The organism is Asticcacaulis machinosus, assembly GCF_028550435.1.
Lineage (GTDB): Bacteria > Pseudomonadota > Alphaproteobacteria > Caulobacterales > Caulobacteraceae > Asticcacaulis > Asticcacaulis machinosus.
The window spans coordinates 748625-806295 of record NZ_JAQQKV010000002.1; the positions used below are offsets into that span (position 1 = coordinate 748625).

A 57671-nucleotide genomic window follows, 5' to 3' on the forward strand; every position below is an offset into this window, starting at 1 on the left:
ACTTTCTGAGTGGCCCCATCAGCAGGGCGTGTGGTCAGGTCAAACAGCATGATATGATTGCCGCCGGGGGCCAGAACCAGTTTTTCACCGGCCTTTATTTCAAACCCCTCGGGGACGGCGGACATGGACATCTGACCATCGGCCATCGACATGGTGTGCAGTTCGGTACGCGCCGCGCACGTGCATGACGCCGAGACTAACCGGTCATCGGTTTTGCCGGTATTTTCTACCGTGACATAGGCGCCGGTGTTTGGGTTTTGGCCCAGCGGGGTGCGCATGCCGTAAGCGGATAATTTGAGTGCAGCATGGGTTTTAACGCCGTCGATATCGGTACTTTTGGTGACGGTGGTTGCGCGGGTTTCAGACGGTTTTTGCCCTTCACAGGCGGTCAGAGCCAGTGTAGCCATCGTCAGAATTACGAAACGCTTCATCTACATCCCTTTCTAAATCCGCATTCAAGTATTTAGCCCGAAGGGCCGAAACTTTAATGCGAGACTCGTTATCCCCACAAACCGATGATTTTCTTGGTCTCAGCCACCACTGGTGCAGCGACTTCATTGGCCTTATCGGCACCGGCGCGGAGCACGCGGTCGATTTCGGCCGGATCGTTCAATAGGCTGCGCAGACGCTCAGAGATGGGCGACATCTTGTCCACCACCACCTCAGCCAAGGCCGGTTTGAACGCGCCAAAGCCCTTACCGCCAAAGTCGGCCAAAACATCCGTCACCGACACACCGGCCAGGGCGGCATAGATACCGACCAGATTTTTAGCTTCCGCCCTGCCTTCGAGGCCCGCCTCTTCGGACGGCAGGGCATCGGCATCGGACTTGGCCTTTTTGATCTTGGAGGCGATGGTGTCGGCATCGTCGGTCAGGTTGATGCGCGAATTATCGGAAGGATCGGATTTCGACATCTTGGCCGTGCCATCCCTCAGCGACATGATGCGCGCGCCCGGCCCCTGATAGAGGGTTTCAGGCAATGGGAAGTAATCGACCTTGTAGTCGTGATTGAACTTTTTGGCGACGTCGCGGGTCAACTCAAGGTGCTGGCGCTGGTCTTCGCCGACCGGAACGTGGGTGGCTTTGTACAACAGGATATCGGCGGCCTGCAGCACCGGATAGGTATAGAGCCCGATCGAGGCGCGCTCTTTGTCCTTACCGGCCTTATCCTTGAACTGGGTCATGCGGTCGAGCCAGCCAAGGCGCGCCACACAGTTAAACAACCAGCCCAGTTCAACATGGCCCGGTACCGCTGATTGCGGGAAGATGACAGACTTGGCCGGATCAACGCCTGCGGCCAGATAACAGGCGGCGATTTCTCGGGTTTGCGACAAAAGCTGTGCCGGGTCCTGCCAGACGGTGATGGCGTGCAAATCGGCGATCATGTAGTAACGCTCGGCATCCAAAGCCTGCATGTCGGCGAACTTCTTGAGCGCGCCCAGATAGTTGCCGAGGTGGAGCGAACCGGACGCCTGAATGCCGGACAGAATGCGTTGCGTAGCCATGAGATTACTTTTGTCGTTTCACTATGCGTTTGAGATCGGCCGGGCGGACCGCGCCGGTAATGAGCAGCAACAGGCCATAAACCAAAACGCCGGCGAAACAAACGCCTAAAATGGCGATTTCCTTAGCCGCGATCTGGGGCAGAGGCGATTCAATGACCGCGCGGAAATAGCTGGCAGCGGCGCAGAAGGCGGCCATGCCAAGGCCGGCGAGGCCGATTTTGAACAGAGATGCCTGCGCCCTTAAGGTCGGTGACCATGTGTTGCGGCGCATAAGCGTTACGACCATCAGAAACACATTGACCCAGGCCGAGACTGAGGTGGCGATCACGAGGCCTTCGACCCCCACAACCGGAAACAGGCCAAAGCACAGGGCGATATTGATGGCGACCGAGGCAAAGGCAAACTTCATGGGGCCGCGTGTGTCCTTACGTGCAAAAAAGGCCGGGGTAAGCACCCGCGTCAGCACAAAGGCCGGCACGCCCCAGCCGTAATGGAACAATAGCTTACCGGTCATGACTGCATCGTGAGTAGTGAACTCACCGCGGGTAAACAGGCCGTCGATCAGGAAAAACGGCATCCCCATCAGGGCGGCGGTGGCGGGCAGGGTCAGGGCCATGGAAAAGACGACGGCTTCGTCCATAGCGCTTTGGGCGCGGTCATGATCGGCGGCCTGAACCGCGCGGGACAAGGTTGGCAGCAGGGCCACGCCGATAGCCACGCCGACCAGACCAAGCGGCAACTGATAAAGCCGGTCGGCATAGTTCATCCACGCCCGCGCCCCATCGACATTGGCCGAAAACCATTGCGACACAAAGATATTGATCTGGGTGGCCGCCGCCGCCAGTGCGCCCGGTATGGCAAGCATTATCAGGGCTTTGATTTCGGGGTTCAGCGTCGGCACAGCAAAGCCGATCTTCGCACCTGTGCGGCGGCAACCCCAGACCAGCAGGGCGGCCTGAGCCACGCCGGAAGCGGCGGCGGCCCAGCACAGGGCGACGGCGGCGTCCTGCGGGTTATGGCGGAACGGTATGACCGCAACCAGCATAAACAGGTTCATGATGGTCGGCACGACCGCCGACAGGATAAACCGGCCACGGGCATTCAGCACGCCTGACAGCAGAGCCACGATCACCATGCACGGCAGATAGGGCATGGTGATCTGAGTCAGCAAGACGGCCCAGTTGAACTTTTCCGGGTTGTCCATGTAGGGCGAGGAATAGACCTGCATCACCCACGGCATGGCAAGCTGGATCACAAGGGTGAGGGCAATGGTAAAGGCGGTCACGGTCGCCAGAGCGTCGCGCGCCAGTTTATCGGCGGCGTCCTTACCGTCCTTTTCCAAAACCTGCGAATAGGCGGGTACAAAGGCGGCGGTAAAGGCCCCTTCGGCAAAGATGCGACGGAACAGGTTGGGGAAGCTGATGGCCGTATAATAGGCATCGGCCATGATATTGCCCGAGGCTCCAAGGGCGGCCGAGACCACCAGATCCCGCGCCAGTCCCATAAACCGGCTAATCAGGGTAAAGCCTGAAAAAATCATCGACGACTTGACAAGGCCCGTCGATTTTGGGGCCGGAACTTCTGGCTGAGACAAGGCAATGCGTCCATAAATTGAGGCTTCAGCCAAATCATAAAAGCCCGACCCCTGCAAGTTTGATCGCACTGCGGATTGAAATCGCTTGGCAAAAACGAAATGCAGGTCTATAGAAGGGTCAACATCGACCGGATGCCTTCGGGCCATCGGCGGCGGCCCATAGAACGGCCAGCCGCTTTTTTGTTGTCTAGTGCTCAAAGAGCGAAGCGTTAGCACAACTAAAAATAGGGCAACCAAGCCAGCCGGAACTTAATGGAGACCGTAAACCGCGTGCGCGCCAAAACGACCGAAGATCGTAAGCTTATCGAGATATTCGAGCCGATTGCCGAGGCACTGGGCCTTGATATCGTGCGGGTGCGTCTGATGGGTTCCAATACGCCGGGGGGCGCGCGCCGGTTGCAGGTCATGGCCGAGCGCAAGTCTGACGGCGATATCAATGTCAATCAGTGCGCACGTCTGTCGCGCGCTATTTCGGCCTATATGGACGAAGCTGATCCGATCACGGGTGAGTATATCCTTGAGGTGTCTTCGCCCGGTATCGACCGGCCGCTGACCCGCCTTAAGGATTTTGAGACCTATGAGGGCTATGAGGCCCGTATCGAGCTTGATCGGCTGGCCGAGGGCCGCAAGCGCTTTCGCGGTATTCTGGCGGGTATCGAAGACGATCATGTGGCGATCGACCTTGAAGGCGAAGAGGAAACAGCGCTCATGCCGTTTGCCTGGGTGGTTGATGCCAAGCTGATCCTGACCGACGAACTGATGAAGGAGGGGGCTGAAAAAGCTGCCGCCCGTCGCGAGGCCGGTGAGGAAGACGACGATTTTGACGATGGCGATGATGGTGTCTTTGCCAACGACGATGACGATTTAGAAGAGTTTGACGACGAAGCGTTCGATGATGACGACTTCGGCGACGACGACGATGACCAAGAGGGAACAAAGCCATGAGCTTTACCGGAATTAGCGCCAACCGCCTTGAACTGCTGCAAATTGCCGATGCGGTTGCGCGTGAAAAGCAGATCAGCAAGGATGTGGTGATCGAATCGATCGAAGAAGCCATTCAAAAGGCTGCCCGGTCGCGTTACGGCGCCGATCATGATATCCGCGTGCACATCGATGCCCGTACCGGTGAAATGACCATCACCCGTTATGTCACGGTCGTGCCGGACGAAGAGCTGGAAAACGAATACGCTCAAAAATCTCTGACCGACGCCCTGAAAGACGACAAAGAAGCCTTTGTCGGCAAGTCTTACGAAGAGGTTCTGCCGCCGTTTGAGCTGGGCCGTGTCCAGACCCAGATGGCCCGTCAGGTCGTCACCCATAAGGTGCGCGAAGCTGAACGTGAGCGTCAGTATGACGAATTTAAGGATCGCGTCGGCGAAATCGTCAACGGCACCGTCAAGCGCGTCGAATATGGTAATGTCGTTGTCGATCTGGGCCGTGGCGAAGGCATCATGCGCCGCGATCAGTCGATTCCGCGTGAAGCTTTCCAGATCAATGACCGTATCCGCGCCTATATCTATGACGTGCGCCGTGAGACCAAGGGCCCGCAGATCATGCTGTCGCGGGCGCATGGCGGCTTCATGGCCAAACTGTTTGCCCAGGAAGTGCCGGAAGTTTATGACGGCGTGATTGAAATCAAGTCGGTGTCGCGTGACCCCGGTTCGCGTGCCAAGATGGCCGTGTTCTCGAATGATAGCTCTATCGATCCGGTCGGGGCGTGCGTCGGTATGCGCGGTTCGCGTGTTCAGGCGGTCGTCGCCGAACTGCAAAACGAAAAGGTTGATATCATCCAGTGGTCGCCGGATGACGCGACCTTTATCGTGAACGCTCTGGCGCCTGCCGAAGTGTCGAAGGTGGTTCTGGACGAAGAAGAAGACCGCGTTGAAGTGGTGGTGCCGGATGAGCAACTGTCACTCGCCATCGGCCGCCGCGGCCAGAACGTGCGTCTGGCGTCGCAGCTTACCGGTTGGCAGGTTGATATCATCACCGAATCGCAAGACTCTGAGCGCCGTCAGAAGGAATTTGCCGAACGCACGGCCCTGTTCCAGGAAGCGCTTGATGTCGATGAGGTTATCGCTCAGCTTTTGGTGACCGAAGGCTTCACCACGGTCGAAGATCTGGCCTATATCGATGAAAATGAAATCGCCGTCATCGAAGGCTTTGACGAAGATACCGCCTCCGAGCTTCAGGCCCGTGCCCGTGATTTCCTTGAAAAAGAAGTGGCGGAGCTGGATGCCAAGCGTGTCGCTCTGGGTGTCGATGACGATCTGCTGACCGTTAATGGCATCACGCTCGCTATGGCTGTGGCGCTCGGTGAAGCGGGTGTGAAGACGGTTGAGGATCTGGCCGATCTGGCGACCGACGAAATCCGCGGTGGCTATGAGCAGCGCGGCGCTGACCGGGTTAAGGTGGCTGGTGCGCTGGAAAGCTTCAGCCTGTCGGTACCGGACGCGGAAAGCCTGATCCTCAATGCTCGCGTCGCCGCTGGCTGGATCGAAGCCCCGGAAGTCGAGGCTGAACCTGAGTCCTATGACGATGAAGGGAGCGCGACCGCAGATGACGTCGCCGAAACCGAACAATGATCCGGTTGTAACCTCTCAGTCTGATACGAACCTGTCTTCGGCGTCCGATTTTGAACGGATTGCCGAAGATGGGGTTGAAATCCTGTGCGAGCCTGCCCATGTGAAGGGGCTGAAGCGTCGTGACATTGCCTCTGGTGAAGCGGCGGATGTTGCGGGCCTGATCCGTTTTGTCATTGGCCCCGATGGGCAGGTGACGCCGGATCTGTTGCAAAAGCTGCCGGGTCGCGGCCTGTGGGTTAAGGCGTCGCGTGACAGCCTTGATCTGGCCGTCAAGAAAAACCTGTTTGCCCGGGCGGCTAAGCGTCAGGTCAGGGCCAATGCTGATCTGTCGGATACGGTATGTCATCTGTTGCGCAGGCGGTGTCTTGACTTGCTGGGGATGGCGCGCCGTGAAGGCGAGATTATCTCAGGCTTTGAAAAAGTCATGGCGGCCATCCGCTCCGGTAAGGCGACATGGCTGATTGAAGCGACGGACAGTGCCGATGATGGACGTTCAAAGATTTTGGCGCTGGCTAGGGCTGTGGGTAGTGGGGCTTCGGTTTCGCCCAAAGTGTGCGGACTATTCAGTAATGACGAGCTAAGTCTGGCGCTGGGCCTTGAGAACGCGGTCCATCTGGCGCTGGTGAACGGTAAGCGCATCAGGCGCTGGAAGCACGAAGTGACGCGCCTGTCAGGGTTTGCGTCGCTCGTACCGCCACACTGGAACTATACGGAGGGTGCGCAAGCCACAGCACCTGATTAATACGCCGACGTGCGGATGAATTATCGACCTTGGGCCTATTATGCCTAGTATTTTGAGGCTCAAGGCAGTAAGAACGCCACAATTCATTGCCTGGGCGGGCTATGGCTCGCATTTTGGCAATTTTTGCGGATGGGTAGTTGAGCGAAACGATCTTCGTTTCCAAAAGGATTATAAGCTAGCGAATGAGCGACGCGAACGATAAGAACGATGGGCCGAAAGGCGACAATACACGGGCACCTCTCACCTTGAAGCCGCGTGTCGGCGGCAGTGTGTCGACCGGCACGGTGAAGCAAAGCTTCAGCCACGGCCGCTCCAAGACCGTGGTGGTGGAAACCAAGCGCCGCATCGGTACGCCGCCGCCCGCCGGTGGCGGATCGCGTATTGAAGGCAATATGGCCGCAACCAAGCCGCAAAACACTCAAAATCAGGGCCAGCCACGCCCTCAGTCCGCGCCGCGCCCTGCCCAAGGCGGCAATCCCGGCGGCTTGCGTCAGGAAGAGCTGGATGCGCGTCGCCGCGTGATCGAGCAGGCCCGTGCCGATCAGGATCGTCGTGAGGCTGAAACACGCCAGCGCCAGCAGGCCGATGCCGCCCGCCGCGCCGCCGAAGAGGCCTCAAAGCCCGCAGCCGCCGAACCTGTTAAGTCGGAGGCACCTGCGCCGGTAGCCGCGCCGACCCCGACTCCGGCTCCTGAGCCCGTTAAGGCGGAAGCGCCTTCGGTTCAGCTCAATCCGGCTATCGATCAGGCCCTGTCGCGTCCGGCCCGTGCGCCACGCGAAGATCAACCGCGTCCGCGCTATGATCAGCGCACGCCCGACAGCCGTAATGATCGTCCGCAAGGCGATCGTCATCAGGGTGACCGGCCAACCACGACCTATCAAGGTGGCCGCGACCGTCCTCAGGGCGATCGTCCTCAAGGGGATCGTCCTGGTTATCAGGGCAATCGTTCGCAAGGCGACCGGCCTCAAGGCGATCGCCCGCCGTTTAACCGCGATCGCCCGCAAGGGGATCGTCCGGGTTATCAGGGCAATCGTCCGCAAGGCGATCGGCCCCAAGGTGACCGTCCGCCATTTAACCGTGATCGTCCGCAAGGCGATCGTCCACCGTTTAATCGCGACCGTCCGCAAGGTGACCGCCCTCAGGGTGATCGTCCGCCGTTTAACCGTGATCGTCCGCAGGGCGATCGTGGACCGCGTCCGGCCGCCGGTGAAACCGTCCGCTATTCGGCCAATTCACCGCGTCCGCCGCGTCCTGGCACAGGCGTTTCGGCCAATGCGCCGGCGACGCCTGAGGTTGATCGTATCCGCTCATCGCGGGGTGCGGTGCCTGCTGGTAAGCCTGCCGATGTCCGTGGCCGTGTCGGTGAAGATGATGATGCCCGCGGCAAGCGTGGCAAGGCGGGCGCGCCCGTCAAGGCCGTCTCGCAAACCCGTGGTGAACCTAAGCGCCGCGAAGGCCGCCTGACCTTGCAAGCCGTTGTCGGTGACGATGAGGGCTCGGCTGACCGGATGCGTTCACTGGCGTCGGTGCGCCGTGCGCGTGAACGTGAGCGTGAAAAGCGTAAGGGCTCACAGGCCGAACAGACCCGCACCGCCCGTGAAGTGGTCATTCCTGACGTCATTACCGTTCAGGAGCTGTCCAACCGTATGGCGGTTCGTGCCGTCGATATTATCAAGATGTTGATGAAGCAGGGCATGATGCTCAAGATCAACGACATTATTGATACCGACACGGCTGAACTGGTCGCGACCGAATTTGGTCACACCGTTAAGCGCGTGTCTGAATCCGATGTCGAAGAAGGCTTTATCGACGCCGAAGACCACGATGATGACACCGTTGTGCGGCCGCCGGTTGTGGCCGTCATGGGTCACGTTGACCACGGTAAGACTTCGCTTCTGGATGCTTTGCGCAAGGCCGATGTGGCAGCGGGTGAAGCCGGTGGCATCACTCAGCATATCGGCGCCTATCAGGTGCGTTTGCCGGCGGGTGAAAAGGTCACCTTCCTTGATACCCCAGGTCACGCCGCCTTCTCGGCCATGCGTGCCCGTGGTGCTAATGTCACCGATATCGTGGTGCTGGTCGTTGCCGCCGATGACGGCGTCATGCCGCAGACGATTGAGGCCATCAACCATGCCCGTGCCGCCAAGACGCCGCTGATCGTAGCCGTCAACAAGATGGATAAGCACGAAGCCAACCCGCAGCGCATCATCAATGAACTTCTGCAACACGAAGTCGTGGTGGAATCGCTGGGTGGTGATACACAGATTATCGAAGTCTCGGCCAAGACCGGTCTGGGCCTTGATAATCTGATCGAAGCCCTGTTGCTTCAGGCCGAAGTGCTTGACCTGCGCGCCAATCCTGACCGTACTGCCGAAGGCGTGGTCATTGAAGCCAAGCTCGACAAGGGCCGGGGTCCGGTGGCGACGGTTCTGGTCAAGCGCGGTACGCTGAAGCGTGGCGATATCGTGGTGGCCGGCTCAAGCTGGGGCCGCGTGCGCGCCCTGATCAATGAGCGCAATGAACAACTGGCTGAGGCGGGGCCGTCTGAGCCTGTCGAAATCCTGGGCCTTGATGGGGCACCCGATCCCGGTGATACGCTGGCCGTGGTCGAAAATGACGCCCGTGCCCGTGAAATTACCGAGTATCGTCAACGTCTGCGTCGCGAAAAGATGGTGGCTCCGGTGGGTGCCGTCTCTCTGACCGACATGATGTCGAAGTTGCAGGATAAGAAGCTGAAAGAGTTGCCGCTGATCATCAAATCGGATGTTCAGGGCTCGACCGAAGCGATTATCGGCTCGCTCGATAAGCTGGCGACCGACGAAGTTCGTGCCCGTATCATCCATTCGGGTGCCGGTGCGATTACGGAATCGGATGTCCAACTGGCCAAGGGTTCTAACTCTCCGATCATCGGCTTTAACGTGCGGGCTTCCAAGCAGGCGCGTGATCTGGCCGAACGTGAAGGCGTGGAAATCCGCTATTATGCGATCATCTACGACCTGATCGATGACATCAAGGGCGTGCTGTCGGGCATGCTGGCGCCGATCCAGCGCGAAACCTTCCTCGGCAATGCCGAAGTCCTTGAGGTGTTTGACATCTCCAAGGTCGGTAAGGTTGCGGGTTGTCGCGTCACCGAAGGCCGGGTCGAGAAGGGGGCGCGTGTGCGTATCCTGCGCGACAACGTCGTCATTCAGGAAATGGGTGTGCTTTCGACGCTCAAGCGCTTTAAGGATGAGGTCAACTCGGTCGTGGTCGGTCAGGAATGCGGTATGGCCTTCAATGGCTTCCAGGATCTCAAGGCCGGTGACTTTATCGAATGCTTTACGGTCGAAGAGATCAAGCGCAGTCTCTAGTCTTAAAAAGTTAAGCCTAAAATTAAGGGGTGTGGGGTCTGTGACCCCACGCCTTTTTTCTTTCATTTGAAACCTTTGACTTTTCGCAAGATTTGCCTGCTATAGCGGGACAAACCTTTGGAATACGCCTGTGCCTGATACGACCTTTTTCGATCCGTCTCATTACGTCCTGATCATCAAATGCCCGGATACGCGCGGTATTGTCGCGGCGGTGTCGGGCTATCTGAACGACAATGACATTTCGATCGTCGAGTCGAACCAGTTTAACGACGCGCAGGGTGACACATTCTATGTCCGGGTCGTGTTCCGTCAGGCGGGCGGGCGGATGCCGCCGATGCAGATTCTTGAAGAAGGGTTTAAGCCCATCGCGCATCGATTCAGCATGGAATGGAAAATCCATAACCTAAGCGTCAAGCCCAAGGTTCTGATTGCTGTGTCGAAATTCGGCCACTGCCTTTATGAGCTGCTGCACCGCTGGCGGGCGGGTTTGCTGCCGGTCGATATCGCGGCGGTGGTCTCAAACCACGAAGACATGCGCTCCTTTGTTGAATGGAACGGCCTGACCTATGTCCATCTGCCGATCACCAAAGACACCAAGGCCGAACAGGAAGCGCAGTTCCTGAAACTGATCGATGACCATCATGTCGATCTGGTGGTGCTGGCGCGTTACATGCAGATTCTGTCGGATGAAATGAGCCGTAAGCTGGATGGCCGCTGCATCAATATCCACCACTCGTTCCTGCCGTCATTCAAGGGCGCCAAGCCCTACCATCAGGCCCATCAGCGCGGGGTAAAGATCATCGGGGCGACGGCGCATTACGTTACCTCTGACCTCGATGAAGGCCCGATTATTGAGCAGGACGTTCAGCGTGTTCACCACGGTCATACACCGGAACAACTGGTGGCCATCGGTCAGGATATTGAGGCGCGCGTGCTGGCGCGGGCCGTGACCTGGCACTCTGAGCGCCGGGTGATTATCAATGGCAGTAAAACGGTGGTCTTCTCCTGAACCGTGTGAGCGGACGCAAAAGATTCTCTTAATAAGCGGTTAAATGCTCTTGTCAGGCGCAATTTGGCGTTGCAGTATCGGCCCCATACAGAGGGGCCTAATATCATGTCCGATGCCGTCATAACGGTTGTAAAAAAAGGGCGTAAGCGAAAACAACCCCAGATTTCAAATCTTTATATAACGCTTTACGGCGAATATGATGGCGTCGGTATGGGCTGCCTCAGCGATGACAGTCTTTATCTCACTCAGCGCGGTCTGGCGCGCCTGTGCGGGGTTCAGAATGCACATATCGGCACGATCAGTACCGACTGGCAAACTGATAAGCCGCGCATCCGGGCGATTAAGGCGCGGCTTGAAACGGTGAATGAAAACCGCTCAAGCCCTCACCGTGTCATGAGCCATAAGGGCCGCATCCAGCATACCTATGATATGGCGATGTGCCGGGCGATCCTCGCCTATTATGCCTTTGATGCAGGACGGCAGACCCAGCCGGAGGCCGAACTACATTTCAGGGCCTATGATGGTGAGGGGTTGGAAGCATATGTTCGGCATGCTCTGTTGGTGGGACTAAGCGCGGTTGAGGATGTGCCTGTGCAACCGATCCGTTTTCAGCCCGTTGTTGCAGAGATAGAAACTCCTGTCGCTCAGGCCGATGCCGTAAGCGATATGATCCGCTCGTACTACGATTTGTCGTTCATGATGGCACAGGCCTATGTGGCCTGGCTGAATGCACTGATGCAGCGGGCGGCGTGGAATAACCGGCTGGGTCTATATGTGCCGCTCAGGGCGTTTCTGACCTCTTGAACGGCACTTTTATTGTCAGATAGGTCGCCGCACGCCACAGCCATTCCAGCGGGCCGTACAGGAATGCCTTAAACCAAAGATGGGCAAAGCCGACCTGAGCGGCGAAGGCAGCCAGCCCGATCAGTATAGCTTCCGACTGGGTCATGGTGGCGTGCATCCCAAGGCCATAACCATAAAATACCGGTACGAAAATCAGCGATTGTGCGACATAAAGCGTCAGAGTCATCCGCCCGGCTGGAGCCAGAACGTTGAGCGCCTTGTGGGCAAGGCTGTAATACAGGCTCATGAAACCCAGCATAAGTGCCGCCATAACGCTCAGGTCAAACAGGCTGGAGACAACCGATCCAAACAGGCTGCGAGGCATGAACATGGCCTCTGACGCGGGCATCAACCCGGTAACTGAACCCCGAACGTGATAAAGCGTCAGGGCTGTCACAATGGCGATGACCAGTCCGATCACGCGAGCTTTCACAAACCGCGAGGGCTCGCGGAAAAAGCCGATCCGGCCCAGTACCATGCCGATCAGGGACAGACCCAAAATCTGGCTGAGGCGGCCGGATTCGTACATAAACAACCACTTAAACGCATGGCCGTCGGTGATATTCATGGCGATGGTATCGCTAAATCCGCCGCTTAAATACACTTCAGGAATCTTTGCGCTCCAGAACTTCAGGGGTTGATTGGCCCATTCGGCACCATTCAGGCCGCTGATAATTTGCGCCCACATCAAAGGCTGAGCCAAGAAAAACACGCCGATGGTAATGATCACGGCGTTGGATTTCAGACGGTAAAATGGCAGCAGAAACAGGCCCATAACGGCCAGAACCTGCAGCACATCGCCGCGATACCAGACCGCATGCGCACAGCCAATGAGGAATAAAACGACCAGTCTCCAGATAAACCGGCCGGTGAAATCAACACCCTTTTGGGCGGAGCGATCCATGATTATGAAGAACGATACCCCAAAACACAGTGCCAGCAGGGCAAAGGCCTTACCGGCAAAGATAGTGAATATGATATCGTGCCAGATAAGCTGGGCCGGATCGGTCACCGGATGGGCCCAGTAAAGCTCATAAAGCTCAGGCATATGGACGATGAACAGCCCAAACAGGGCAAAGCCGCGCAGGGCGTCTAGGCCCTCCATCCGCGGGGTGAATTCAGGTTTGGTCGGCGCCACGGTGTTTCCCCATATCTGTTATTCCGCCTGACTAATGCGGGCGCTTTTTTAGCCGTATAACAGGATTTGGAGCGTCGGGCCAGACGGGGTCAAACCGTCCGCAGTGGCCCGCCGTTGAAGATAAAGCTTAAGGTTTTTGAGCGGGCAATGCCCATATAAACGCCCCACGAACAGATCAGTGTGCCTGTGGTGGTCAGGGCAATCGACAGGATCGGTTCGATATCCAGCTTAAGACATATACCACTGAACACCAGCACAAACACCATGTGCCACAGATAGATAACAAACGAGGCATCCAGCAGCCGCGCCACCATCGGATGGGGTTTATTGGCCCACTTGTGCATCAGGCTGAGGAAAATCTGCGTCCCCAATAGTCCGCAGGGCAGCCAGTTAATGTTCTGAGCGATCTTACCGATGAAGGTTTGAGAGTGGTCGTAATATACAAACACACAAATCAGTGCCGCCCCCAGGATATAGGCAAATGCTGAGGGTTTGAGAAACCAGTCAAGCAGCTTGGGCTGGCTTGCCAATATGGCGCCCAAAAAGAAGGCCGGGCCGAACGCCAGGATCGAACGATACTCATACACACCAAACAGCAGGTCATGTTCCGCGCTCAAAATCCGGCCCAAAGCCGCCAGCCCAAGGCCCCAGCCAGACAGAAAGACCAGCATCAGGCACCAGACCAGATTGGGTTTGGTGCTGACCTTATCAAGAAAGCGCTGCGCCAGGTGGCCGGTCAGGCCGCGCTTATGAGCCGCCCAGAATAGCGCCAAAAGGCCAATCAGAGCCAAAAGCGTAATCAGGAACCAGCGGTGGGTGACCCATTGCGGCGACAGGGTTGTGACCATGCTCAGCCAATACTCGAAAGCCGGCGGGCCCTCCCGGCCGGGGGTTATGGCGATGGCCGCCATTTCAAGCGGGGCCAGCAGCAGGCTGCCCAAAACGACGGGGACACCCAGACGCACGAATTGCCGGTCGAACCATTTTCTGACCTCGGTCCGCTTCAGGATCAGCAGCGAGAAACATCCGCTGATGAAAAAGAACGCAAACATCCGAAAGCTGTGGGTCAAGGCGGCAAAAATAGTGGCAAAATGCGAAGTGTGAGCTGAGGTGATCAGCCAGTCCTTATGTTCGCTGAAGACCATAGCCGCGTGATAAGGGATGCCCATCAGCAGCATAAGTACGCGGCAGGTATTGAGATAATGAAGCCGGTTGCCCGCAGATTCGCGCACGATCTGACCCCTCATAGCTTCGAGGGCATCTATGGTCTGCAATTCCCAGTCTTCAGGCAGGAAGCCGAGATAGTCCTCAATCGCCAGAGAGATCTGCACATAGGACAGTGAATCCCCGGATAGGGACGCAAAAGTGGAACTGCCATCCAGCGCTTTGGCACCGGACAGAGCCGCATATATGGCTTCAATGCTGGCCCAGCGTGACTTGGGTGCCGAGTAGTCATTGGCTGCTGCCTTTGGGCTTTCGGCCTGGCGCAACAGAGCCTGATAATCGGTTTTACCGTTGGACAGCCGCGGCATAGCGTCAAGTTTAAGCACTGAGACCATAAAGGCCGGCAGTTTATAGGTTTCACTGACCCATGCGCTCAAAGCGTCTGTGTCGGTCTCGGCGGTGGTGGCGATGACAATCTTATCGTCCGTGCCGGTGCAGGCAACCTCGCCTAAACGCTCCTGCAGTCTTTGCTCGACATCATCAAGGTTAAGCCGCACGCCGAAGGGTTTGATAAAGCGCTTGGCGCGACCGATGATATAGAACAGGCCGTCCGCGTTCCGGCAGGCAATATCCCCGGTCAGGAGGTGAGGAAGCCGCTCGTCATGGGCAAGATCGGGCAGACTTTCCGCATAGCCCATCATCACATTATCGCCTTCATAGACCAGTTCACCGGGCATATCAGGTGCAGTGATCTCAGTGCCGTCCTCTGACTTGAGCCACAGGCGCCCACCGGGGATGGCGCGGCCGATACAGTCCGGATGCTGATGGGCCATGTCCGGCGGCAGATAGGCCATGCGCGGGGCGGCCTCGGTCTGGCCATACATCACAAAGAACTTCCAGCCCTGTTGTTGGCTGAGTTCGGTATAACGGGTAACCAGTGCGGGCGACAGTTTACCGCCCGCCTGGGTGACATAGCGCAGGGTTTTCAGATTATCGAGATAGCGGCTGCGTTCCAGAACTTCGAAGCTATAGGGCACACCAGATAATCCGGTCACCTTGTGTGCTTCAACCGCCTGCCAGAGTTCGGGATCAGTGAACGAGGCTTCGCTCAGGGCGACCGATCCGCCACACAACAGATGGCTGTGCAGGATCGACAGGCCAAAAGAATAGCTGAACTTGAGATTAAGCAGAGCGCGGTCTTTGGCCGTCAGTTCAAGATATTGTGTAATTGATCGGGCATTGGCCTGCAGGTTCTTAACCGACAGCTTGACCAGTTTAGCGGTGCCGGTTGAGCCTGATGTTGACAACAGCACACTGACGTCCGGATGCAGGCCCAGACCTTGCGTGTGGCGCACCGTAATGTTGCCGTCAGAGTCTTCTGGGCGGATCACGAAATGCGGATTATAGCGGGCAATCAGATCGTCCAGACGCGCCGGCTCATAGTCCGAATACAGATGAACCGCATAGCCGGCTCGCAGACAGGCCAGATACCGCACCACGGATTTGGCATCATTGCGTACGCCCAGAAACACCAGTGCCTTCTGATCCGGCAAGGCGCCTTTCAGGTGTCCGGCCAGTTGATCGCAGCGTGCCGACAGGTCGCCATAGCTGATTTTGACATCACCCTCGATCAGAGCGATCGAGCGTGAGGGGTGTGTCAAACTGAAAAACGAGGCGGTTGCCATGCGATAATCCGGTGTCGGGCGTATTGGATCGTGGTTTGTGCAATTCCCATACCAAGAGCCGTATTAAATATCGGGAATTTTAGAAGTTTTCCGTCGGTTACGCTTTATGCGGTAATCATTACCCTACACATCTTAAAAAGCAGAAATATCTCGGCGGTGCAACATAGATGAGGATGTGGCCCTAAAAGCGGTTTGATACTTTTTGGATGCGCTTTAATGAAAATGATTTATAAGGCGCGGATGAAACGAGCATCTTATACATCCGGCAAAGGCCAAAAGGCTGAAAGCTTAGGCCCCTCTCAGCGACAATTGCGCGCCGGGGAACTGGTTCGCCACGCGCTGGTTGAAATCCTGCGCGAAGAAGAAATCCACGACGAAGCCCTGCACGGGGTATCGATCACCGTGACCGAAGTGCGCTGTTCGCCTGACCTGCGTCATGCGACTGTGTTTGTCGAACCGCTGGGGGCGGGTTTGCTGACCGGTGTGGCACCTGAGAAGGTGGGGCCTGCCATTGATGCGCTGAACCGTCATGCCAAGTTTATGCGCGGCGTGCTGGGTCGCATGATCGACATGAAGTTTACGCCCGATCTGAAATTCCTGCACGACGAAAGCTTTAACGAAGCCTCGCGCCTCAATGCGCTGTTCTCCCGCCCGGAAGTGGCGCAGGATTTGGCGCACGAAGAAGACGACGAAGACTGATGGGTCGCACTAAAAAAGGCGATCCGGTCAGCGGCTGGGTCTGTCTCGATAAGCCCTATGACATGGGATCGACCGACGCGGTCTCTAAAATCCGCCGGCTGTTTAATGCCCAGAAGGCCGGTCATGCCGGAACGCTTGATCCGCTGGCGTCGGGGATTTTGCCGATTGCGCTGGGTGAGGCGACCAAGACCGTACCCTATCTGATGGAGGCCGATAAGGTTTACCGGTTCCGCATCAAATGGGGTCAGACCACCAACACCTATGACGCTGAGGGTGCGGTCACGGCCACGTCGGATGTGCGCCCGGATGAGGTGGCGATCGTTAAGGTTTTGCCCGCCTATGTGGGCGACATTGAGCAGGTGCCGCCGGCCTTTTCGGCGATCAAGGTTGACGGTAAGCGCGCCTATGATCTGGCCCGCGACGGTATCGAGGTGGAGCTGGAGGCGCGCACCGTGCGGGTCTTTGACCTGCGACTGGAAGCCATAATCAGTGCTGATGAGGCCGAGTTTATACTCCACTGCGGCAAGGGCACCTATGTACGCTCGCTGGCCCGTGATATCTGTCTTGATCTGGGGGCGTGCGGCCATGTGTCGTTCCTGCGCCGGGAGCGGGTTGGGGCGTTTGACCTGACCAACACAAAAACACTGGAAAACCTTTTGGAAATGGTGCATAGAGCCGCCTCCTTGGAGGCTTTGCTTGCGGTTGAGACGGCGCTGGACGACATCCCGGCGTTGCCTGTGACCGAAGATGAGGCTTTCAGGCTCAAGCGGGGTCAGGCTTTGACCCTTCTGCCGCGTCAGGTGGAATGGCTCAAAAGTGCCTTTGAAATTCGTCATCAGGCGGGTCGCAAAGAACACTTAAGAACCGTTCAGGCGCGTCACGAAGGCGAGGTTCAGGCCCTGTGCGAATTACGGGCAGGTCAGCTATGGCCCACCCGGATTCTTAATCCTTAACTCTCTAATGATGGAGAAACACGATGTCGATCACTCCCGACCGTAAGGCCGAACTGATCCATACCCACGCCCGCAGCGAAGCTGATACGGGTGGCGCTGAAGTCCAGATTGCAATCCTCACTGAGCGGATTTCCAACCTGACCGAACACTTCAAGACGCACAAAAAAGACAACCACAGCCGCCGCGGCCTTCTGAAGATGGTTTCGCAGCGTCGTCGTCTTCTGGACTACCTCATTTCTCGTGACACTGAGCGCTATAAGGCGATCATCGAGACTCTGGGTATCCGCCGCTAATCCTTGCGGTAAAATCACAAAAGGGCTTGGGGCCAAACCTCAAGCCCTTTTTGCTATTCGCGTATCATCACCGCGAAGCCAGCTTCGCCCGGCTCCTCACTAAAAAGTTCAATGGAACTTTCGCGTAAAATGCGATATGGGGCGCGGGCATAGTTAAATATCGATGCACACTAAAATGTCGCGCTTTCGATTCCGAAAACCGCCAAAACAACAAAGAGCACTTTTCGGAAAGCGCTTCGCACCATTGGGAATGGGCCTGATGGGAACTGAAAGAAAAATACATGTTTGATATCAAAAGAAAAACAATTGACTGGGCTGGCCGTAAGCTGACCCTTGAGACCGGCCGTATCGCGCGTCAGGCAGATGCTGCGATCCTCGCCACCTACGGTGAAACCACCGTTTTGGCCACGGTCGTGTACGCACGTTCGCCAAAGCCGGGGCAGGATTTCTTCCCGCTGACCGTCAACTATCAGGAAAAGACCTTCGCCGCCGGCAAGATCCCCGGTGGTTATTTCAAGCGCGAAGGCAGGCCATCTGAAAAAGAAACCCTGGTGTCGCGTCTGATCGACCGTCCGATCCGCCCGCTGTTCGTTAAGGGTTTTAAGAACGAAGTTCAGGTTGTGGTCACTGTCCTGTCGCACGACATGGAAAATGATCCCGACATTCTGGCGATGGTCGCGACCTCAGCGGCGTTGACCCTGTCGGGCGTGCCGTTCATGGGCCCTATCGGTGGTGCCCGCGTGGCTGTGATCGACGGCGAGTTCGTGCTGAACCCGACCGTGGATCAAACCAAGGAATCCTCGCTTGATCTGGTGGTTGCCGGAACGCAAGACGCCCTTATGATGGTGGAATCTGAGGCTCAGGAACTGTCGGAAGACAAGATGCTGGGTGCCTTGATGTTCGCCCATGCCGGTATGCAGCCGGTCATCGATGCCATCATCGAACTGGCCGACCACGCGGCCAAAGAGCCGTTCGAGTTCGAAGCCGAAGACTTCTCAGAGGTCGTCACCCAGATCAAGGGTCTGGTCGGCAACGACATCCGCGAAGCCTATACCCATCAGGCTAAGGAACAGCGCCGCAATGCGGTCGGTGATGCCAAGAAAAAGGCCTCTGCGGCTCTGGTGAAGTCCGACGAAAACCCGGACGGCGTCGATGCCGCCATCTTCGGTTCGGCCTTCAAGGAATGTGAAGCCGACGTTCTGCGTCGTGACATCATCGATCATGGCCGCCGCGTTGACGGTCGTCCGGTCGATAAGGTTCGTCAGATCGTGTCGGAAGTCGGCGTCCTGCCGCGCACCCACGGTTCGGCCCTGTTCACCCGCGGTGAAACTCAGGCACTCGTCGTCGCCACCCTGGGCACCGGCGATGATGAGCAGTTCATCGACAGCCTGGAAGGCACCTACAAAGAAAAGTTCCTTCTGCACTATAACTTCCCTCCGTACTCGGTGGGCGAAACCGGCCGTATGGGCTCGCCCGGCCGTCGCGAAATCGGTCACGGTAAGCTGGCCTGGCGGGCGATCCGTCCGATGCTGCCGTCGGCGGAAGAGTTCCCGTACACCGTGCGCGTGGTCTCTGAAATCACTGAGTCCAACGGTTCATCCTCGATGGCCACGGTATGTGGTACGTCGCTGGCGCTGATGGATGCCGGTGTGCCGCTGAAGTCGCCGGTATCGGGTATTGCTATGGGCCTGATCCTGGAAAAAGACGGCTTTGCGGTTCTGTCGGATATTCTGGGTGACGAAGATCATCTGGGCGACATGGACTTTAAGGTCGCCGGTACCGTCAACGGTATCACCTCGCTGCAAATGGACATCAAGGTTCCCGGCATCACCGAGGAAATCATGACCAAGGCGCTGCGTCAGGCCAACGAAGGCCGTCTGCACATCCTTGGGGAAATGAACAAGGCCATTTCCGGTGCCCGTGAAGAGCTGGGTGAGTTTGCGCCTAAGATCGAAACCATCAAGATCGCGACCGACAAGATCCGTGAAGTGATCGGCACCGGCGGTAAGGTTATTCGCGAAATCGTCGAAAAGACCGGCGCGAAGATCGACATCGCTGACGACGGCACCATCAAGATCTCGGCCTCTGAGCAGTCCAAGATCGACGCCGCCCGCGAGTGGGTCAAGTCGATTGCCTCTGAACCCGAAGTCGGCGCCATCTATAACGGTAAGGTCGTGAAGGTCGTCGATTTCGGCGCGTTCGTGAACTTCTTCGGTGCTAAGGACGGCCTGGTCCACGTCTCCCAGATCAAGAACGAAAAGGTGGCAACCGTCGCTGACGTTCTGAAAGAAGGCGACGAAGTCAAGGTCAAGTTCATGGGCTTTGACGATCGCGGCAAGACCAAGCTGTCGATGAAGGTGGTCGATCAGGCAACTGGCGAAGACCTGACTGAAAAGCTGGCGGCTGAACGCGCGGCCCGTATCGAGGCCGGTGAAGAAGTGCCGTCGGAAGAACGTGCCGAGCGCTCCGACCGTGGTGATCGCGGCGACCGCCGTCCACCGCGCCGTCCGCGCCGTGATTAATAGGGTCTTAGACCCTGCACCCGTTAGCTTGGCAAGGCTGAACGGGTAAGGATAATCGAAAGGCGATTCCGTTTGGGGTCGCCTTTCTTTTTTGGTTAAGCTTTGTTGTAGCGACTCGCGGACTCTAAATCGAGAAAAAATCAATCCCCCCTAGTGATTTTTTATTCAAATCATTATATGTTGGTACATTAGGGGAACGTGCTATAGGCGCGTAAAAATTGTTATCATGAACCAGCAACGAATCCGTTTTCGAATTAATTGGGATAAGGCCATTGAAGCGGTCGACTTTTTGGCTCGCCATCAAAATGGAATTACTCAATATTACGTAGGTAAAGTATGCTACTTTGCCGACAAAGAACATATGCTAGACTACGGTCGCCCGGTTACTGGTGACCGATACATCGCTATGGAATACGGGCCTGTACCATCATCTATACGCGACTTGTTAAATGAACACTCTGATTTACCTGACGAAGTTCTAGATAATTTTCATTCACATATTCAAATAAAAAAGCACGGTAAAAAGCAGCATATTAACTCTATCTCAAATGGCGAACTCAGACATCTATCGGGAAGCGATAAGGATTATCTTCTTACTGCTTTAAATAAATATGGGAAGATGCCGTTCTCGGAGTTAACACGGATATCTCATGACGAAGCATGGGAAGAAGCTTGGGAGATTTCAGAGGCTTCTGTTATGAATCCAGCCACTTGGCTAAACGAACTTCCCGAAGAAGATCGAGAAACAGCTATTGCGTCTCTTACTGATAGGCGCGTGCGGATTGTCGTCTAATTTTCCACCGAAATGGACTGTATTAAAGATATGGTGCGCCCACTTAGCGCAACCACACAATAAATTTTGTATTGTAATAGACGCTAAAAAGGGCTGGTTTTTCTTCATAAATAGCGACCCGCCGGCCTTTAGAAAAGCTAAGAATCTCGCTGTTGAAATTGGTAACTTTGAAGCGCATTTTTTGTCACATACGAGTTATATAGATACGACTACTTTTGAAGAACTTTCAGAAGTATCTGTAAATTCAGCAATCAAAGACCCGGATCGAAATATGGGTTTGCTCATAAAATCTGTCCAAAAGAAAATTAAAGATATGGTGTCTTCTCATCATGTCTTACCGCCAGAACCGCGTGAAATAGTGCTTGATGACAATTAAAGACCAAATCCTCGACCGGGGCGCGATATTGCTGCTGGCCAATAAGGGCGAGCCGGTAAAGCTTATCGGCTGTGAGATCGAAGAGGCCGATCTGTCGGATTTTATCCTCAACGGCTGGGTGTTTGAGGACTGTATCCTGCGTAAAACCAAATTCAAATCCGCCAAGCTGGAACATGCTCAGTTCATCGGCTGCAAGGGCGGGCAGGCCGATTTTACCTCCGCTGATCTGACCGAAGCGCAATTCACCGCCTGCGATTTCAATAACACCTCATTCAAGGGTGCGATCCTGCCGCAAGCCGTCTTTAAACGCTGCAAACTGACGGGTGCGAATTTCAGCGACAGTCGCAATATTGATGTGACCTTTGAAGAGTGTCGCCTGAACGATGCTCATTTGCGCGGGTTTTCGTTCAGCAAGCAGACGCTGAAATCGCTGGATATGCACAATGCCGATCTGCAACGCTGCGATTTCAGAAAAGCGGTGTTTGAGGACTGCTCCCTCCGCGACGCCATTCTGGACAATGCCCGCTTTGAAGGGGCTGATCTGCGCGGGACGGACATTGGCGGGGTGCGCCTTGAGGATGCCCGCCGCTTCAAAGGGGCAACGATTTCGCGCGCTCAGGCCGCAGAACTTCTGTCCGAACTGGGCCTGAAAGTGCTATAAGCTATAGACCGGTATCCTTAAACCGGTTTAGGTTTCCGTAGCGTAAGGTAAGCGTTATCATCAACCGCAAATAGCTTGTGACCCATATAAAAACCGGCTACGCAAACGCCGTTACCTTAGGGTGACATAGCTGTAACTGGAAAATTTAATGCACTCAAAAACCTTTAAGGCCTCGCTGGGGAGCGCTAGGGCCTTAACTGCTACCGCCATGACAAGCGTCGTGGCGATGGCGGGCGCATATGCCGTACCGGTATATGCGGACACCGAAGATGTGACTGAGGTCGTGGTCACGGCCCAGAAACGGGCCGAGCCTCTGGCCACAACGCCATTGTCGGTTGCGGTCGTCACGGGCGATCAACTCAGGCAGGCGGGCGCTCATGACCTCAAGGATCTGCAAAGCCTGACGCCGTCGCTGATCGTCACCTCCACCGCCAACGAAGCCCAGACCACGGCCCGCCTGCGCGGTATCGGCACGGTCGGTGATAATCCGGGTCTGGAATCCTCGGTCGGCGTGGTCATTGATGGCGTGGTGCGGGCGCGTACGGCCACGGCCATGAGTGATCTGGGCGAGGTCGAGCGCATTGAAATCCTCAAAGGGCCGCAGTCGGGCCTGTTTGGTAAGGGTGCCTCCGCCGGACTTATTCAGGTGGTAACTAAGACCCCGGAATGGCAGGCGCGGCAGGCTCTGGAACTGACCGCCGGTGAGCAGGGTACGCTCGGCGTGGCGGGCTATGCCACCGGGCCGCTCAGTGACACCGTGGCCGGATCGCTGAACCTGACCTACCGCAGCCGTGACGGTCAGTACAAAGTTCATACCGGCAATGGCCCGCGCAGCGACGACCGAGACAATGATCAGAACTATTATTCGGCCCGCGGCCAGCTTGTGTTCGTGCCCAACGATACGGTGCGTGTGCGCGTAATCGGTGACTACACCAAGCGTGATGAAAACTGCTGCGCTGGCGTGGCCATCGCTAAGGGGGCGACGTCCGCCTATATCGACCTTCTGGCCCCCGACAGTGGGGTGGCGCAGACGATCAATGTCGAAGGCCGCGAAGTCTGGTCGAACCGCTCAACCGCGCAAAGCCTGACCGATGCGGGCATCTCGGTTGAAACGACGGTCAGGCTGTCTGAGACGGTCGATCTGACCTCGATCACCGCCGCGCGCCACTGGGATCACACCAACGGTTATGATGCGGATTTTTCAACGGCCGACATCTATTATCGCGAACCGGACGGCGGGTTCGGCAATCGTTTTGATACCCTCAGTCAGGAACTGCGGATCGCCGGTCGCACGCCAAAGCTGGACTGGATGGTGGGTCTTTATCTGTCGTCCGAAGATTTGACCCGCCATGATCAGTATATTTATGGCCCGGCCTATGAGCCCTATCTGGGGCTGCTTTTGTCGGCGGGCGCTAATATCAACCGCGTGTCCCAGCTTACCGGACGACCCGTGGGGCAGTCTTTTGTGGCTGGCGAAGGCATGAATGATGTCTATAACCAGAAAGAGCGAAATATTGCTCTGTTCACGGACAATAGCTGGTATGTTACCCAAACCGTGACCGCGACCCTGGGGCTGCGCGTCAACAAACAGGACAAGAACCTGATCAGCCGCCACACCAATTCCGATGGCGGTGTGGCCTGTGCGGCGGCCCAAAGCGTCAATATCGGCGGGGTTGGCACGATCTGTCAGTCGTTTGCCAATCCGGCCTTTAACAATCTGTCCTATGGCCAAAGCCATGAGGAGGAGGCCACGACCGGCTCTTTCCGCGTGAAATGGCAGGCCCTGCCGTCACTGATGACCTACGTGTCCTATGCGCGTGGCTGGAAAGGGGCGGGCTACAACCTCGACCGTGAGCAGACGGCGACGTTTGCGGCGGATAAGGATACATCCTTTGCGGCGGAAACGTCTGAATCCTATGAGGTTGGTCTTAAGGGTCGGTGGCTACGCGGGCGGCTGGCGCTCGATGCCGCCGTATTTGATCAGTCGTTCGAGGATTTTCAACTTAATACGTTTCTGGGCACCAGCTTCCTCGTAAAATCGATCCCTGAGCTTAAATCACGCGGTGTGGAGTTTGAAACGCGCTACTCTATACCCTCCGCAGGGTTAAAGCTGTGGGGCGGGGCGACCTTTGCTGAGGCCCAGTTCGGGCCGCAAACCGTGGCGGGGTTGCCCAAGCTTACCAACCATAGGGCGGCCTTTGCGCCCAAGTGGTCGGTAACGTCTGGTATCGATTATCAGCGTGAGGTGGCGAATTGGATGCTGCGCGCCAATCTGACGGCGCGTTATAATTCGGCCTACAATACCGGCTCAGATCTGGCGGCGATCAAGGTGCAGGAAGCGTTTACGCTTCTTAATGGCCGCCTGTCCCTGTCGAAACCGGATGACAGCGTGGCGGTTGAGCTGTGGGGGCAGAACCTGACCGATGAGACCTATTATCAGGTCGTGTTCGGTGCGCCGTTCCAGTCAGGGACGTTTAACGCGTTCCTGTGTCAGCCCCGAACTCTCGGACTTACTTTGCGGCTAAGGCGTTAGACGCTGTTCTTTTTATCCATTTCTTCGTTGTCTGCGCTTGCAGGTATTATATATACCTGCGGCGCTTGACGCCTAGAACTGAACAAAAATTCCTAGCGTCTAACTTGGACGTATTAATTCTGGTAAGCCGCTCCATTGACCGATGATATTCGAAAACCCTACGCCGTATCGGTGCTGACCATGTTCCCGGAAGCCTTTCCGGGGCCGCTGGATGTGTCGGTCATTGGCAATGCTAGAAAAGAATCTGGGCTGTGGACGCTGGAAACGGTGGACATTCGCGCCTTTTCGAGCGATAAGCGCGGCTTCCTTGACGACACCCCTGCGGGTGGCGGCCCCGGACAGGTGCTTAAAGCGGATGTTATCGCCAAAGCGCTTGATTCGATTGATGTTTCCAATCGACCGCTCATTTATATGAGTGCCCGTGGCAAACCGCTAACGCAAGACAGAGTCCGCGAATGGTCTGAGGCCGATGGCCTTATTGTCCTGTGCGGGCGGTTCGAAGGGGTGGATCAGCGGGTGCTCGATGCCCGCGGGTTCGAAGAAATCAGCGTTGGCGATGCCGTCCTTGCGGGCGGTGAATCGGCTGCGATGGTAACGATTGAGGCGACGTTGCGGCTTATTCCGGGGGTTCTCGGAGCCTCAGCCAGCCTTGAGAATGAAAGTTTTGAGGATGGTCTCCTTGAGCACCCGCAGTACACGCGACCGCGGACGTTTGAGGGCCTCGACATCCCCGAAGTTCTATTGAACGGCGACCACAAAAAAGCGGCCGCCTGGAAACAGGCACAAAGAGAGGCAACCACGAAGGAACGCAGACCCGATCTGTGGGCGGCGTATCTTTCCAAATCACAGGCAAAAGGCACCTAAGCCTCAACTATGTGCATCTGCACGAACTAGGAGTTATATTATGAACCTGCTTCAAAAGCTCGAAGCCGAAGAATGCGCCAAGCTGCGCGCTGGCAAAACTTTCCCCGAATTTCAGCCGGGCGACACCGTCCGCGTCAACGTCAAGATCAAGGAAGGCGACCGTGAGCGCGTCCAGGCCTATGAAGGCGTTGTGATTGCCCGCGCCGGCGCTGGCATCAACGAAAACTTCACCGTCCGCAAGATCTCCTTCGGTGAAGGCGTCGAGCGCGTATTCCCGCTGTTGTCGCCGATGATCGACTCGATCGAAGTCAAGCGCCGCGGTGTCGTCCGTCGCGCCAAGCTGTACTACCTGCGTGATCGTCGTGGTAAGTCGGCCCGTATCGTTGAGCGTTCGCAGAACTCGACCCGCGGCTCGAAGGGCGCTGAGCTGCGCGCTCAGATGGCGGCCCAAAGCGAGTCGTCTGAGGGCTAATCGCCTTTTTAGTCAGATAAATAAAAAACCCACCCGCGATTTTCGCAGGTGGGTTTTTTATTTGTTCGATTATGCTGAAGCCTTACCTCAAGATGCAACAGATTGTCCGTATGGTCTGAACTCAGGCAAAATCTCTGCAATCGCCTCGAAGTAAGGCGCAAACCTTGCCAGCAGTTTGATCATCGCGTCTGATATTTCCTTGGCGTCCTGAATGTTGTCTATATCGACGGCGTTATTTTTCAGGAATTTGGAATACTTTTTACCCGCCTCCGCTGCGCCGGACTGGAAGCGGATATCTTTAAGGTCTTGGGTCTCAGCCAATGATTTAATGCGCTCGATGATGTCTGCTCGAAATTTGGAGTCGGCAATTGGGCCGACTTCTGCGATCAGACGCAACTTACCCTTTGTACCGTCTTCGCCAGTCTCCAGTCGAAACCAGCAGATCATCGGATAGCCTGCCCACCATTTTTCACAACCAGCCCAGCTATAAAGGCCGCTACCCAAATTCGTAAACCAGCTTTCCGGTAGAAAACTGTACTTCCAATGGTTATGCCAGTCATACATAAACCGGCCATGCCCTGTTTCTGTAATCCCACCGCTTTCAAGATTTTCACCGAATAATGCTTCTGCAGCTATTATGAAATCTGTGGCGGCCCCATGCTCCATAATAAAATCCAGCACCTTTTTATGTGTGCGATAAAGATCACGAGCAAGCTGTTCCATATCGTTTTGATCTTGGCTCATGCCGGTTTCTTCCTCAATAATTTCTATATAGTGTCGTAAAAAGGTAGTCACTTCCGTGCCTAAAGCCTGTCCCGCCTGTGCAACCATCGGCGATAGAATTTCAGCTACGGTTTCATAACTTATCGGCACATAGGCTGGATCGTGTGGCTCCTCCTCCAGCAGGGTTAGGAATATGCCACGCACGGTCATATCAGGATAAATCGATCTGACCTTTTCAGCATATTTAACCAACTGCCCTTCGTGCTGGCGGCTATAATATTTGTTCTCGATAACAAAGGCCCATTTGCACTTGGGCGAAAAGACGAAAATATCGATGTTTTGCCATTCGCGTCGAATTTCGACATCGCGCAAATCAGCCTGAACAATATCGAGCGCTGTGGGTTTGTCCTGCCACCTTTTTCCCCGCAGCGCCTCGCTGAGGAATGCTTTCAGAAACCGGTCACCTAAACCGTGGGTTTCAAGCGGGTTCATCAACCAGCTTAAAATCGACGAATGACGGATCTCCATGCCTTCCATCTTCATGATCCGGATCGGATTGAAGCGGTTGAGGTAAGCGCCTAATTGTTCCATGCCGGCATTATTGACGAACAGGGCTTCCAGCTCATCGGTTTCCAAATTGCCAGTCATTTCAAGCTCCCCCAACATCCATATGATTCAAAATCCCAAACTAGTTTACTCGATCACCGTGGCAAGTAATGTATAATTAAACCCCTTTGTGACTTCACAGAGGGGTTTTTTGTGCTCTAAACTGAACGCTATAAACATTTCACAGGTGGTAATATGAAGCGCTCTAACTGGATGATGGGGATTGCCCTTGGTGTGATGGCGGTGACCGCGGCGTGTAATAAACCCGCAACCTCACAAAATGCAGCGCCCGCAGCAGCGGCGACCGAATCCTATGAGGTTGTGACCTATGCCGAAGGGCTGGAGCAGCCGTGGGGTATGGCCTTTCTGCCGGATGGGCGTCTGCTGGTGACCGAGAAAGCCGGGCGGTTGCAGGTGATTTCAAAGGACGGCAAGCCGAAATTGGTCAGCGGCACGCCGGCGGTGGCCGATGACGGTCAGGGCGGTTTGCTGGGCGTCGCCGTCGATCCGGATTTTGCCAAAAACCAGTATATCTATCTGTCGTTTTCCGAACCCGGCGAAGGCGGCACGGCGGGCACATCGGTGGCGCGGGCTAAATTTACAGGTCAGGCCCTGACCGATCTCAAGGTCATCTGGCAGCAGAGCCCCAAGGTTAAAAGCCCCAATCACTGGGGGTCGCGCATTGTCTTCGCCCCCGACGGCAAGCTGTTTATCACCACCGGCGACCGCGCATCCTACCGCGAAAAGGCGCAGGATCTGACCTACACTTTCGGTAAAGTCATCCGCATCAACAGCGACGGCACCATCCCTCAGGATAACCCGTTTGTGGGCCGCAGCGACGCCAAACCGGAAATCTGGTCTTACGGTCACCGCAATATGCAGGGAGCGGCGATCAATCCGGCCACGGGCCAGATCTGGACCAATGAGCACGGTGCGCAGGGCGGCGATGAAATCAATGCGCCGGAAGCCGGTAAGAACTATGGCTGGCCGGTCATTACCTGGGGGGTTGAGTACAGTGGCGCCAAGATCGGTAAAGGCGAGACGGCCAAGGACGGCATGGAACAACCGCTGCACTACTGGAACCCGTCGATCGCTCCGTCCGGTATGTTGTTCTATACCGGTGATGCCTTCCCATCATGGAAAGGCGATCTGTTTATAGGCTCGCTCAAGTTCCAGTACCTGAACCATATCAAACTCGACGGTAAAAAGGTCGTGTCGGAAACCAAACTGCTGGAAGACGAAGCCGAACGCATCCGCGATGTGATCCAAGGCCCGGATGGTCTGATCTATGTCGCCTACGACAGCGGCGATGGCCGGATCGTGCGTTTGCAACCAAAATAAAGGGGCGAAATCGTGGGGTCACAGGCCCCACACCCAATAAATTAACTGAGCCAGATACTCTGAGAACACATCATCGTCGGCGACGAACTGGTATTCCTAATAGATATAGTAAGCGCCTATGTAGGAATGCTTTTAACAAGCTTAGCTCTTTTAGGCATAATTATGCCTGTAACAATACTGGCAATGAACAAAAACGCCCACGCATTGATTGCATATTTCAATGACTGCAACGAGGCGGTATAATTAATCTCTAAGCCCATAATTATTTTGGCATGAATGTCTAATGCAGCTATTAGAAAAAAACTGCCTAGAAAACAATACAAAAGCAAAAAAATACTAAAACGCCCACTCAAATATAAAAACCGAATTATCAGCAAAAACATTAATGCTGCTATAAAGGATATAATAACAGCATATTTGTTGCTGTAGTAAAATCCCGTTGAATAAAAAAAGCTTATTACTGCTATTAAACAAAGACTAACAGTATACCGTATTGTATGATTCATAATTTTTCACTTATGAATTTGTGGCATTTGCGTTAGACTCACAGTTCAAAATGGTCCCGCCCAGATTTTATGTATATTTTACTGAACCGTAGTCACTTCCGGGGCGCCGGGGCCGTAATCGCCCGTAGCTTGAGGTTCGACAGAGGCGCTGTAGGCTTCGGGGGCGATAGTGGTCGGGGTCGGTTCTACCGCCGCAGAGGCTGACGGTGTGGGGGCCACGGTCTCAAGCAGGCTGCCCGCCGGAGCTTTTTCCGGTGCGCCCAGATCTTCACGCACGAAATGGTACATCTTTTCATCTGAGCAGGCGCAGACCTTAAGCTTGTTGTCCTTATCGCGCCACATAACGATGGGATAGCGCACTTCGACGCCATTGGCCCGCAGCAGGGGTTCTAGCTGATCCTTGAAATCGCGGCTGGCCTGCACGACCGCAGAGCGCGCCAGATCACCATCCGCCGGACGGATGCCGGGCGCGGCCCAGGCCTTGACCGGCGTGGTGCGCCACGCTTCATACAGCGACCAGTTCCGGTTCAACCATAGTTCCGCGATGGTCGAACGCTCAGCTGGGGTTGATTTTTGCAGGCCCTCGACATCAGCCGGGGCAAAGGCAATCACGCGGCGATCGACACCGATGGCGGCGAATTTCGGAAATTCCTGATCCTCATAGGTGCTGCATTCCTTGCAGTCGCGGAAGGTCACCACATAGAGCGGCGGGCCTTCGGTACCGGAGGATACATATCCGGCGGAGTCCAAAAGCTTTTGGATGGCGGCCTGCTCTTTTTCGACCGTGATCGGCTTATAGCGCTCAAAATAGTTCCAGTAAGCCCACCAGCCGACCCCCACAACTGTGGAGATAATCAGAAGCGCCAAGGCCGCCCACAGAAAAAACTTACGCATGAAAACCCCCAATAAGCCCCTTTTGCCACGCACAACGCAGCCATATTAACCATGATACACTGTATTCACGGTCTTTGTTAAGGGTCAGGACAGATTATATAAACCGATCAGGGCAAATACCACACACACCACCATGATGGCCCATAGAGTCAGGTAGGGTTTCAACGCCTTGGGGTGGCGCTTATCTTCATTAAGTTTGGCCTCGTCTGGCTTGGTCATACTTATCCCATTTGCGGCATGATGTAGGAGGTTTCCCCGTCTGCCGCCTTATGTTCGGGCCAGCGGGCGGTGACGGTTTTAACCTGGGTGTAGAACCGCACCCCTTCCATACCATGCTGGTTCATATCGCCAAAGGCCGAACGCTTCCAGCCTCCAAAGGAATGATAGGCGACCGGCACCGGAATGGGGACATTGATCCCGACCATGCCGACCTGCACCGACATGGCAAAATCACGCGCGGCCCGTCCTTCGCGGGTAAAGATGGCCACACCATTGCCATAAGGGTGATCGGACGCCAGTTGGACGGCCTCTTCCAGACTATCGGCGCGCACGATTTGCAGGACGGGGCCGAAGATTTCTTCCTGATAGGTGGTCATGTGCGGCTTGACGTGATCGAACAGCACCGGGCCGATGAAGAAGCCGTTTTCATAGCCTTCGACGGTGATGTCGCGGTTGTCGACCACGATTTCCGCCCCTTCGCGCACCCCAAGATCGACATAGTCGGACACGCGCTGTCTGTGCGCCGCCGATACGACCGGGCCATAGTGGGCGGCGGGGTCAGTGCTGGCCCCCACTTTCAGGGTCTTGATCTCGGCAACCAATTTTTCACGTAATCTGTCAGCCGTCTTGTCACCGACGGCGACCACGACCGGCAGGGCCATGCAACGTTCCCCGGCCGAGCCGAAGGCGGCACCCATAATATCCTTTACTGCCTGATCGAGGTCAGCGTCGGGCATGATGATGCCGTGGTTTTTTGCCCCGCCCATCGCCTGCACGCGCTTACCCGTATTGGCGCACATTTTATAGACGCTGTGAGCGATGTCGGATGAGCCGACAAAGCTGACCGCGCGAATGGCGGGATGGGCGCAGATGGCCTCGACCATATCCTTATCGCCGTGAACGACATTGAGCACGCCTTTGGGCGCCCCGGCTTCGATCAGCAATTCCGCCAGACGGTTGGGCGCGGACGGATCCCGTTCCGACGGCTTCAGGATAAAGCAGTTGCCGGTGGCAATTGCCGGGCCGAACATCCACATCGGGATCATGGCCGGGAAGTTGAACGGGGTGATGCCCGCCACGACCCCCAGTGGCTGACGGATCGACCAGACGTCGATATCCGGCCCCGCGCCATAGGTGAACTCACCCTTGAGCGCGTGCGGGATGCCGCAACAAAATTCGATGACCTCCAGCCCGCGCTGAATATCACCCTTGGCGTCGCTGATGACCTTACCGTGTTCATGGGCGATCATTTCGGCCAGTTCGTCCATATGCGCTTCTAACAAGGCCTTGAAATTGAACATGACCCGCGCCCGCCGCTGAGGGTTCAGGCGCGACCAGTCCTTAAACGCCGCTTGCGACGACGCGACGGCAGCTTCAAGATCAGTGGCATCACCCAACTGCACCTGTGCGCTCTGGGCCCCCAAAGACGGGTTGAACACCGGCCCCATGCGTTGATCATGGCGAAGGCGATACGCGCCGTCGATAAGGTGAGGAATGGTTCTTACTGGGGTTTTTATCGGGGTTTCCATATCGGTCTCCGGGATTTTGTGATCACAGTCTATACCCAAAGATTTGACCTTGCCAAGCGGGTGCATTTGGGCAACATCTGCGCCATGCACGACCTCTATGCCGATCATTTGTCTGTGGCCAAACCTGTTAAGCCGACCGGCCTGCATATTGTTGATGTGCTGATCCATGAGCGGGCCCCGCGCCTTAAGGCATCACCCCTGTGGCCTGTGGTGCGACCGGTACTTTATGGCATTCTGGGCTATGGCGCGGCGGTGCGAATGGCTGATGCGATTGCCCCTCTGTCGGGTCAGGCCGCGCTTGATCATGTCTCAAACCTGCTGTCGCTTAAGGTCATGACCCAAAACCTTGAGCGCGTGCCTGCGTCCGGCCGGTGCGTGGTGGTGTGCAATCATCCGACCGGCATAGCGGATGGCGTGGCGGTCTATGATGCTCTGAAAACCCGGCGCAACGATCTGATTTTTTTCGCCAATGCCGATGCCTTGCGGGTCAGTCCGCGTCTTGGCGAAGTGCTGATCCCGGTCGAGTGGGTTGAGGCCAAGCGCACCCGTGAAAAGACCCGCGCCACCCTGATGGCGGCCAGGGCGGCCTTTGAGGCGGAGCGGTGCGTGGTGCTGTTTCCGGCCGGGCGGCTGGCGCGAAAGCGGGCCGGTGTGTTGCGTGATCCGGATTGGGCGACCACGGCAGTATCGCTGGCACAAAAATATCAGGCGCCGATGGTACCGGTGCATGTGGCCGGGCCCAATTCCGTGTGGTTCCATAGTTTCGATAAGATTTCCAAAGAATTGCGCGATGTGACCCTGTTTCTGGAACTGCTCAATAAGGCGGGTAAGCGTTTTGACCTGACGGTCGGGCCGGTGATTGCGCCGGATGTGTTGACCGGAGAGGTGTCGGCGGTGTGCGCAGCGGTGAAGGACTATGTGGAAACGCAGCTCTGTTATGGCGATGTTGGCTTTTCGGGGGTGGGGTCATGATAGCGGAAACTGTATGGCTTAAGGATGCCGCCGCGACCGAGGCGCTAGGCGCGCGGATCGGCCAAACCTTGAAAGCGGGTGATATTATATACCTGACCGGTGATCTGGGCGCCGGAAAGTCCTGCCTGGCACGCGGATTGATCCGTTCGCGGACAAAACCCGATCAGGATGTGCCGTCACCGACCTTTACGTTGGTGCAAACCTATGAGGCCGAGGGCGTGGACATTGCCCATTTTGACCTCTATCGCCTAACCGACCCGGAAGAGGTGTATGAAATCGGCCTGTTTGAATTGGCGGAAGACCATGCCTGCCTGATTGAATGGCCGCAGCGACTGGGCCATTTGGGCTTTGAAGATTATCTGGAAATTCACCTCGAAGCGGGTCAGGATGACGCCGGACATCAGGGACGCATCGCGACTCTGACCCCGCATGGCCACTACAAATAAGGCGCAGATGATCCCTGACCGAGAGACGCAAAAAATCGCCCTTCTTAAGGCCCACGGCCTTGCGGGGATGGCGCGTACACCCCTGCCGGGCGATGCCTCGACGCGCCGGTATGAGCGGTTAAGCGCTGAAGGCCGCAGTCTGATGCTGATGGATCAGCCCCCATCGCCGGAACTTATCCCGTGTCCGCCGGAGGCTGATTATGCTGAGCGCAAACGGTTAGGCTATTTCGCCATGACGCGGTTGTCTGCAGGCCGGATTGAGGCGTTTGCGGCTTGCGCTGACTATTTACGCAGCGAAAGCCTGTCGGCGCCGGAGATCGTGGCCTGTGATCCGCAGGCTGGATTTCTGGTGTCCGAGGATCTGGGCGATGGCCTGTTTGCCCGCCTGATTGAACAGGGCGAGGACGAGACGCGCCTTTATCTGTCGGCGGTTGAGGCGCTGTCCGTGCTGCACCAAACCCCGCCACCGGATACTCTGCCGGGGGGGTGGCCGCTGCTGGTCTATGATGATCTGGCGCTAAAGACCGGGGCCGATCTGTTTGTCGAATGGTATCCAAAATATGATCCGTCATGCGTGCTGGACGATCAGGCAAAGGCGGACTGGGAGGGGATATGGGCACCGATCCGGGCGCGGGCTGAGGCCGGGGCGTCGGTGTTTATTCACCGCGATTTTCATGCCGAAAACCTGCTGTGGCTGCCGGAACGTAACGGTTATCAACGCGTCGGGCTGATTGATTTTCAGGATGCGCTCAAAGGTCACCCAAGCTGGGATTTGCATTCCTTGTTGCAGGATGCGCGCCGGGATGTATCGCCAGACATTGAAGCGGCGGCTTTGGAGCATTATTTTGCCCTTAGGCCAGATACGGATCGCGCGGCCTTCATGGAAATGTATCAGGCACTGGCGACGCTCAATGAAGCGCGCATTCTGGGGGTGTTCGCCCGCCTGATTATTCATTTTAAAAAGCCGCGTTATGAAGCCTTTATGCCGCGCATGTGGGGTCACCTGTCGCGTAACCTTAAGGCGCCGCACTTAAAGTCGATACGCGAGTGGTTTGAAGCTTACGGTTTCGGAGACAAACTGTCATGAGTGCACCGACGACAGCCCTGATCCTGGCGGCGGGCCTTGGCACCCGTATGCGGCCGCTCACCAATGACCGCTCTAAGGCCTTGGTTGAGGTCGGCGGTAAAGCTCTGATCGACCACATGATTGACCGGCTGATCGCGGTGGGGGTTACTCGCTGCGTGGTCAATGTCCACTATTTCGCTGATCGGCTGGAAGCGCACCTGAAGGCGCGAACCGATGTCGAGATCATTATTTCCGATGAGCGTGAAAAGCTGCTGGAAACCGGCGGCGGCCTGAAAAAAGCCCGGCCTCTATTGGGGGATAATCCGATCTTTGTCGCCAATATCGACAGTGTGTGGATCGAGGATGATGACGGTGCGGCGATTGCTGAGATGGCCACGCGCTGGAACCCGGAGCGGATGGATGCGATCCTGATGCTGGCACCAATGCCGCGTTCCAGCGGCTTTGACGGTGCGGGTGATTTTATATTGTCCGATGACGGACGAATTACTTTCAGAGGGAGCTCGCCATCGGCCCCTTATAACTATATGGGCGTGCATATCACCAAGCCCGATATTGTCGATCATGTTGTGGACGATGCCTTTTCCCTGTCACCGATATGGCGTGAAAAGGCGGCGGTGGGGCGGCTATATGGTTGCGTAATGCACGGTGACTGGATGCACGTTGGCGATCCTGTGGCGCGTGATGTCGCCGAAGCCAGACTGGCTGAGATTAAATGAGCGGAATATTTTCGCTAATCGGCCCGCGCTGGTACTCTATCCCGTCGGGGCGGTCGTTTCTGGATGATCTGGCGCGCGGGCTTTATGAAGATCTGGGGCCGCTGGGTTTAAGTGAAGCGCAAATCCTGACCCCAACGCGGCGTGGGGCGCGAGCTATGGCGCGGGCCTTTTCGGAACTGGCCCACGGCGGCGCGCTGCTGCTACCGCAGGTGCGGGCAATCGGTGATCTGGATGAGGGCGAGCCGCCATTTGACCTTGAGTTTTTGGCGCTCGATCTGCCGCCGGCCTTAAGTTCAACGCGACGGCGGTTTGAGTTAGCGCGGCTGGTCATGGCACATTACCGACCTGATGGTTATGAGATGACGTCGAAGGTGGCGCTCGAACTGGCGTCATCCCTGTGCGGGTTTTTCGACTCTCTGGCGCTTGAGGAAGTCGATGCCTCAGATCGACTGGACGATCTGGTGCATAGTTCTGCGGCTTCACAGTACGTCATTGATGAGTGGGCCAGGCACTGGCAGGTATCCGCGAAATTCCTGTCGATTGTGGTGCATGAATGGCCGCGTCGGCTTAACGAACTAGGCCTGATGGATCCGTCACAGCGGCGGGTGGCGCTGATCCGCAAGCTGGGGGAACAGTGGACCCTGCGCCCGCCGCAACATCCGTTGGTGCTGGCTGGTTCAACCGGTACGGCGCCGTCTATGGCCGATCTGATGGGGCTGGTGGCGAACCTGCCGCAAGGGGCAGTGGTGCTGCCGGGGCTTGATTTGTCGCTGGATGATAAGGCGTGGCGACAGGTTGAGGATTCTCACCCCCAAGGGGCATTGAAACGTTTATTGGAACGGCATGATGTTGCGCGGGCTGATGTCAAGACATGGCCGGTTTCGGTGGAAACGGAACGCGGCTCACGGGCGCGAAGGCGGCTGCTGAATGAGGCGCTCAGGCCCGCTCAGGCGACTGAGGACTGGTTGCAGCAGATAGCCATAATGAAATCTGAGGCTGACGCTTCAGGATTTGATCCGTTCACAGAAGGTTTGCGCGGTTTAACCCTGATAGAGGCGCGCCAGGACGAAGAGGCCGCGGCCCAAATCGCGGTGCTGATGCGCGAAACGCTTGAAACGCCGGATAAGATCGCCGCCCTGATCACACCGGATATCGGTCTGGCACGGCGGGTGAGTGCGCATCTGACGCGTTGGGGACTGGCTGCGGATTCGTCGGCGGGTGAGCCTTTGGCGCATAGTTTAACAGGCCGGTTCCTGCTGGATATTCTGGCGCTGGCGGTTGATCCGCTCGACCCGGTGCGGCTGCTGTCGGTGCTGAAACACACGTTCGGACGATATCGCGAACAGTCCGACCTTATTGACCGGGTGGGGTTAAGAACCGTCCGTCCGCGTGACATGACGGAGGTCACCGCGCGGCTGGATAACTACCCGGAGGCGCAAGGCGTCTGGCTGGATTTTTCGGCGCGTATCAGCGCATGGCATGATGCTTTTAGCGTCGCGCGGGCCTTAAGTGATTTTGTGCGGCGTTTTGTGGCCACAGCAGAAACCCTGACGCGTGACGATGGGCAAATGTTGTGGCAGGGCGCGGCGGGGGCCTCCGCTTCATCCCTCCTGTCCGGCCTGATCACCGAAGGTGAGGGGTTTGAGGTCGCTTCAGCCGATGATTTTGCCGAGATTGTCGGCCACATGATTAAGACCGAGACCCTGCGGACTGGTGGTAACACGCATCCGCGTCTGCTGATTTTGGGCGCGATTGAAGCGCGCCTGGTCAAGGCGGATCGGCTCATTCTGGCGGGACTTGAGGACGGGGTGTGGCCGCAATCGCCGCCACTGGACCCGTTTCTATCGCGGCCAATGCGGGCGGCGTTGGGCCTGCCGTCGCCGGAGCGCCGCACCGGATTAGCTGCGCATGATTTTGTCCAGGCGGCATCGGCGGAGGATGTCTGGCTGATCACCCGTAAGCGCCGGGAGGGTGAACCTCAAGTCATGTCTCGCTGGCTGTGGCGTCTGAAAACCCTGTGTCAGGGGGCGAAGGTCGAGATCAGCGATGCGCCGCATATTGCCGACTGGGCCCATCAACTGTCCGAAGCGGTGACAGATGCGCCGGAAAGTCTGAAACCGGCTGCCAGACCTGAGCCGCGGCCGCCTTCTGAGGTGCGGCCCACATCCATGAGCGTGACTGAAGTCGAAAAATTTGTGCGCGACCCCTATGCGATCTATGCGCGGCGCATTTTAAACCTGAAACTGCGTGACCGGGCCAATGAGCCGTTTGAGAGTGCAAGACGCGGCAGGGCGGTTCACAAGGCGGCGGAAATATTTGTAGAGCGCGATTATCCGTTGGGGGCTGCCGGTGAAGCGGCGTTTGTTGATTTGCTGGAACAGGCCCTGCGTGCTGAGAACTTGACCGAGGCTGAAATCGCATTGCAGCGGCCATTGTTCGAGGATTGGGCTAAGCATTTCGTGGCCTTTGAAACCGAACGTCGCGCCGGTAAACCGCGTTTCATCATCGAAAAAGAGGGCGCTTATAATTTTGAAACCGCGCGCGGTACGTTCACGCTCAAAGCCCGCGCCGACCGGATCGAAGTGCGTGAGGATGGCATCGATATTCTCGATTTCAAGACGGGTCAGCCGCCGTCGGCCAAGGAGGCGGTGGCGGGCTTTTTCCCGCAACTGACCCTGACCGCCGCCATTGTGAAGTATGGTACGTTTGATGGCGTACGCCATGATAAGCCAATGGGCGAGTTGCTTTATGTGCGTCTGTCGCCGGATGGCGCCAAACTGAAACCTGTGGCGGAAAAAGGCATAAGTTCCGATGAACTGACCGATCAGGCGCTGGATAGGTTCAAGACCCGCATAAACGCTTACGAGAAGGCGTCTCAGCCCTATCGGTCGTGGGTGGCACCGAAGTACCTTAAGAAAAAAGGCGATTACGATCAGTTGGCTAGGCTTTATGAGTGGCACATTATGGGTGATGAGGATGCGTCGTCTGAGCCCGCCTCGGAGGATGAGGCATGACCCCGCAAAATGTCGCCGCTGACCCCTCAGCGCACGTCTTTGTCACCGCTAATGCCGGATCGGGTAAGACCTCTACGCTGGTTAACCGGGTGGCGCGGTTGCTGCTGCGCGGGGCGCGGCCTGAGCATATATTGTGCGTCACCTACACCAAGGCTGCGGCGGCGGAAATGCAGGGGCGGTTGTTCGCGCAACTGGGCGGCTGGGCGGTCATGGGCGACGATGAGTTGTCGCAGCAACTGGCCAAAATCGGTGAAGACATCAGTGCGGAAAATCTGACCCGCGCCCGCACCCTGTTTGCGGGGGCGCTGGAGACGCCGGGCGGTTTGAAGATTCAGACCATCCACGGGTTTTGTGAGAAATTGCTGCGCCGGTTTCCGCTGGAGGCGGGGCTGTCGCCATCGTTCAAAATCCTCGATGATCTGGAGGCCAAGGCGCTGATGGCGCAGGCGCTGGAGCGGCTGTTGACCCTGACCGATGCCGAGGGGGTACATGGCGATATCAGCGGCCGCGACCGGCTGATCCGTACGCTTAGAATTGCCAATTTCGAGAAATTGCTGCGCCAGTTTTCGATGCAGCATGAAGATATATTGGAAACTGTGGCGGCCTTGATCGGGAGCGCGCGCGATAACGGCATATCTGAAAAAGAATTTTTATATCAGTCGGTTGGAGTGGCAGAGGCTCTGTCGCCGGATGAACTGACGGCGCAGCTTTTAGGGCGGCTGAACTGGAGCGATATTAAATCTCTGGCGCAATCCTTGTCTGTGGCCAAGGGCAAGACCGATCAGGAGCGCGCGGCAGCGTTTCTTGAGTTATATGAGCAGCATCTCAACCAAATGCCGGTTGATATTAGCATTCTGATCAATGTGTTTTTGACGGCTAAGGGCGAACTGCGCAAAAGCTATTACACCAAGGATGTAGCCCAAACCGACAAGGATTATCTCGACTGGTTGGCGCCGATTGTGGTGGATTATGTTGCGCAGCATAATGGGGCGCGGATTGCTGAGATTACCTATGATGTGCTTATGTTGTTCATGGATTTCAGCGCGATTTACCGCACGTTGAAACGCCGCTCAGGGGCGCTCGATTTTCAGGATTTGATCGTCCAGACCCGCCGGTTACTGCATCAAACGGATATGTCGTCATGGGTGCTCTATAAGCTGGACGGCGACATTGAGCATATTCTGGTCGATGAGGCGCAGGACACATCTGAGGATCAGTGGGCGATCGTCAAGGCCCTGACGTCCGAATTTTTTGCCGGTGAAGGGGCGGGCCTCAAACTGACCAAAACCATGCGCACGGTCTTTGCGGTTGGCGATGAAAAGCAATCGATCTATGGCTTTCAGGGGGCGCGGCCGGATAAATTCCTTGAAACCCGGCAATATTACGATGAGGCCGCGGTCAGTGTCGGTCAGGTGCTCAAAATCCCTGAACTGGTGCACAGTTTCCGCTCTCTGCCGCAGGTGTTGGGCTTTGTGGATGCGGTCTATGATGGCGATCCGGAACTATCCTACGCCCTGAACTTCACCAGCAATGTCGTCAGGCACGCGGCGGTGCGTAATGACATCGGTTGCATCGAACTGTGGCCGCAGGTTCAGCCGATCGACACCGATGATTCTGAGGATGATGGCACCGAGGTTGATCCGGTCGACAAAGCCGGGGCGACACCGGCTAAACGGCTGGCGCAACAACTGGCCTTTCATATCAAATCTGAAATTGCCGCCGGGCGCGGGGTGATGGTCAAGGATAAGTGGCGCGCCATGCACGCCGGCGATGTGCTTATACTGGTGCGTAAACGCGATGCCCTGTTTGAAAATATCATCCGTGAACTGAAGCAGCAGGGCGTGCCTGTATCGGGTGCGGACCGGCTGAAGCTGTCCGAACATATCGCCTTTCAGGATATCCGCACCCTGATGCGCTTTGCCATGCAGCCCGGTGATGATCTGTCGCTGGCCTGTGTACTGCGCTCACCATTGTGCGACCTGAGCGAACAGGGCCTCTATGATCTGGCGCAAGGCCGAACGGGTTCTTTGTGGGGTGCGTTGTTGAACAGGCCTGCGGATAATGGCCGGTTTGATGATGCCCGCAGCTTAATGCAGTGGGCTTTGGCCGAAGCGCCACGTCGGGCCGCGTTTGATTTTCTGGCCCGGCTGCTGAACCGGCGTGACCGCAATGGCCTGACGATGCGGCAGCGGTTTCTGACCCGTCTGGGGCCAGAGTGTGAGGACGTGCTGGATGAAACGCTTGCCTTGGCGCTCAAAGGGGAAGGCATTGACGATATCGGCGTCGAAGCGTTCCTGAACCTTTGTGAATTTAACGCCTCCGATATCAAGCGCGAGCAGGAAGAAGGCGGTGAGCGTGTCCGTGTCATGACGGTGCATGGCTCGAAAGGTCTTGAGGCGCCGTGGGTCATCATCCCCATCGGGCCGAATTTCAAATCGAGCCGTAATGATGACTTGCTGCTGATCGACGACGATGGCGGCCTGTTTGTCGATGTCAAACCGGAACGCGGCAAGGTCGACGCGATTGCCGCTTTCAAGGCCGCCAAGGCTGAAAAGGACGAACAGGAGGCTTTACGCCTGTTTTATGTGGCCCTGACGCGGGCGCGCGATCGGCTGACGGTGTGCGGCTATCAGGGCAAACGGGCAGGCACAGGCCGGTCATGGTATGGGCTGGCGGCGGATGCGTTTTCGAGATTGCCGGTAGGTGAGGTGTCGGCGGTCAATATGGCGCTGCGGGCTGATTTTGGGCTTGATGAGCCAGACCGCGCACAGGTCATGATCTATGGCGCGCGGGCTGGTACCTATGTTGCCGATGAAAAATCGGTGCGGGCGAAATCGCCCCTGCCTGAGTTTCTCAACGCCGGGGCTTATGGCGAAGATGATCCGTCTGCGGTGTGGCGGGCGGCATCGCAAATGGGTGACGATGACCGCACAGAGACTGAGCGGTCGCCGTCGCCACTTGCCACGCAAAAAGGTTTGGGCCGTTACCGGCGCGGCAATTTGATCCATAAGCTGTTTGAAATCCTGCCCGATCTGCCGCCGGATCAACGCGAGGCCGTGGCGGTTAAATATCTCGCTAAGCAGACTGACCTTGATGATGATCAGCGGGCGGAGATGAAGGATGCGGTCATGGCGGTCTTAAATGATGATCGTTTTGCCGAAGCCTTTTCGCCCAGGTCACGCCCCGAAGTCGCTCTGGCCGGGCAGATTGGCGTCAATGGCCGCGGTGAGCCGGTCTATCTGTCGGGTCGCATCGACCGGCTGGTGGTCAGTGATGCTCATGTCTGGGTGATCGACTATAAATCCAACCGTCCCGCGCCGGATCGGGCCGAGGACGCTGCTATCGACTATCAGCGCCAGATGGCCGGTTATGTCGCGTTACTACGCCAAATCTATCCAAAGGCCAAGGTCGAAGCGGCATTACTATGGACGGACGGACCGAAATTGACGCCGTTTTCCGATGAGCTGATCACGGTTAGGTTAGCTGAACTGTCGCGCTAATTTTTTTACGATTGATTATTTCACAGCCTTCACTACCTATGAGGACAGTTGGTCACGAAACGGAACCGTTTCAGTGACAGTTAGAGGATTAAAGTCATGGCGACTGTAAAAATTACCGATGAGACTTTCGAGAGCGATGTCTTAAAGTCCGATAAGCCGGTTCTGGTGGATTTCTGGGCGGAATGGTGCGGCCCGTGTAAGCAAATCGCGCCGATCCTTGAAGAAGTGTCCGAGGCTTACGGCGATAAGCTGGTGGTCTCTAAGATTAATATCGAAGATTCACCGATGACGCCGTCGCGCTTTGGCGTGCGCGGGATACCGACCATGATGTTGTTCAAGGACGGCCAGATGACCTCCATGAAGGTCGGTGCCATGCCGAAGGCCAAGCTGATTGAATGGCTGGCCGAGTCAGGTGTGGCCTAAGGCTTGAATTTGGCGATCTGCGGCGTTGGTTTAATGTCTGCGGTGCGCATGTACTTTAGTACACTTACGCGCCTCGACATTAAACCGTCTGGCATCTCATCCAAATTGAAGCCTTAGAAAATTAGATGGGCCAAGTTTCTTCCGACAGGGCCAGCACATCTCCGGCCAGATAAAGCGAGCCGCAGATCAGGACACGCACCGGCGCATCGGTCTGCACGGCCTTAACGGCTTCCAAAGGGCTTATCGTGGTCGTCGCGGTAAGCCCTTTGCTTTGGGCGGCGGCGGCCAGAACTTCGGGGTCAGTGGCGGCGTCGCTTGAGAACCCGACACACACGACTTCAAGTGACAAACCATCAAAGGCCGCGAAAAATTCATCGGCGTCTTTGTTGTTTAGCAGCCCACAAATCAGTTTCAGGGGTTTGGGATCCTTGGACCCCAAGATGTCTAAGTGTGCGCGCAAAGCCTTGGCCGCGTGGGGATTGTGGCCACCATCCAGCCACAGCTCAGACGCCTTATCGGTCAGGGCCGCATAAAGCGGCCCGGCCTTAAGCGCTTGCAACCGTCCCGGCCATGTTGCGCTTTGTAAGCCTTTGTCGATAGCCTCATCTGACCAGCCCATTAGCCGTGCGGCTTTGATAGCGAGGCCAGCATTATCAATCTGATGCGCGCCGGACAGACGCGGTAGCGACAGATCCAGCAGGGCGTCGTCATCCTGAAACACCAGCCGGTCAGCTTCACGATAGGCGTCAAACCCTTGGCCCATGACCGATAAGGGGCTGTGGGCTTTCAGGGCGGCGCGCTCAATAACGATTTGCGCCTCCTCGGCTTGGCGGGCGCTGATGACCGGGCAGGCGGGTTTTATGATGCCCGCCTTTTGTTTGGCGATGGTGGTCAGATCGTTGCCCAAAAACGCCTGATGGTCATAGTCGATCGGGGTGATGAGGCTTAAGGCTGGGGCGGCGATAATATTTGTCGCATCCAGTATCCCACCAAGGCCGGTTTCCAGCAGCAACAGATCAGCGGGCCGCTCTGAAAAGGCGATGAATGCGGCGGCGGTTGTGGCCTCAAAAAAGGTCAGGGGCTGGCCGTCATTGGCGATTTCAACGCGGTTTAAAACACCGGCCAGATAGTCGTTATCGATCAGGGTGCCATTGAGGCGGATGCGCTCGGCAAAGCGCACCAGATGGGGGGAGGTATAGACATGGACGCTTAACCCTTCGGCCTCCGCCATTGCGCGCAGGAAGGCGATCGTCGAGCCCTTGCCATTGGTGCCTGCGACATGGATGACGGGTGGCAGTTTACCTTGCGGATTACCCAGCGCTTTGCAGACCCGCAGCATACGCTCAAGGGTGAGATCAATCCGCTTGGGGTGCAGGGCTTTCAGGCGCTCTAAGGGCGCGTCGAATGGCAGTAGGCGGTCGGTCATATAATCCCTCTAGAACCTCCCCTCGAGGAGGGGAGGGGGACCGCGATCATACCTTATGATCGTGGTGGTGGGGTTTATAGGGATATTTACCCCCTCTGACACTGAAAAATATTTTCAGTGTCAGTTCCCCCTCCAAGAGGGGGAGTTCTAAGGTCTTTGCTTATCATCCAGATCAGGGCAGCGGATCAGCCAGAATAATGAACCGGACATAAGCCCATTAAGCAACCCGAAGGGAGCGTAAAGCATACCTAGAGGGAACCAAAGGGGTAGAATTGCCCCTAAAACCCCAGCGGGGATAATGAAATATTTAATACTGAACAAGCCTCTTTTAGCCATAGCCCACTGAAAAGGCAGTCCAATTACAAGTAATGCCGTAAAGCAGAACGCTGCAAAAAAACCGCTCATAACTATGTATTGTGAGAGGACGTATTTCACGCCAACTGTTTGTAGCGGATCTTGGAAAAATACTAAAATGATAAGTGCTGTCGACAATAAGGAAGCCAATAATGCCGCTACTGCACAAGCAAAGATTGATTTGCCCAATAGTCTCCACATTTTCGACGGTATCTACCCCCCCCCGTCTTAGACTTTGCCCGCCCCTCCTTCACGAAACGATTCACTGGATCGTTTCGTGAACTCGACCCCCGTAAACAGGGAGGAGAAGATTATAGAACCGCCCCCACAGCCTAACCCCAATTACGGGTCAAGGGTCATTGACCCTTGCGGCGGCCACCCATCAGCATTGACATCAGGGCCGACAGAACCGCAGGCAGTTCGTCGCGGGGAACGACACGATCAACCATGCCTTTTTCGACGAGGTATTCTGAGCGCTGGAAGCCTTCGGGCAGTTTTTCGCGGATAGTGGTCTCAATCACACGCGGACCGGCAAAGCCGATCAGCGCGCCCGGTTCGGCCAGATGGATATCACCGAGCATGGCGTAGGACGCGGTCACGCCGCCGGTGGTCGGATCGGTCAGAACCACGATGTAGGGCAGTTGCGCTTTTTTCAGTTCCTGAATGGCCAGGGTTGTGCGGGCCAACTGCATCAGGGAAAGGGTGCCTTCCTGCATGCGGGCGCCACCTGAGGCGGTAAAGGCGACCATCGGGCATTTGCGGGCGACGGCCGCGCGGGCGGCAGCGATGAAGGCTTCACCGGCAGCAATACCCAAAGACCCGCCCATAAAGGTAAAGTCCTGAACCAACACCACGCAGTCCACGCCCTGAACCTTGCCATAACCAATGGCCATGGTGTCGTCTTCGCCGGTGTTCTCACGGGCGATTTTCAGGCGTTCCGTATAGGCCTTGCCATCGGAAAAACCTAATGGATCCTCAAAGACCTTGGGGTAGTCGATCGTTTCCCACTGTTCGTCATCAAACGTATAGCGCAGACGCGTTTCGGCATTGAGGCGCATATGGCGGCCATTAGGCGTGACCCACAGGGCGGCCTCAAGGTCGGGACGGTAGATCATCTCACCGGTATCGGGATCCTTGACCCACAGGTTTTCCGGCGTTTCACGCTTAGACACCAGCTTCGATACGCCCGGCGCAATCTTGGCCAGCCAGCCGCCGCGTTCACGACGCTCTCCGGCTTTTTCACCTGATCTGACGTTCGTAGCCAATACTCTACCCTTACCCAGTTTGTCGGCCATAGCCATGTACAGTAGCTCCAGACGTATTACTTTGTCGCCTCATGTGGTTCCAAAAACCGGTAACCACTTTTTGGCATGAGGCTTACAGACGCGCAGAATGCACAGCCTGAGCCAAAATGGCCGCCGTTTCCAGCACTTTTGTGTTAACGGGCGCTTTTTCCGGTAAAGAATTCTTGATTTCCTCGACCAGAACCGAGCCTACAACCGAGCCATCGGCGACGCGCGCGATGGCGGCGGCGGCTTCCGGCGTCTTGATGCCAAAGCCCACGACCACGGGCAAACCGGACGCTTTTTGTACGCGGGCAACGGCGTCCTTGACGCTGTCGGCATTGGCAGACTTGACACCGGTCACACCCGCCACCGAAACGTAATAGACAAAACCCTTGGTGCGTTTCACCAGCGTTTTCAGGCGGTTATCATCGGTCGTCGGGGTCGCAAGACGAATTAACGCCATGTCATTGGCATCCAGCGCATCAGTCAGGCCATCAGCTTCTTCCGGCGGGCAATCCACCACAATAAGGCCATCGGCACCGGCCTCTGAGGCGGTCTTTGCAAAGCCGTCATAGCCCATATTCTCGACCGGATTCATATAGCCCATCAGGATGAGCGGCGTCTCTTTGTCCAGTTCACGGAACCGCGTCACCAACTCAAAAACATGGGCCATTTTGGTGCCGGATTTGAGCGAACGCTCGGCGGCCAGTTGAATGGTCGGGCCTTCGGCCATCGGATCGGAGAACGGAAACCCCAGTTCGATGATGTCGGCCCCGGCGGCGGGCAGGCCTTTCAGAACCTCAAACGAGGCCTCAACATCGGGGTCGCCGGCCATGATATAGGCCACAAACGCCGCTTTGTTTTCCGCCTTGAGTTTGGCGAAGCGGGCATCAATACGTGAAATGCTCATGGTCTTACAGGCCGCTCATGGTTTGACCGAGCGCATTGGCTACGGTGAAGATGTCTTTGTCACCGCGACCGGACAGGTTAAGGACGACGATGCCGCCCTTACCGACCTCCTTGGCCAGATCGCCGACGCGGGCAATGGCGTGGGAGGATTCCAGCGCCGGAATAATGCCCTCAAGCTTTGAGGTTAACTGGAAAGCTTCAAGCGCTTCCTGATCGGTGGCGGTCACATATTTGGCGCGGCCGATATCGAACAGATAGGCGTGCTCAGGGCCGATGCCCGGATAGTCAAGACCGGCCGAGATCGAATGGCCCTCTAAGATCTGGCCATCATCATCCTGCAGCAGATAGGTGCGGTTGCCATGCAAAACGCCCGGACGGCCGCCGTTGAGCGAGGCGGCATGGCCGTTATAGACGTCAAGCCCGTGACCGGCAGCTTCGACACCGACGATCTTGACGCCTTCGTCATCGATAAACGGATGGAACAGGCCGATGGCGTTGGAACCCCCGCCGACGGCGGCAATCACCGCATCGGGCAGACGGCCTTCCAGTTCCATGATCTGTTGTTTAGTTTCCTTACCGATCACGGTCTGAAAATCGCGTACCATCTCAGGGTAGGGGTGCATACCGGCGGCGGTGCCGATCATGTAATAGGTGTCATGAACGTTAGTTACCCAGTCGCGCAGGGCCTCGTTCATGGCGTCTTTGAGTGTGCCATTGCCCGCGGTTACAGGATTAACCGTAGCCCCCAGCAGATTCATGCGGAACACGTTGGGCTTTTGACGCTCAACATCGAGTGCGCCCATATAGACGACGCATGGCAAATCAAAGCGCGCGCAGACGGTGGCCGAGGCCACGCCGTGCTGACCCGCACCGGTTTCAGCGATAATGCGGGTGCGGCCCATACGCTTGGCCAGCAGAATCTGGCCGATGCAGTTGTTGATCTTATGCGCGCCGGTGTGGTTCAGTTCTTCGCGCTTGAAATAGATCTTGGCGCCGCCGAAATGCTCGGTCAGACGCTCAGCAAAATAGAGCGGAGACGGGCGGCCGACAAAGAATTTCAGAAGGCTGTGATACTCACGCCAGAAGGCTTCGTCCTGCTTCGCGTCTTCCCAGGCCTGCGTCAGTTCGAGCACAAGCGGCATCAGGGTTTCGGGCACATAAAGCCCACCGAAGTCACCGAACCGGCCCTTAGAGTCAGGCAGGTTATAGGCATTGGTCAGGGTCGAAGTATTGGTCATGATCCTTTGGCGTTTTTAAGAAACTGCGTAATCAGGGACGGGTCTTTTAAGCCAGGGCCGCGCTCAACACCAGAAGAAACATCCACCATCGGCGCTTTTGCGGTGGCGATGGCGTCGGCCACGTTCCACGGATCAAGCCCGCCGGCCAGAAACCACGGAGCCAATCCTTTGTGGCCCTCCATCAGCGTCCAGTCGAATTTGGCTCCCACCCCACCGGGCAGGGTGGCATCCTTGGGCGGTTTGGCATCAAACAGCATGTGCGCCACTAAGGGTTCATAGACGCGGGCGGTGGCCACATCGTCCTTTGAGGATACGCTGATGGCCTTGATCAGGGACACATTCAGACGCGCGCGGATATCGGCGACCCGTTCCGGCGTTTCATGGCCGTGAAGCTGAATAAAATCGGGCTTTAGCTCACGCGCAATGTGATCCAGAAGTTCATTGTCAGGGTTTACCACGACGCTGACTAAATTTACTTTGTTCGCGCGCGCAGAGGCATGTTGCCGTGCCTGCTGCATCAGGGCCTGTGCGTTGTCGATCGGTAGATGGCGCGGGCTTTTGCTAAAGTAGATAAAGCCCAGCAGGTCGGCCCCACTGTCTATTGCGGTCTGCGCGGCTATAAAGCTGTTAATGCCGCAGATTTTTGCTAGTATAGTCATGAGAAGCACATACCGCATTTATGGCCGCATTGCGGGCTTATTTGCGGTAGCTTTTAAGATTAATCAAGACTTATCGCCTACTGTGAGCGGTAACACATAAAGAAAGTCCTAAAATGGACATAAGATACAGGGACATACGGGAACATGGTACAATCGGTACTCTTAAGTGACATCTCAAGTGGCGACTATCTGAAACTGGCTTTGGCCCGTCCGGGCGAGCGTCCGGGGGCGTTTATGCACTATACGTGCTCAAGCCTTGATGAGTTCAATGCCGATATCACAGAGTTCCTGTCGGCGAATGGCAATCCGCGTCTGAGGGGGGCGGCCTTTTCGACATCGGGCTGGGAAACCAATGGCGTGGTGGAACTGGTGCGTTACGGTTTTCACCTGAAACGGGCCGATATCCGTAATCTTTTGGGGATTCAGCGCCTCAATATTGTCAACAATCTGGTGGCCAAGGCTTTGGCGGTGCCGCAGCTTGAGCCCCATGAGCGAGAAAAACTATTCGGAGGCGATGCCACGCCGGATCAGCCGATTGCGGTTATCGGGCCTGAACATGGCCTGGGCGTGGCGCTGCTGGTGCCCGATGGCATGGGCAACTGGACGGCCATGCCATCTGAGGGGGGGCATACGGACCTTTCCGCCACCAATGCCGAAGAGGCGGCCGTGCTGGCGCTTATGGTCCAAAAATTCGGCCATGTGTCGCGCGAACGGGCGGTTTCAATTGCCGGTCTGGCTGAAATCTGGCGCTGTCTGGCGGTACTGGATAAGGATGATGTGGCAACACCTCCACCGGAAGAGATTGTGGCGCGGGCCTATGCCGAGGATGAGCGGTCAAAACGCGCCATTGCCATTAGTCTGGGCTGGTATGCGGCTATGGCTTCTGATACGGCCCTGATGATGGGTGCGCGTGGCGGGATTTATCTGTCGGGTGGGATCGGTGATCTTGTCGGTGACCTGTTCGACCTTGAGGCGTTTGCGGCGCGCTTTTACGATAAGGGTCGGGTGATCAGCTTCCTGAAAGGGATTCCAGTCTATCGCACCAAGGCCAGTGAGATGGAAATCCTAGGGCTGACGACCCTGTTTGATCCCGATCTTATGCCGGTTTAGAGCACTATAGACGCTCTAAACCGTTTATTTGACGCGCATCTGAATCCAAAAACCGCGTCACACTTTTTGGGATTCGCTCTCAGGTCACTCATCATCCGGGATGCTATCCAGGTCGCGGCCCGTATGATCCTTAAGGAACAAGACCGCGACCACAACCGCCAAAGATCCAATGATGACCGGATACCATAGTCCGAAATAGATATTGCCGGAACCTGCGACCATCGAAAACGATATGGCGGGTAACAAGCCGCCGAACCAGCCGGTGCCGATGTTGTAGGGCAGGCTGAGCGCCGTATAGCGCACATTGGTCGGGAACATCTCGACCAGCATCGACGCCATCGGCCCGTAAAGCGCGGTTGCCCCCAGCGCAAAGATCATCAGCACGGCAAACACACCCCACAGATTGGCCTGCTTTGGGTCGGCTTTTTCAGGATAGCCTGCATCTTTCAGGGCCGCTTTGAGTTGAGTTGTGGCTTGCAGCTTAAGGTCGCGCACCTCAGCCGGTTCAAGGCTGGCGCCCGATCTGATGGCGATCATCTCAGACCCGATCTGCACGGTTGCGGCGACTGCGCCGGGTTCAGAGGCGCGGCTCTCATAAGGCACGCCCAGATTAGTCACAATGGCCTTGGCCAGGTCACAGGGGGAGGTGAACTGGGCCTTGCCGACCGGATCAAACTGCACCGAGCAATCGCGTGGATCAGCAAAGATAAGAACCGGGGTCTTTGATATAGCCTGATCAAGCGCCGGATTGGCGAATTTGACCATCATGTGAAAGCCGGGGAAGAAGCTGATCACCGCCACGGCAATACCCGTGACCATGACTTTCTTTCGCCCTATACGGTCGGACAGGGAACCAAAGAAAATATAGAGCGGCGCGCTCAGCACGGTCATGGCCATGACCAGATAATTGATCGTGGCGGGTTCAAGCCTGACCGTCTTTTCCAGAAAGACCTGCGTGTAAAAAAAGGTGGTGTACCAGACCACACCTTGGGCGGTCATGAACGCAAACAGGGCGATCAGGACTTTTTTCAGATTGCTCCATTTGCCAAAGCTCTGGCGGAACGGGTCTTTGACGACAGCACCTTTGTCATGCAGGGCCTTGAACGACGGGCTTTCTGCGGTCTTGGTGCGGACATAGACCGACACCGCCAAAAGGCCGATCGAGATGATGAACGGTATCCGCCAGCCCCAGTCTGCGAACGCCTCTTCGCCAGTGAGGGTGCGGGTAACCAGAATGACCGCCAGCGCCGCAATAAGCCCAAGTCCGGCTGAGGTCTGGATCCAGCTTGTGAACATGCCGCGCTTATCGGCCGGGGCGTGCTCAGCCACATAGATGGCCGCTCCGCCATATTCCCCGCCCATCGCAATGCCCTGAACGATGCGTAAGCCCATCAGCAGCAGAGGCGCCACGATCCCGGCCTGTTCAAAGGTTGGCAAAAACCCGATCAGAACCGTCGCTATGCCCATGATCAAGATGGTGTATAAAAATGTACCCTTACGGCCTTTGCGATCACCAATGTGGCCAAAGATCAAGGCCCCCAGCGGGCGCGACATAAAGCCGAGCGCAAACGTCAGCAGGGCCAAGATCATCCCCGTCGTTTCTGACAGGCCCGTGAAGAAGTTTTTGGTAATAATGCTGGTCAGGGTGCCGAAGATGAAAAAATCATACCATTCAAAGGTCGTGCCGGCAGCGGAGGCCGCCACTATGGTTCTGAGGTCGGATTTTTTGGCGGCATTTTCAGTATCGGCAGGTGCAGTGTCATTGGCCATGTGAATGGGTGTTCCCTGATTTTGTTTACTCTGTCTGGCAAACCGTCTGCGCAATGACAAGCGTTTTGTGGTCACGCCTGTAACGCGGGATGATTTCACAGAAACTTCGTGGTAATTTGTCTTAAGCTGTGTAAGCTTGGCACGGGATGACAAACGGGGGTTTTGCGATGAAATTTCAAGCTATGACGCGCCGCGCCGAAGGGGTGGACAGCTATGCGTCCCATAAAACAGCTTCCCCTACCCAGAGCCTGATAAATGTTTTGTCGGGGATATTAAGTCTTCTGGGGGCGGTGGTGCTGATCCTGCTGCTGAAAGAAGGCTCGTTCACCAAGGCTGGAGCCTTTATGGACGTGGGTTTAACCAAAGCGGTCGAGGGGATCGCTATCGTGATCGGTTTTGTCCGCGGCCTCATCGGTTAGCCACGTCATTTACCATTTTGGGGGTTGTCAGGTGTGCGGCTTGGCCTTATCTCGCCGGTAGTTTCTCTCAGTGAAAAGGACGCCGCGACATGGTTGACAGCCTCATTGAAAATAACCGTCTATGGGCGCGCGAGAAAACCCGCGTCGATCCGGATTTCTTTTCGCGTTTGGTGCGTCAGCAGGCCCCGGACTATTTATGGATTGGCTGCTCAGACAGCCGCGTGCCCGCCAATGAAATCGTTAATCTCGACCCGGGCGAGTTGTTTGTTCACCGCAATGTGGCCAATCTGGCCCCGGCTCAGGACGCCAATTACCTGTCGGTTCTGCAATATGCGGTTCATGTGCTGAAGGTAAAGCATGTTCTGGTCGTTGGCCACTATGGCTGCGGTGGGGTGCGGGCCGCTATCGACTCTAAGGATCATGGCCTGATCGACCATTGGCTCTCGCCTATCCGCGATGTCGCCCACGACCATCGCCATGAACTGTCAGCTTTTGACGATGACAATGCCAAGATCGACCGGCTATGTGAGTTGAATGTGATTGCTCAGGTGCGTAATGTCTCGGTCAATCCGATTATTCATTCTGCCTGGGTGCAGGGTCATCAGGTTGCTATTCATGGCTGGGTTTACTCGATCGCCAATGGTCTGGTGACCGATATGAACGTGTCGGTACGCAGCATGGCCGACCGTCAGCGCCTGTTCGATATCTAAATTTTATGGCGGATAAATATGGGGCAGAGCGGTTTTTCAGGTGAAACCTGTAAATAACCCATAAAAATAGGGGCCGTGATCACGATGGCCTCGAAATCTTCAGAACTTGTTTAGCACTTTTCGATGTAATGGCCCAAAGCGGTAGATTCGTAGCACATTTGCCGCGCCATAATATCGGGTGTTGAACAAGGCTTCATGACGCTGAAAACCTTTATCTTCAATGGGTTTTATGACCGCGACCGCGCTGCGTCGGGCGGTTCCCTATGACCGCAGCCTTGGGTCTTGGTTCGGCGCAGTTTGGCACCGACTACGGTATTTCCAACCCGCGCGGCCGGGTGGCTGAGGATGAGGTGCGCCACATCCTGCAATATGCCGCCGACTGCAAAATCCTGCCGATTGATGTAGCGTTTTATGATGGCGATGTCGAACGCATATTGGGTCGCTGCTGGCCGTTTCCGTCACCGTTCAAACCGCAAATCCGCACCCAAAGTCTCGATAAGGGCCTTGACTGGATCGAAGCCCGCCTCAAGCGTAGTGTCGACCATATGGGTCTGGCGCGCGCCCATGCAGCTCTGGTAGATTGTCCCGAAGATTTAATGGGTGCCGGTGGTGCCGATCTGTGGCGCCGGCTGGAGACCCTGCGCGGCAACGGCATGATCTCCAAAATCGGCATCAGCGCCCACATCGATGATGAGCCCCTGCTGCTGGCCAAGCGCTTCAAGCCCGACATCATGCAGGTGCCGGTCTCCATCCTTGACCAGCGTCTGGTCGAAGACGGCACGCTTGAGGCTCTGGCCGATATGGGGGTTGAAGTGCAAGTGCGCTCGGTCTTCACCCAGGGCCTGCTGTTCGTGCCGCGCGAGACCCTGCCCGCCAGTTTGCAGCCCTTCGGGCCGCATCTGTCTAAGCTGCGCCGGGTCATGGCCGAAGCCGGGACTGACCCGCTCCATGCCGCCCTGAGTTATGTCATGAACCTCAAAGGCGTCTCGACCGTGATCGTGGGCGTTACTTCGGCGGCCGAACTGCGCGCTATTGTGGCCGCCTCTGAACGCCCCAAGCCCGATCTGCCCTGGTCAGGTTTTGCGCTCAGCGAAGATCGCATCCTCGATCCGCGCCTGTGGTTCCTGCCGGACGAAGATTTGCCGCAAAAACCTGCTTCCCAAGTCATCAAAGCCGCCTAGGGGCAAGCCCCTAGAACCCTTTGACCAGAGGTTGCCAGCATAAATCTGTGTCCGTATATCTCTCCTCCCCTGTTCACGGGGGAGGTGGCTTAGGCTGAAGGCCTAAGACGGAGGGGGCATCTGCCCTGTGTGAGGTCATTTATGCCGGAACTGCCAGAGGTAGAAACCGTAAAGCGCGGATTGGCGCCGTCTTTAGAAGGTGCGGTTCTGTCGAATGTGCGCTTGAACCGGCCAAATCTGCGCTACCCGTTTCCCGAACGTTTTGCCGAACGGCTGAATGGCGCGACGGTTGTGCGGTTGGAGCGGCGGGCGAAATATTTACTGGCCTATATGGATACCCAAGATGTCTGGGTGACGCATCTGGGTATGACGGGACGGTTTCAGGTCACAGCTTTGGGTGACAATGCCGCCAAGGCGCTGGACGGTAATTACTACCATTCAGTTGATACGAATACTAAGCACCTACATATGTCGGTGGTGGCTACCAAAGGCGACCAGACCCATCTGATAGATTATTACGATCCCCGCCGGTTCGGGTTTATGCTGCTGCTGACGCCAAATGAGCTGAGCGCCTCAAAATGGTTTCAGGGTTTGGGGGTTGAGCCGCTGGATGAGGCGCTGAATGCAGATTTTCTGATGGCGCAATTTGCAGGCCGTGCCGCCAACCTCAAGACGCTACTGATGGCGCAGGGGCTGATCGCGGGTCTTGGCAATATTTATGTCTGCGAAGCCCTGTACCGCGCCCGCCTGAGCCCGGACATGGCCGGACGCGATCTTTCCGCTGATGGTGCCGCACGGCTGTCGGCGGCGATTAAATCGGTTATTAGTGAGGCCATAGCGGCGGGTGGGTCATCGATCAGCGATTTTGCCGCCACGTCGGGTGAACTCGGCTACTTTCAGCACCGTTTCAAGGTCTATGACCGCAAGGGCCAGCCATGCCTGACGGAGGGTTGCGCGGGCGTGATCGAGCGCAAGGTTCACACGGGCCGCTCTACATTTTACTGTGCAACCTGTCAGAAATGATGACGTTGTGGCGCAAGCTGTAACGGCGCAAGGCCCGGCCTTGTCCACATGGGGAAAATTCCCAAATTACGTTATTGACCTCAAGGCGGGGTTCGGTTATATCCCGCCCCTCTTGAAATTCATGTTTTCGCGGTCATGAACTTGATAAAGTTCACGGATTGCAGGACATATATCTTTTACTCTCGTCCCCAAAGGTGATGAATGGCTAATAATCCCGGCGCCAAGAAGGCGATCCGCAAGATCGCCCGCCGCACTGAAGTTAACAAGGCGCGCCGTTCGCGCGTGCGTACCTTCGTTCGTAAGTTCGAAGAAGCCCTGAGTGCGGGCGACGTGGCTGTGGCCAAGACCGCTTTTGTTGAAGCGCAATCCGAGCTGATGCGTGCGGTATCTAAGGGCGTGGTTCACAAGAACACCGGCGCCCGTAAGGTGTCGCGCCTGGCGGCTGCCCTGAAGAAGCTGGCGGTTGCCTAACTAAGGATCTGCCTGTGCGGGGTCTATCCCTGATGCGGGCGGTCACTGCTGATTAAGCCTTTCCAGAAGGGCCCGACCGCTTATGCACGGGCCCTTTTGTTATGGCTGATGGCTGTCATTTCAACGCTATTGTGATCTCAGTTTTTCACTTTGTGAGGTGTGGTTAAACCTTCCGGAGACGGTGAACTGCGTGTGTAAAAACCACTCGGAAAGGCCGAAAAATAAATCGTAAAAGATTTATTAAATTCTCTTTGCGAGCGAATAGGTTACCGGAGTCAACAGAAAATTCCGCACCGCCATGCAAATAGATTCGTTGACCGAGGCGCTGGCTTGATTAAGTTGTAGGTCTCTTCACCCTTTCCATCCCAACACGGATGAATTGGACACTGCGTGAGCTATGCTCGCGCGGTGGGAGAGAGACTGTCTCTGTTACACGGGTCGTTTGCGGCAATCAGCTATGATTTCGGGGCGCAGACGGATAAGCCTTGAACCTGTTCGACAGAGGCAAAAAGCGGACATCAATTCCGGTGGTGGCAAAAAAACGGCCCGACCGGCCTGATTGTTCGTGAAATCGGGGGCTGGCTTGTAAGGTGACGGGCATTGATCACCCTTAGGTTTGGGTGTGCAGGGAAACGTCTGTGCGGATGACGGGGCTGGCTATAAGTGGCGTGGCTTAAAATATCAGGGTGGTAGAGTTGAGTGTTGGTTTGGGGAATATTGATCGGGGCGATAACAAAATGCCAGGTTTAACAAACTGGTCACCGATCCTGCCTGAAACGGTATGGTCCAAAGTGGCGTCGGCGCTTCGCCAGGAGTTGGGTGACGGGCCTTATAATTCTTACGTAGCGCCTTCGGCGCTGAAGGTGACGGTTGACGGTGATCCGGTTCTGGTGACGCCGACCGTGTATGCACGCGACTGGTTTCAGCGTAACGCTCTGCGTCGCATCCATGAGTTATGGGCGCAGTTCGATCCGGAAGGCCGGGTACTCGATCTGCAATCGCGCATCGATTTCGACACATGTGAGCGCCAGCGTCAGGCCCAAAAGGCTCTTTCGGAAACTTTAGACGTTGCGAAATCGGTAAGCCGTTCAGAGTCTGATATGCCGTTGTCTTCAGTGAAGGCAAACGATGCGGCGATTGTCGCCGATACCGGTGTCTCAAAATCAAATGAATTGTCAGGTCTTGAGGCGACGCAAGTCCAGGCTCTGGCCCAGGCGCGGGCTGATCTCAACCGCATTGCGGGTTTGCAGGATCGCCTGACCTTTGAAACCTTCGTCGCCGGCCGCGGCAATGAATTCGCTTATACGATGTCGCGTCAGGTGGCGGGCTGGGGTGATGGGCATTTCAATCCGGTATTTTTTCATGGCCCCTATGGTTACGGCAAGACCCACCTTCTGAACGCTATTGCCTGGGAAGCCAAGGTGCGCCGCCCGGATGCCAAGATCGTGTATCTGACGGCGGAGAAGTTCACCAATACCTTTGTCAAGGCGGTGATGGATCGCTCGCAAAGTGTCTTTAAAGAAGAAATCCGCAGTGCCGACCTGCTGCTGATCGATGATGTTCATTTTATCGGCGGCAAGACCTCGTCTCAGGAAGAGCTGTTCCATACCTTGACAGCGCTGATTGAAAAGAACCGTCGTGTCGTCTTTACCGCCGATCGTCCGCCTACTCAGCTTACGGAAATAGAGGCGCGGCTAAGATCGCACTTGTCATCCGGTCTCGTCTGTGCTTTGGACGTGGCCGATCAGGCCTTGAGAATAGGCATCATCGAGCGCAAGCTCGAACAACTGTCGCGTCGTCTGGGATTGTCCCGGATGCCGCATGTCGACGTATTACAATTTATAGCAGACAGCGTACCCGGTTCCATTCGTGAACTCGAAGGGGCGGTGAATACGCTTGCCGCTTCGGCAGGTGCGCGTCTGGGGAGTTTGACTTTGGACGAAGCTATGGCCCTGTTGCAACCGAACCTTAAGGTTTCTGTTGAGCGCCGTGTAACTGTTGATGAGATTCAAAAGCTGACGGCTGATCATTTCAGCCTGAAACAAGCCGACCTGCTGTCGGAGCGCCGGACCCGCAGCGTTGCCCGTCCGCGTCAGGTGGCTATGTGGCTGTGTAAGCAGCACACCACCCGTTCCTATCCGGATATCGGTCGCCGCTTTGGTGGCCGGGATCATACTACCGTTCTTCATGCGGTCAAAAAGATCGAGGAGCTGCTGCAAACGGACGATCAGATCGCCCGTGATGTTGAGGCCCTGACCCGTAAGTTGCGCAGCAACTAAGACAGCTAAAACACAGATTAAAGTTACGGGGTGCGGGGTCTTATGACCCCGCATCTTTTTTTACGTAAACGATTAAAAGATATGGGGTCTCAGACCCCAAACCCCATTTACAGGGCGCGGTTTGCACACTAATCTCCGCCCTCCTTGTTGCGCCGGTAAAAGATCGGCAGGGTAAAAATCGGGACGATAAGATGCAATTGATCATCGAGCGGGGCGCGCTTTTAAAGGCTTTGGGTCACGTACAAAACGTGGTGGAACGCCGCAATACGATCCCCATTCTGTCCAATGTGCTGTTGTCGGCCGAAGGCTCTCAGGTGTCGTTTTCAGCGACCGACCTTGACATGGAAATTGTCGATGTCGCCGAAGCCATCGTCTCCATTCCTGGGCAGATTACCGCCCCTGCCCACACCCTTTATGAAATCGTGCGCAAGCTGCCGGAAGGCGCCGATGTCGAGCTGAAGTTTGCGTCCGGTGAAGATCCGCGTCTGACCGTTTCAGCCGGCCGTTCGCGCTTTGCCCTGCCGGTGCTGCCGGCCGGAGATTTCCCGGTCATGTCCGGTGACCACGAAGGGGTGACGTTTCAGGTCTTAAAAGAAGACCTTAAGCGCCTGATCGATAAGACCCGCTTTGCGGTGTCGACCGAAGAAACCCGCTATTACCTCAATGGCCTTTATTTGCACACCCTGACCGAAGAGGGTTCCGGTTATCTGCGCGCCGTGGCGACTGATGGCCACCGTCTGGCTTTGGCTGAAATGCCGGCTCCCGACGGCTCAATGGGCGGCCCGGGCGTGATCGTGCCGCGCAAGACGATCGATCAGGCCCGTCGCCTGCTCGATGATGGTTCCGGCTCGGTCGAAGTGACCGTCAGCCCCGCCAAGATCCGCTTTAATTTCGGTCAGGCGGCGCTGACGTCCAAGATCATCGACGGCTCGTTCCCTGACTATGGCCGCGTGATCCCAAAGAACAACGAAAAGATCATGCGCGTCGATTCCGGCGTCCTGTCCAAGGCTGTTGACCGGGTGTCGACGATCTCGGCGGAGAAAAGCCGCTCGGTCAAACTGGCCATTGAGCCCGGTCGCCTGA

The 57671-nt window shown here is 56.3% G+C and carries 48 protein-coding genes (2 of these 48 running past the window's edge); 32 read left to right on the plus strand and 16 right to left on the minus strand.

Going from position 1 to position 57671, the window contains the following annotated elements; genetic code table 11:
• The 3 genes from PQU98_RS11855 to murJ form a co-directional block, all read right to left on the minus strand.
• A protein-coding gene (locus PQU98_RS11855; protein WP_272745151.1) for a copper chaperone PCu(A)C crosses the window boundary here: on the minus strand, positions 1 to 431 show its 5' portion. It extends 82 nt beyond the left edge of the window; the window shows 431 of its 513 coding nt (coding positions 1–431); the start codon lies at positions 429 to 431; its stop codon lies beyond the left edge, outside the window.
• 68 nt (positions 432 to 499) lie between these two features.
• Complete coding sequence (trpS, locus tag PQU98_RS11860; RefSeq protein ID WP_272745152.1) at positions 500 to 1504, minus strand: tryptophan--tRNA ligase; 1005 nt, start codon at positions 1502 to 1504, stop codon at positions 500 to 502.
• A gap of 4 nt (positions 1505 to 1508) precedes the next feature.
• Positions 1509 to 3098 (minus strand): murein biosynthesis integral membrane protein MurJ, encoded by a 1590-nt coding sequence (gene murJ, locus PQU98_RS11865; protein ID WP_303649560.1) that lies wholly within the window; start codon positions 3096 to 3098, stop codon positions 1509 to 1511.
• A 270-nt stretch (positions 3099 to 3368) separates the two neighbouring features.
• Between murJ and rimP the strand changes: the two genes are divergently transcribed.
• From rimP to PQU98_RS11895, 6 genes are all read left to right on the plus strand, one after another.
• Positions 3369 to 4043: a ribosome maturation factor RimP gene (gene rimP, locus PQU98_RS11870; RefSeq protein WP_272745499.1), complete on the plus strand. Its 675-nt coding sequence runs from the start codon at positions 3369 to 3371 to the stop codon at positions 4041 to 4043.
• Positions 4040 to 5680 (plus strand): transcription termination factor NusA, encoded by a 1641-nt coding sequence (gene nusA / locus PQU98_RS11875; protein ID WP_272745153.1) that lies wholly within the window; start codon positions 4040 to 4042, stop codon positions 5678 to 5680. Before rimP ends, nusA begins: the two co-directional genes overlap by 4 nt.
• A complete protein-coding gene (locus PQU98_RS11880) occupies positions 5655 to 6422 on the plus strand; it encodes an RNA-binding protein (RefSeq protein WP_272745154.1) in 768 nt (255 codons plus the stop codon). Before nusA ends, PQU98_RS11880 begins: the two co-directional genes overlap by 26 nt.
• Positions 6423 to 6604: 182 nt before the next feature.
• Positions 6605 to 9772, plus strand: coding sequence for a translation initiation factor IF-2 (gene infB, locus PQU98_RS11885; RefSeq protein ID WP_272745155.1), 3168 nt, complete (start codon positions 6605 to 6607; stop codon positions 9770 to 9772).
• Between the two features lie 130 nt (positions 9773 to 9902).
• Positions 9903 to 10781 (plus strand): formyltetrahydrofolate deformylase, encoded by an 879-nt coding sequence (gene purU, locus PQU98_RS11890; protein WP_272745156.1) that lies wholly within the window; start codon positions 9903 to 9905, stop codon positions 10779 to 10781.
• Positions 10782 to 10886: 105 nt separating this feature from the next.
• Entirely contained in the window at positions 10887 to 11585 is a 699-nt protein-coding gene (locus tag PQU98_RS11895; protein ID WP_272745157.1) for a hypothetical protein, read from the plus strand.
• On the opposite strand, the gene PQU98_RS11900 is transcribed toward PQU98_RS11895, so the two are convergent.
• Complete coding sequence (locus PQU98_RS11900; protein ID WP_272745158.1) at positions 11563 to 12762, minus strand: DUF418 domain-containing protein; 1200 nt, start codon at positions 12760 to 12762, stop codon at positions 11563 to 11565. The genes PQU98_RS11895 and PQU98_RS11900 overlap by 23 nt on opposite strands.
• A gap of 89 nt (positions 12763 to 12851) precedes the next feature.
• Positions 12852 to 15611: an AMP-binding protein gene (locus PQU98_RS11905; RefSeq protein ID WP_272745159.1), complete on the minus strand. Its 2760-nt coding sequence runs from the start codon at positions 15609 to 15611 to the stop codon at positions 12852 to 12854.
• Between the two features lie 240 nt (positions 15612 to 15851).
• Here PQU98_RS11905 and rbfA point away from each other — a divergent pair, with 240 nt between their 5' ends.
• The 10 genes from rbfA (at position 15852) to rplS (ending at position 25777) form a co-directional block, all read left to right on the plus strand.
• On the plus strand, positions 15852 to 16310 hold the full coding sequence (gene rbfA, locus PQU98_RS11910; protein ID WP_272745160.1) for a 30S ribosome-binding factor RbfA: 459 nt from the start codon (positions 15852 to 15854) through the stop codon (positions 16308 to 16310).
• Positions 16310 to 17263: a tRNA pseudouridine(55) synthase TruB gene (truB, locus tag PQU98_RS11915; protein ID WP_272745161.1), complete on the plus strand. Its 954-nt coding sequence runs from the start codon at positions 16310 to 16312 to the stop codon at positions 17261 to 17263. The genes rbfA and truB overlap by 1 nt, the downstream gene beginning before the upstream one ends.
• Before the next feature lie 23 nt (positions 17264 to 17286).
• Positions 17287 to 17556 carry a 30S ribosomal protein S15 gene (rpsO, locus tag PQU98_RS11920; RefSeq protein ID WP_272745162.1) on the plus strand — a complete coding sequence of 90 codons (270 nt, stop codon included), beginning with the start codon at positions 17287 to 17289 and terminating at the stop codon, positions 17554 to 17556.
• Positions 17557 to 17837: 281 nt separating this feature from the next.
• A complete protein-coding gene (pnp, locus tag PQU98_RS11925; protein ID WP_272745163.1) occupies positions 17838 to 20078 on the plus strand; it encodes a polyribonucleotide nucleotidyltransferase in 2241 nt (746 codons plus the stop codon).
• 226 nt (positions 20079 to 20304) lie between these two features.
• Complete coding sequence (locus PQU98_RS11930; RefSeq protein WP_272745164.1) at positions 20305 to 20871, plus strand: Panacea domain-containing protein; 567 nt, start codon at positions 20305 to 20307, stop codon at positions 20869 to 20871.
• Entirely contained in the window at positions 20861 to 21247 is a 387-nt protein-coding gene (locus PQU98_RS11935) for a hypothetical protein (RefSeq protein ID WP_272745165.1), read from the plus strand. The genes PQU98_RS11930 and PQU98_RS11935 overlap by 11 nt, the downstream gene beginning before the upstream one ends.
• Complete coding sequence (locus tag PQU98_RS11940; protein ID WP_272745166.1) at positions 21237 to 21908, plus strand: pentapeptide repeat-containing protein; 672 nt, start codon at positions 21237 to 21239, stop codon at positions 21906 to 21908. The genes PQU98_RS11935 and PQU98_RS11940 overlap by 11 nt, the downstream gene beginning before the upstream one ends.
• Before the next feature lie 208 nt (positions 21909 to 22116).
• Complete coding sequence (locus PQU98_RS11945; RefSeq protein WP_272745167.1) at positions 22117 to 24441, plus strand: TonB-dependent receptor; 2325 nt, start codon at positions 22117 to 22119, stop codon at positions 24439 to 24441.
• A gap of 180 nt (positions 24442 to 24621) precedes the next feature.
• Positions 24622 to 25305 carry a tRNA (guanosine(37)-N1)-methyltransferase TrmD gene (gene trmD / locus PQU98_RS11950; protein ID WP_438263877.1) on the plus strand — a complete coding sequence of 228 codons (684 nt, stop codon included), beginning with the start codon at positions 24622 to 24624 and terminating at the stop codon, positions 25303 to 25305.
• A 40-nt stretch (positions 25306 to 25345) separates the two neighbouring features.
• A complete protein-coding gene (gene rplS / locus PQU98_RS11955) occupies positions 25346 to 25777 on the plus strand; it encodes a 50S ribosomal protein L19 (RefSeq protein ID WP_272745169.1) in 432 nt (143 codons plus the stop codon).
• Between the two features lie 87 nt (positions 25778 to 25864).
• Here the strand turns inward: rplS and PQU98_RS11960 are convergent, their stop codons facing one another.
• On the minus strand, positions 25865 to 27148 hold the full coding sequence (locus PQU98_RS11960) for a PDDEXK-like family protein (protein WP_272745170.1): 1284 nt from the start codon (positions 27146 to 27148) through the stop codon (positions 25865 to 25867).
• A gap of 153 nt (positions 27149 to 27301) precedes the next feature.
• On the opposite strand from PQU98_RS11960, the gene PQU98_RS11965 reads away from it, so the two are divergent.
• Positions 27302 to 28447 (plus strand): PQQ-dependent sugar dehydrogenase, encoded by a 1146-nt coding sequence (locus PQU98_RS11965; protein WP_272745171.1) that lies wholly within the window; start codon positions 27302 to 27304, stop codon positions 28445 to 28447.
• Between the two features lie 584 nt (positions 28448 to 29031).
• On the opposite strand, the gene PQU98_RS11970 is transcribed toward PQU98_RS11965, so the two are convergent.
• The 3 genes from PQU98_RS11970 to PQU98_RS11980 form a co-directional block, all read right to left on the minus strand.
• The gene (locus PQU98_RS11970; protein WP_272745172.1) at positions 29032 to 29847 is read right to left on the minus strand and encodes a hypothetical protein; all 816 of its coding nucleotides are present in this window, start codon (positions 29845 to 29847) and stop codon (positions 29032 to 29034) included.
• A gap of 84 nt (positions 29848 to 29931) precedes the next feature.
• Positions 29932 to 30066, minus strand: a complete 135-nt coding sequence (locus PQU98_RS11975; RefSeq protein ID WP_272745173.1) for a hypothetical protein — start codon at positions 30064 to 30066, stop codon at positions 29932 to 29934.
• Positions 30067 to 30068: 2 nt separating this feature from the next.
• Entirely contained in the window at positions 30069 to 31595 is a 1527-nt protein-coding gene (locus tag PQU98_RS11980; RefSeq protein ID WP_272745174.1) for a CoA-acylating methylmalonate-semialdehyde dehydrogenase, read from the minus strand.
• An 84-nt stretch (positions 31596 to 31679) separates the two neighbouring features.
• Between PQU98_RS11980 and PQU98_RS11985 the strand changes: the two genes are divergently transcribed.
• From PQU98_RS11985 to trxA, 7 genes are all read left to right on the plus strand, one after another.
• Entirely contained in the window at positions 31680 to 32567 is an 888-nt protein-coding gene (locus tag PQU98_RS11985) for a GNAT family N-acetyltransferase (RefSeq protein ID WP_272745500.1), read from the plus strand.
• Positions 32564 to 33013 (plus strand): tRNA (adenosine(37)-N6)-threonylcarbamoyltransferase complex ATPase subunit type 1 TsaE, encoded by a 450-nt coding sequence (tsaE, locus tag PQU98_RS11990; RefSeq protein ID WP_272745175.1) that lies wholly within the window; start codon positions 32564 to 32566, stop codon positions 33011 to 33013. The genes PQU98_RS11985 and tsaE overlap by 4 nt, the downstream gene beginning before the upstream one ends.
• The gene (amgK, locus tag PQU98_RS11995) at positions 32997 to 34100 is read left to right on the plus strand and encodes an N-acetylmuramate/N-acetylglucosamine kinase AmgK (protein ID WP_272745176.1); all 1104 of its coding nucleotides are present in this window, start codon (positions 32997 to 32999) and stop codon (positions 34098 to 34100) included. Before tsaE ends, amgK begins: the two co-directional genes overlap by 17 nt.
• A complete protein-coding gene (murU, locus tag PQU98_RS12000; RefSeq protein ID WP_272745177.1) occupies positions 34097 to 34816 on the plus strand; it encodes an N-acetylmuramate alpha-1-phosphate uridylyltransferase MurU in 720 nt (239 codons plus the stop codon). The genes amgK and murU overlap by 4 nt, the downstream gene beginning before the upstream one ends.
• Complete coding sequence (gene addB / locus PQU98_RS12005; protein ID WP_272745178.1) at positions 34813 to 37830, plus strand: double-strand break repair protein AddB; 3018 nt, start codon at positions 34813 to 34815, stop codon at positions 37828 to 37830. Before murU ends, addB begins: the two co-directional genes overlap by 4 nt.
• Positions 37827 to 41330, plus strand: a complete 3504-nt coding sequence (gene addA, locus PQU98_RS12010; protein WP_272745179.1) for a double-strand break repair helicase AddA — start codon at positions 37827 to 37829, stop codon at positions 41328 to 41330. Before addB ends, addA begins: the two co-directional genes overlap by 4 nt.
• 96 nt (positions 41331 to 41426) lie before the next feature.
• Positions 41427 to 41753 (plus strand): thioredoxin, encoded by a 327-nt coding sequence (gene trxA, locus PQU98_RS12015; protein ID WP_272745180.1) that lies wholly within the window; start codon positions 41427 to 41429, stop codon positions 41751 to 41753.
• Between the two features lie 121 nt (positions 41754 to 41874).
• On the opposite strand, the gene PQU98_RS12020 is transcribed toward trxA, so the two are convergent.
• The 6 genes from PQU98_RS12020 to PQU98_RS12045 form a co-directional block, all read right to left on the minus strand.
• Positions 41875 to 43179 carry a bifunctional folylpolyglutamate synthase/dihydrofolate synthase gene (locus PQU98_RS12020; RefSeq protein WP_272745181.1) on the minus strand — a complete coding sequence of 435 codons (1305 nt, stop codon included), beginning with the start codon at positions 43177 to 43179 and terminating at the stop codon, positions 41875 to 41877.
• 147 nt (positions 43180 to 43326) lie between these two features.
• Positions 43327 to 43722: a hypothetical protein gene (locus PQU98_RS12025; RefSeq protein ID WP_272745182.1), complete on the minus strand. Its 396-nt coding sequence runs from the start codon at positions 43720 to 43722 to the stop codon at positions 43327 to 43329.
• A gap of 167 nt (positions 43723 to 43889) precedes the next feature.
• On the minus strand, positions 43890 to 44834 hold the full coding sequence (locus tag PQU98_RS12030; protein WP_438263873.1) for an acetyl-CoA carboxylase carboxyltransferase subunit beta: 945 nt from the start codon (positions 44832 to 44834) through the stop codon (positions 43890 to 43892).
• Between the two features lie 76 nt (positions 44835 to 44910).
• Positions 44911 to 45729 carry a tryptophan synthase subunit alpha gene (gene trpA, locus PQU98_RS12035; RefSeq protein WP_272745183.1) on the minus strand — a complete coding sequence of 273 codons (819 nt, stop codon included), beginning with the start codon at positions 45727 to 45729 and terminating at the stop codon, positions 44911 to 44913.
• 4 nt (positions 45730 to 45733) lie between these two features.
• The gene (trpB, locus tag PQU98_RS12040) at positions 45734 to 46966 is read right to left on the minus strand and encodes a tryptophan synthase subunit beta (RefSeq protein WP_272745184.1); all 1233 of its coding nucleotides are present in this window, start codon (positions 46964 to 46966) and stop codon (positions 45734 to 45736) included.
• Entirely contained in the window at positions 46963 to 47625 is a 663-nt protein-coding gene (locus PQU98_RS12045) for a phosphoribosylanthranilate isomerase (RefSeq protein WP_272745185.1), read from the minus strand. The genes trpB and PQU98_RS12045 overlap by 4 nt, the downstream gene beginning before the upstream one ends.
• A 144-nt stretch (positions 47626 to 47769) precedes the next feature.
• Here PQU98_RS12045 and PQU98_RS12050 point away from each other — a divergent pair, with 144 nt between their 5' ends.
• Entirely contained in the window at positions 47770 to 48735 is a 966-nt protein-coding gene (locus PQU98_RS12050; protein ID WP_272745186.1) for a glucokinase, read from the plus strand.
• Positions 48736 to 48819: 84 nt separating this feature from the next.
• Here PQU98_RS12050 and PQU98_RS12055 read toward each other — a convergent pair whose 3' ends face one another.
• Positions 48820 to 50505: an MFS transporter gene (locus tag PQU98_RS12055; protein ID WP_272745187.1), complete on the minus strand. Its 1686-nt coding sequence runs from the start codon at positions 50503 to 50505 to the stop codon at positions 48820 to 48822.
• Between the two features lie 167 nt (positions 50506 to 50672).
• Here PQU98_RS12055 and PQU98_RS12060 point away from each other — a divergent pair, with 167 nt between their 5' ends.
• The 7 genes from PQU98_RS12060 to dnaN form a co-directional block, all read left to right on the plus strand.
• Positions 50673 to 50924: a hypothetical protein gene (locus PQU98_RS12060; protein ID WP_272745188.1), complete on the plus strand. Its 252-nt coding sequence runs from the start codon at positions 50673 to 50675 to the stop codon at positions 50922 to 50924.
• An 89-nt stretch (positions 50925 to 51013) separates the two neighbouring features.
• Complete coding sequence (locus PQU98_RS12065) at positions 51014 to 51634, plus strand: carbonic anhydrase (RefSeq protein WP_272745189.1); 621 nt, start codon at positions 51014 to 51016, stop codon at positions 51632 to 51634.
• Between the two features lie 263 nt (positions 51635 to 51897).
• A complete protein-coding gene (locus PQU98_RS12070; RefSeq protein ID WP_272745190.1) occupies positions 51898 to 52815 on the plus strand; it encodes an aldo/keto reductase in 918 nt (305 codons plus the stop codon).
• Between the two features lie 141 nt (positions 52816 to 52956).
• The gene (mutM, locus tag PQU98_RS12075) at positions 52957 to 53838 is read left to right on the plus strand and encodes a bifunctional DNA-formamidopyrimidine glycosylase/DNA-(apurinic or apyrimidinic site) lyase (RefSeq protein WP_272745191.1); all 882 of its coding nucleotides are present in this window, start codon (positions 52957 to 52959) and stop codon (positions 53836 to 53838) included.
• A 201-nt stretch (positions 53839 to 54039) separates the two neighbouring features.
• Positions 54040 to 54309, plus strand: coding sequence for a 30S ribosomal protein S20 (gene rpsT, locus PQU98_RS12080; RefSeq protein ID WP_189484805.1), 270 nt, complete (start codon positions 54040 to 54042; stop codon positions 54307 to 54309).
• Positions 54310 to 55046: 737 nt separating this feature from the next.
• Positions 55047 to 56588 (plus strand): chromosomal replication initiator protein DnaA, encoded by a 1542-nt coding sequence (gene dnaA / locus PQU98_RS12085; RefSeq protein WP_272745192.1) that lies wholly within the window; start codon positions 55047 to 55049, stop codon positions 56586 to 56588.
• Positions 56589 to 56779: 191 nt separating this feature from the next.
• Positions 56780 to 57671, plus strand: partial view of a DNA polymerase III subunit beta gene (dnaN, locus tag PQU98_RS12090; RefSeq protein WP_267524852.1) — the 5' portion only. The gene runs 230 nt beyond the window's last position; 892 of the gene's 1122 nt are visible here — the first part of the coding sequence; it begins with the start codon at positions 56780 to 56782; the stop codon falls past the right edge of the window.

Coding starts and splice junctions, on each gene's coding strand:
- trpS (WP_272745152.1), bottom strand. CDS start 1,504: ATGGCTACGCAACGCATTCTGTCCGGCATTCAGGCGTCCGGTTCGCTC.
- nusA (WP_272745153.1), top strand. CDS start 4,040: ATGAGCTTTACCGGAATTAGCGCCAACCGCCTTGAACTGCTGCAAATT.
- PQU98_RS11880 (WP_272745154.1), top strand. CDS start 5,655: ATGACGTCGCCGAAACCGAACAATGATCCGGTTGTAACCTCTCAGTCT.
- infB (WP_272745155.1), top strand. CDS start 6,605: ATGAGCGACGCGAACGATAAGAACGATGGGCCGAAAGGCGACAATACA.
- PQU98_RS11895 (WP_272745157.1), top strand. CDS start 10,887: ATGTCCGATGCCGTCATAACGGTTGTAAAAAAAGGGCGTAAGCGAAAA.
- PQU98_RS11905 (WP_272745159.1), bottom strand. CDS start 15,611: ATGGCAACCGCCTCGTTTTTCAGTTTGACACACCCCTCACGCTCGATC.
- rbfA (WP_272745160.1), top strand. CDS start 15,852: ATGAAACGAGCATCTTATACATCCGGCAAAGGCCAAAAGGCTGAAAGC.
- truB (WP_272745161.1), top strand. CDS start 16,310: ATGGGTCGCACTAAAAAAGGCGATCCGGTCAGCGGCTGGGTCTGTCTC.
- rpsO (WP_272745162.1), top strand. CDS start 17,287: ATGTCGATCACTCCCGACCGTAAGGCCGAACTGATCCATACCCACGCC.
- pnp (WP_272745163.1), top strand. CDS start 17,838: ATGTTTGATATCAAAAGAAAAACAATTGACTGGGCTGGCCGTAAGCTG.
- PQU98_RS11930 (WP_272745164.1), top strand. CDS start 20,305: ATGAACCAGCAACGAATCCGTTTTCGAATTAATTGGGATAAGGCCATT.
- PQU98_RS11940 (WP_272745166.1), top strand. CDS start 21,237: ATGACAATTAAAGACCAAATCCTCGACCGGGGCGCGATATTGCTGCTG.
- PQU98_RS11945 (WP_272745167.1), top strand. CDS start 22,117: ATGACAAGCGTCGTGGCGATGGCGGGCGCATATGCCGTACCGGTATAT.
- trmD (WP_438263877.1), top strand. CDS start 24,622: ATGTTCCCGGAAGCCTTTCCGGGGCCGCTGGATGTGTCGGTCATTGGC.
- rplS (WP_272745169.1), top strand. CDS start 25,346: ATGAACCTGCTTCAAAAGCTCGAAGCCGAAGAATGCGCCAAGCTGCGC.
- PQU98_RS11960 (WP_272745170.1), bottom strand. CDS start 27,148: ATGACTGGCAATTTGGAAACCGATGAGCTGGAAGCCCTGTTCGTCAAT.
- PQU98_RS11965 (WP_272745171.1), top strand. CDS start 27,302: ATGAAGCGCTCTAACTGGATGATGGGGATTGCCCTTGGTGTGATGGCG.
- PQU98_RS11970 (WP_272745172.1), bottom strand. CDS start 29,847: ATGCGTAAGTTTTTTCTGTGGGCGGCCTTGGCGCTTCTGATTATCTCC.
- PQU98_RS11975 (WP_272745173.1), bottom strand. CDS start 30,066: ATGACCAAGCCAGACGAGGCCAAACTTAATGAAGATAAGCGCCACCCC.
- PQU98_RS11980 (WP_272745174.1), bottom strand. CDS start 31,595: ATGGAAACCCCGATAAAAACCCCAGTAAGAACCATTCCTCACCTTATC.
- PQU98_RS11985 (WP_272745500.1), top strand. CDS start 31,680: ATGCACGACCTCTATGCCGATCATTTGTCTGTGGCCAAACCTGTTAAG.
- tsaE (WP_272745175.1), top strand. CDS start 32,564: ATGATAGCGGAAACTGTATGGCTTAAGGATGCCGCCGCGACCGAGGCG.
- amgK (WP_272745176.1), top strand. CDS start 32,997: ATGGCCACTACAAATAAGGCGCAGATGATCCCTGACCGAGAGACGCAA.
- murU (WP_272745177.1), top strand. CDS start 34,097: ATGAGTGCACCGACGACAGCCCTGATCCTGGCGGCGGGCCTTGGCACC.
- addB (WP_272745178.1), top strand. CDS start 34,813: ATGAGCGGAATATTTTCGCTAATCGGCCCGCGCTGGTACTCTATCCCG.
- addA (WP_272745179.1), top strand. CDS start 37,827: ATGACCCCGCAAAATGTCGCCGCTGACCCCTCAGCGCACGTCTTTGTC.
- trxA (WP_272745180.1), top strand. CDS start 41,427: ATGGCGACTGTAAAAATTACCGATGAGACTTTCGAGAGCGATGTCTTA.
- PQU98_RS12020 (WP_272745181.1), bottom strand. CDS start 43,179: ATGACCGACCGCCTACTGCCATTCGACGCGCCCTTAGAGCGCCTGAAA.
- PQU98_RS12030 (WP_438263873.1), bottom strand. CDS start 44,834: ATGGCTATGGCCGACAAACTGGGTAAGGGTAGAGTATTGGCTACGAAC.
- trpA (WP_272745183.1), bottom strand. CDS start 45,729: ATGAGCATTTCACGTATTGATGCCCGCTTCGCCAAACTCAAGGCGGAA.
- trpB (WP_272745184.1), bottom strand. CDS start 46,966: ATGACCAATACTTCGACCCTGACCAATGCCTATAACCTGCCTGACTCT.
- PQU98_RS12045 (WP_272745185.1), bottom strand. CDS start 47,625: ATGACTATACTAGCAAAAATCTGCGGCATTAACAGCTTTATAGCCGCG.
- PQU98_RS12050 (WP_272745186.1), top strand. CDS start 47,770: ATGGTACAATCGGTACTCTTAAGTGACATCTCAAGTGGCGACTATCTG.
- PQU98_RS12055 (WP_272745187.1), bottom strand. CDS start 50,505: ATGGCCAATGACACTGCACCTGCCGATACTGAAAATGCCGCCAAAAAA.
- PQU98_RS12060 (WP_272745188.1), top strand. CDS start 50,673: ATGAAATTTCAAGCTATGACGCGCCGCGCCGAAGGGGTGGACAGCTAT.
- PQU98_RS12065 (WP_272745189.1), top strand. CDS start 51,014: ATGGTTGACAGCCTCATTGAAAATAACCGTCTATGGGCGCGCGAGAAA.
- PQU98_RS12070 (WP_272745190.1), top strand. CDS start 51,898: ATGACCGCAGCCTTGGGTCTTGGTTCGGCGCAGTTTGGCACCGACTAC.
- mutM (WP_272745191.1), top strand. CDS start 52,957: ATGCCGGAACTGCCAGAGGTAGAAACCGTAAAGCGCGGATTGGCGCCG.
- rpsT (WP_189484805.1), top strand. CDS start 54,040: ATGGCTAATAATCCCGGCGCCAAGAAGGCGATCCGCAAGATCGCCCGC.
- dnaA (WP_272745192.1), top strand. CDS start 55,047: ATGCCAGGTTTAACAAACTGGTCACCGATCCTGCCTGAAACGGTATGG.